The organism is Maribacter vaceletii (assembly GCF_003634105.1).
Classification (GTDB): domain Bacteria; phylum Bacteroidota; class Bacteroidia; order Flavobacteriales; family Flavobacteriaceae; genus Maribacter_B; species Maribacter_B vaceletii.
The window spans coordinates 115,344-156,670 of the sequence record NZ_RBIQ01000012.1 but is presented as its reverse complement, the minus strand read 5'-3'; the positions used below and the strand labels follow the sequence as shown (position 1 = coordinate 156,670).

Sequence of the window (41,327 nt, the reverse complement as noted above, 5' to 3'; positions counted from 1 at the left end):
TTTGTATCTAACGAGGATGCGGGGCAGTATGTGTTAACTACAATTGATGGTTGTATTACGGTAATAAACCTAAATGTATCTGGTAATTGTGACCCTGGAGACACCCCAATATCTGCAGAATGGAAAATTGGAAGCTCTGAATACCAAGAAGGAAACGAATTAGAGAATGTTAATATATCTGCAGACAATGGGCAAGAAGTAAAATTAAGTATTGTACCCAATGGAATTAGTTATAAAATAATATTACCTACTGGAGGTGTAATAGAAAACCTTTTAGGAGATTATACTATAGATTACGTTAATAATGACAATGCTGGAACTTATATATTAGAGTCAAATCAAGGCTGTAGTGTATCTATAGACTTATCTATTAACACTGTAGTTTGTGATGCAACCACAATGCGTGCAGAATGGTCTTTAGACGGAGGAAGTACTTATAATACTGCACCTGACAATAACCCAATAACTCTTGACGCCTCTACAGGGGATAATGTACTATTAAGTATGTTTCCTAACAGTATAGATTTTACTATTACTTACAATGGAGCAGAAGTATATTCAGGACAAGGGGATTATGACCTAGGAAATGTAACCACATCTAATTCTGGAGATTATATAATTAACGCAGCTAACGGGTGCTCTACTACAATTACATTAAATGTAACAGATGTTACTTGTGATGCAAGTACTATGCGAGCAGAATGGTCTTTAGATGGCGGAAGCACTTATAATGAAGCTATTGATAATTTACCTGTAACAATAGATGCTGTAACAGGAAACAATGTAAGGCTAAGCATGCAACCTAACAACTTAAATTTTACAATTACATATAATGGAACAGAAGTTTATGCTGGAACAGGTGATTATGAGTTAGGAAATGTAACTACAGCTAATTCTGGAGACTATATCATTAACGCAGCTAACGGGTGCTCTACTACAATTACATTAAATGTAACAGACCCTGTTTGTGACGCTTCTACTATGAAAGCAGAATGGTCCTTAGATGGTGGGATTACTTATAATGAAGCTATAGACAATCTTCCCGTAACAGTACCTGCAAACACTGGAGATAATGTATTTCTAAGCATGCAACCTAACAACTTAAATTTTACAATTACATATAATGGAACAGAAGTTTATGCTGGAACAGGTGATTATGAGTTAGGAAATGTAACTACAGCTAATTCTGGAGACTATATCATTAACGCAGCTAACGGGTGCTCTACTACAATTACATTAAATGTAACAGACCCTGTTTGTGACGCTTCTACTATGAAAGCAGAATGGTCCTTAGATGGTGGAATTACATATAATGAAGCTATAGACAATCTTCCCGTAACAGTACCTGCAAACACTGGAGATAATGTATTTCTAAGCATGCAACCAAATGGCATCGATTTTACAATTACTTATGGTGGTGCAGAGGTATATAATGGCCAAGGAGATTATATTTTAGGTACTGTTACTACAGCTAATTCTGGTGACTACCTTATCAATGCTGCAAATGGATGTTCTACAACAATTACATTAAATGTAGATTGCACAGCCTTTACCCCTAACTACACTGTAAACGGTACATCTAACAGCGGACAAACATCTATAACTGTTACAGAAGGTGACTCTGTGCAATTAGGCTTAGTAGAAGGTGGAAATAATTATACTATTACAGAACCTAATGGAAATGTTGTAAACGGTTCTTTAAACCTTGGAAATATTACCCTTTCGCAACAAGGAAATTATATATACACGTCTAATAGCGGCTGTACCAATAACGTAAACATTACTGTTAATGAATTATGCCCAACTGGCTCTGTTACCCCTACTTATTCTATAAACGGAACAAGTGGTACTCCTCAGAACTCAATTACTGTTACAGAAGGAGATAATATAAATTTAAGCTTACAACAAAATGGAGTAAACTTTACCATAACACAACCAAATGGTACCATTTCTAATGGAGATTTAAATATTACTTCTATAGCTTTAAATCAAACAGGAGATTATATTTACACAACAGAAGTTGGCTGTACTGCTACCTTTAACATTACTGTTAATGAACTATGCCCAACTGGCTCTGTTAACCCTACTTATTCTATAAATGGAACAAGTGGTACTCCTCAGAACTCAATTACTGTTACAGAAGGAGATAATATAAATTTAAGCTTACAACAAAATGGAGTAAACTTTACCATAACACAACCAAATGACACCATTTCTAATGGAGATTTAAATATTACCTCTATAGCTTTAAATCAAACAGGAGATTATATCTATACAACAGAAGTTGGCTGTACTACTACCTTTAATATTACTGTTAATGAACGCTGCCCAACAAATGGATTTACAGTACAATATACAATTGATGGTGCTATAGGTACCGGACAAGATACTATTACAGTTATAGAAGGGACCCCTGTTGTTATAGGGGTTGAACAAGATGAAATAGAGTATACGGTAACACTTCCAAATGGTATCATAAATAGTAGGCCTGGAGCCTTAAACTTAGGTAATGCCAATATAAATCATACAGGAGAATACACTTTAACATCTACCTTAGGCTGCTCTACTTCTGTAACAATTATAGTATCCGAACGTTGTCCTGTAAATGGTTTTACAGCACAATACAATATAAATGGAACTGTTAATAGTGGATTAAACACTATAGAAGTAAATGAAAATTCTACATTAGAGATTGGAATAACACAAGAAAATATAGATTTCACAGTTACAAATCCAAATGGAACACTATCTAATGGAGTTTTAACTATTGATAATGTTACTAGCAATCATTCAGGGGAGTACGTATTAACTTCTAGTGCAGGCTGCACTACAACTTTAAGTGTTAATGTAATTCCATTAACAACTAACAATACTACAGCTTTAAAAGATGTTAAGGTATACCCTAATCCCGTAAGAGATGGTAATATTTATTTTTCTTTAGAAGATTTTATGAACGAATCTTTACTAATTAATTTTTATAATATTTACGGAAAACTTGTTTCTTCTAATAAGATTGAGACTAACCACGACCCTGAAGTTTCACTAAACATTTCAATACTAAGTGAAGGAACCTATATAGTTGAAATTACAAGAGATAAAAACAACGAAAACGCAATTAAAAAAGTAATCAAATTAAAATATTAATCAATTTAAAAGTCTTAATAAGAAGCCTAATTGTATGTAATAATATAATTAGGCTTCTTACTATAAAATTATTTTAATTTTTGTTTTTTCATTGAATAAAGTACTATTATAATAAAACACTCGTTACTAATTTTGTCGGAAATAACAAACACCTTGCATAATTAAAAACAATTATAAAAATCTTTTCTCGACATTTGCACCATTAATAAAAAAAATGACTATAAAAAACTTAAATTTTAATTCCTCAAATAGGGTTCTAGTTACAGGAGGAGCAGGTTTTATTGGCTCTAATTTATGTGAAACCTTATTAGAAAATGGCAATAAGGTTATATGCTTAGACAACTTTGCTACTGGCAAAAGAGAAAACATAACCCCTTTACTAGAAAATCAAAATTTCACTCTTATTGAAGGAGACATTAGAGATTTAGATACATGCCATAAAGCATGTAACTCTGTAGACTATGTATTACACCAAGCCGCTTTAGGCTCTGTACCAAGGTCTATTAATGACCCCATAACTAGTAATGATGTTAATGTTTCTGGTTTTTTAAATATGCTTGTTGCAGCAAGAGATGCAAAAGTTAAAAGATTTGTATTTGCTGCAAGTAGCTCTACTTACGGAGATTCTACAAATATGCCAAAAGTAGAAGATATAATAGGTAATCCCTTATCTCCTTACGCGATTACAAAATATGTAAACGAATTATATGCTACCATTTTTAGTACTACCTATGGTCTAGAAACTATAGGATTACGTTATTTTAACGTTTTTGGTCGTAAACAAGATCCAAATGGAGCTTATGCTGCAGTAATTCCTAAATTTGTAATGCAATTAATGAATCATGAATCTCCTGTGGTTAATGGAGACGGCTCTTTTTCAAGAGATTTTACGTATATAGACAATGTAATACAAATGAATATTAGAGCCATTGCATCTATAAATAAAGAAGCAATTAATACTGTTTATAATGTTGCATACGGTGAACGCACAGATTTAAAACAACTAATTACCTTATTAAAAGAGTATTTAGGGGAATTTGACCCTAAAATAAAAGATGTAGAAACAATTTATGGACCGCAAAGAACTGGTGATGTACCACATTCTCTAGCATCAATTAATAAAGCAAAAACACTGCTTGGTTACAGCCCTGAATACAGTATAGAATCTGGACTTAAAGAAGCAGTAAATTGGTATTGGAAAAATTTAAAATAATTTTAAAAAAATGAATTTAACTGTAATTGGAACTGGCTATGTTGGCCTTGTTAGTGGAACTTGTTTTGCCGAAATGGGCAATACTGTAACTTGTATTGACATTGATGCTACCAAAATACAAAAACTAGAAGAAGGAATTATTCCTATATATGAACCAGGCTTAGAAGCTATGGTTAAAAGAAATTTCACAAATAAAACATTACGTTTTAGCACTAAACTTTCCGAAAACTTAGAAAAGTGTGATGTAGCCTTTATAGCCGTAGGAACTCCTATGGGCGATGATGGCTCTGCAGATTTACAATACGTATTACAAGTTGCCAAAGAAATAGGGCTGCACATGACCCATCCTTTAATAATTGTTGACAAATCCACAGTACCAGTAGGAACTGCAGATAAAGTAAAAGAGACTATACAAGAAGAATTAAACAAAAGAGGCTTAAATATTTCTTTTGATGTAGTTTCTAACCCAGAGTTTCTAAAAGAAGGAGATGCTATTAACGATTTTATGAAACCTGATCGCGTAGTTATTGGTTCTGACAATACAGAAGCAGCGGATAAAATGAGAGCACTCTACTCCCCTTTCTTTAGATCAAGTGTAGATCGCTTAATTACAATGGATGTTCGTTCTGCAGAAATGACTAAGTATGTTGCAAATGCAATGCTAGCAACTAAAATTTCATTCATGAACGAAATAGCAAATATATGTGAATTAGTTGGTGCCGATGTTAACAAAGTACGGATTGGTATTGGATCGGATAGTAGAATTGGTTATAGTTTTATTTACCCTGGAAGTGGTTATGGTGGTTCTTGTTTCCCTAAAGATGTAAAAGCACTTAAAAAAACCGCGGAAGAACACGGATATACTGCGCAGTTAATTAAATCTGTAGAAGATGTTAATGACAACCAAAAACTTGTTATTGCAAATAAAGTAATTTCACGTTTTGGAGAAGATTTAACTGGTAAAACTTTTGCAATATGGGGTCTTGCTTTTAAGCCCGAAACAGATGATATGAGAGAAGCTCCTGCCATTTATATAATAAAAGAGCTTGTTAAACGCGGAGCAAAAATAAATGCTTACGATCCAAAAGCAATGGAAGAAGCGCAACATTTTTACCTCAAAGACATAAAAGACGTTACCTATTGTAATTCTAAATATGAAACGCTAAACGGTGCAGATGCAATGATTCTTCTAACCGAATGGAAAGAATTTAGATCTCCAGATTTTGAAGAATTAAAACAACAATTAAGCTCACCAATTGTTTTTGATGGTCGTAACCAATATAATGACGAACGTATGAAACAAAATGGCTTTGAATATTTCCAAATAGGAAAAAAATCTTAAATAAAAAAATCTTAAATAAAAAAATCTTAAATAAAAAAAATGTCTGATATAAAAATAGCAATCATTGGATTAGGATATGTAGGTTTACCTTTAGCAAGGTTATTTGCCACAAAATATCCAGTTATAGGTTTTGATATAAACGAAGGAAGAATAAAAGAACTTCAAGCGGGTTCGGATAAAACTTTAGAAGTCTCTGATGATGTTTTACAAGCTGTATTACAAAAATCGCCTAAAATGGAAACAGGGTTTTATTGCTCTAACCAACTAGAAGATATTGCAGATTGTAATTATTATATAGTAACAGTACCTACACCTGTAGATAGCACTAACAGACCTATTCTAACTCCTTTATATAAATCTAGCGAAACCGTTGGTAAGGTATTAAAAAAAGGAGATACCGTAGTTTATGAATCTACAGTTTATCCAGGTGTAACAGAGGATGAATGTGTTCCTGTTTTAGAAAAAATAAGTGGTTTAAAATTTAATCAAGATTTTTATGTTGGTTACTCCCCAGAGCGTATAAACCCTGGAGATAAAGAACATACTGTTGAAAAGATATTAAAAGTAACTTCTGGCTCTACTCCTGAAGTAGGAAAAAAAGTAGACGAATTATACAAATCAGTAATTACTGCTGGCACTTTTTTAGCCTCATCTATAAAAGTAGCTGAAGCTGCCAAGGTTATTGAAAATTCACAAAGAGATATTAATATTGCTTTTGTTAATGAATTAGCCAAAATTTTCAATTTAATGGACATTGACACCCATGATGTATTAGAAGCCGCTGGTACTAAATGGAACTTTCTTCCATTTAAACCAGGATTAGTTGGTGGACACTGTATAGGTGTAGACCCATACTATTTGGCTCAAAAAGCACAAGAACATGGCTATCATCCTGAAATTATTTTAGCCGGAAGACGCATGAATGATGGCATGGGAAAATACGTTGCTTCAGAAGTTGTCAAACTAATGGTTCAAAAAGATATTAAAGTTAAGAATTCTAAAATATTAGTACTAGGAATTACCTTTAAAGAGAATTGTCCTGACGTAAGAAACACCAAGGCGGTTGATGTTATAACTAATTTACAACAATATCATACAGAAGTTAGTATATATGACCCATGGGCTTCTCCTGAAGAAGTAGAACATGAGTACAATTTAAAAACAAGTAAAAATTTACCCTCAGACCAATATGACGCAGTAGTACTTACTGTATCTCATAAAGAATTTGAATCACTAGATCTGAAGAGTTTATTAACAAAAAATGGTGTTATTTATGATGTAAAGGGAATTTTAAAAACCCGAGCCGACAGAAGACTATAAACTAGTTTTAGAAAAATCAATTAAAAAAAGCTACCAAATTTGGTAGCTTTTTTTTTAATTGATTGATAGTTTTCTTTGTTTAATGTAAAAAATAATCAGCAAAAAACACTTTTCAAATGGTCCTAGTTAAATACTAATTTCAACAAGTTATTTTACATCCCTACTTTTTTTAAATAAAACAATAGATATAACATCAATTACAAAATAGAACTCTTTATACTTTAAACTTTGCTAGATTATATTATTTGTAAATAATCCTCCTATTTAAAAGTATTAACTCTCTACTTAAATAAAAAATAAGGTATCTCATACTCCTCAAAATTTGAAATTAAAGAAAATATCACAGTATTAACAAAAGACCAAAAACACCCTATAATCATTATATTTCAATAATCTTCCTAAATTCATTTCCATTGAACAAGGAAAAAACAGACCTTTGCAAAAACATTTAGTTAAAACTAAAAATTTACATAATGAAAATATTAGTAACAGGAGCTGCTGGATTTATTGGTTTTCATGTTTCACAATCATTAATTCAAAAAGGACATTATGTCATAGGCTTAGATAATATAAACGATTATTATGACATAAATTTAAAATTTGCACGATTAAATGAGTTAGGGATCCCAAAAGACACTGCTTCTTCGTTCAACAAATTAGTAATTAGCTCTAAACACCGAAATTCTTTTAAGTTTATTCGTTTAGACATCCAAAATCGAGAAGCTTTACCCGTTTTATTTAAAAAAGAAAAATTTGATGTAGTTTGCAATTTAGCTGCGCAAGCAGGAGTTAGATATAGCATAGAAAACCCTGAAACATATGTTGATAGTAATATTGTAGGTTTTTTAAACATATTACAATGTTGTAGAAATTTTAATACTAAACATTTAGTATATGCCAGTAGTTCTAGTGTTTATGGATTAAGTGATAAAATTCCATTTGAAACAGATGACACTGTAGACAAACCAATAAGTTTATACGCTGCAACAAAAAAAAGTAATGAGTTAATGGCACATACCTATAGTCATTTATTTAATATACCTACTACTGGTCTTCGTTTTTTTACCGTATATGGTCCCTGGGGTAGACCCGACATGGCAATATTTTTATTCACTAAAGCTATATCAGAAAATAAACCAATTAATGTTTTTAATCATGGAGATTTAGAACGAGATTTCACATATATAGACGATATTACGGAGGGAATTACACGTATTTGCGAGAAAAAAACTGAGGATAGAAAAACTATAAATGAGTTGTATAAAATATATAATATTGGAAATAACAATACTGTAAAACTAATAGATTTTATAACTGAAATAGAAACCAACCTAAATAAAAAAGCTACAAAAAACTTGATGCCTATGCAAAAAGGAGATGTAAAAAAAACATGGGCAAATGTTGATGATTTAATAAGAGATTACAACTACCAACCTAAAACATCTATACAAAACGGCATTAAAATCTTTATTAATTGGTATCAAGAATTTTATAATGATATAATTTAATTTTAAAAATCAAGGAACAAAAAAGTCAAAAAACCTAACAATACCTTATTTCCATAATTATTTTTTCATACTACCGTATAAAATAAATAAACTATAGTTCCAGAATGAGCTATAAATTTTAAGTAAATAATATAATACACTTTCCCTATTCTACTTCTTATATCTGAATTTACTTTTAAGTACTTTCCCTTTTTCCACGCATACAACACCCCCTATATAATAAGATACCTTTTTAGGTAATAGACAACCGAATTAAAACCTCTATCACAAATAATAAAATGTGAAATTTGTTAAAAAAAATGCATTACATCGAATAAACACCCTCTTAAACGTCTAAAAAAAAAAACTCATCGTAAACAAACTATACAAAAAAACACCAAACAGTGTATTTTGTCGAAAAATCTAATGTTTTTACCGATAATTTTAAAAAAATAAATATTTTTACAATCCCAAGTCGAACACCATTAACAGACCTACAAATTATGAAACAACTTATTATTCTACGTATATTATTTATTTTCATATTTTTTGCATTAATATCTTGCAGTAAAGATTCCGATTTACTTTCAGAATATGTAATAGCAGAACAATCTGAAACTGTTAAAAATTTTGTTATTGATGATTATTACACAATCAATGGTAAAGAAAGTATTATTCTAGATGTTCTATCCAATGATAGTTTCACAGAACAAGACAGTGTTAAAATAATAAAGACTTCTAACCCAATTAATGGAATAGTAGTAATTAATGAAAATAAAACCATAACTTATATCCCTAATTCAGAAACAGAAACAGAAACAGAAACAGAAACAGAAACAGAAACAGAAACAGAAACAGAAACAGAAACAGAAATAGAAACAGAAACAGAAACTGAAGAGGAAAGTTTCACATATACCACGGAAGAAATCGTAAACAATGAAGTTGTAACTGAAGAAGCGACAGTTACTATAACTATATCGCAAGACCCACCAGTAATAACAGAAAAAGTTGCCTATTGGAAAGAAAGGTTTGATTCTAATTGGCCCGAATTTAAAAACCAAATAGATCAACTTACAAAAAGCTCAAACAAAAACCAGGAGTATTACTATTTGGCTTATTACATTGATGCACTAATTAGTATTTGGCAAGCTACGGGTGATAATGCATATTTAGATCAAGCCTTAGATATTATAAATTCTACAATAGACGATGCAGTATCTGTAGGTAATGGATATTATGGCTGGCCTTCTTCCGATGGAAATCAATATGCCCTTTGGGATAGTTTTTATTGGAGATTTGTATCCACTCTAACAAGAATAATGCATCAATCACCTAATCTAAGAACAAATTCTGAATACCAAATTGCTTATGAAAAGCTGTTAAATTTCTCTGAAAAAAACATCTGGGAAAGATATGAAACAATTGGGACTGGCAGCTTTTATAGAGTTAATACGCATATGGCTTCGCATTGGGCAAGAATAGGAATGGAATTGTACCTTATAACAGGAAAATCAAAATACAAAGATGTTTTTGATAACATATCTTTTGGAACAATTCCTGGAAGACAATCAAACTTAAGGAATCAGTTAAAAACAAACCCAAATGTTACTTCAGCTTACACTTGGAGCGCCCCATGGAATGGAGGCTATACACAAGACACCTCTCATGCAGGTGCTGAAATAAGTTTTTACATACAAGCATATGAAAACAATATGTATTGGGATATTAACGATATAAATGCTTTTATTTCTACTTTAGAAAATGTAATTTGGAAAGATAGCGACAACCATCAGTTTAGAAAAATAGTAGATGGATCTGGAGGATATGAACTTGCTGGTAGACTTCATGAGTGGCTTCATTTAGGCAGATACTCAGGAGCAATACAAAGCAGAATTAAAAACAACTACGCCCAAGGACAAAACATGAAGTATTATGGGCCCCAAATTTTAGGTATAGGCGCTTTAAATGCTAAAATTTTATTAGATGGAAAACCTGTTTTTCCAGAACAATAGTCTATAATACTGCTTCAGTAAATGATTTAAGTTTTAAATCTCGGTTTTGTAAAAACAAAACTGAGATTTTTTTTGATTATAAATACCAAACAATTTTAAATCGCTTAAAAACATATCTAAATTTACTAATTACAAAACGGATTAATAATTGCACCTAAATTTTAAGCATTTAATCTATTTTAAATGTGAAAATTCTACAATTAAACTTTTTTTTTTAATCTTTGTATTTCGTGTAAATAGTTTATATTTTATTATTTAAGTTAAGAGTTTTATTTAAAGTATGAGTTATAATAAGCATGTAGTTCGGCAAAAAATATCAAGACAAAGTTTTCCTATAGGTCTTTTAATTATAACTACAATTATTTTTCTCTTGTCGTTTGGTCCATATCTAGGTCTTCATAAATTAACTACTCTTTGTCTTATTCCTTTACTTTTTATTATAGCTTTAAAGCATGATTTAAAAACAATAACGGAGAATAAACGGGAGTTCCTATTAATACTACTGATTTTAATAATAAGTGTCTCTACTGCTTTTTATTACATTAGCTATTCCGATTTCACTTCGGGACTTAATAGGTTACTAGGTGCTGTTTTAATCTCATTTGTACCTATCGCCCTTAACAATAGACAAGATTATACCACTTATTTTCATCTTGGTTATTTACTTGCTACTATTTCTTTAATCGTTATAATGTATTTAAATGGGAATTTTGGCTTTACAAATTTTGCTTCCAAGGTAGACTATAGAGATCGCTTTCTATTAAATGCCAATGCTTACTCCTATTATTCCTTTTTAGCAAATTTTTCTTTATTCTATTTATACCAAAAATATAAAAACTGGTTTGTACAATTATTATTAATTGTAATACCAATATTATTTTTAATAATCTCCTTTGTAACTCAATCTAGATCAGGTTTACTATTAATAATTTTAATAAATGTTTGTTTTTGGCTATTTATTAATAAAGCTCAGAACCCCACTAAAGTACAGAAGATAACAAGGAATTTAGGAATAGCTGTCGTATTTATCTTTATTTCGATTCAGTTTGTAAAAACTTATGAAAATTCAAGAATAAAAAACAGAGTAGATTCTACAACGACAAGAGTTGACGCAAGAGAATTATTAATAATAGATAGTATAGATGCTTTTTCTAAGCATCCGATATTTGGTGTAGGTCTAGATCAACTTCCATATTATACCAGATTTGGACAGTACTCTCATAATTCTTATATCGAAATAATTGCTGAACAAGGAATCTTTGGAGGAGTACTCTTAATATTATTATTTGGATTCCCACTTAGACAATCTTGGTTACTACTGGTTAAGCATCCAAAAAACAATGTAATAAAACTTAATTTTCTTTTTTTTATTACTTTTTACATTTTCAACAACTTTTATCCTTTTTACAAATACGCTTTTTCAATGCTTTATTTTTTCTTGGTTATTAGTATTCAATATCAAGTCAATAAATCTATAATAACCTCTAAGACGGGAGAGTTATAAATTTATTTTTAAAACACAAAAAAGACCAAAAAAACCTATGACATTAAAAAACAAAGCAATTAAAGGGTTTAGTTGGACGGCTTTTGAAGGCGTATTTAGCCAGGGCTTTCTTTTTGTTATCGGTATACTTCTTGCTCGAATTCTAGAACCCGAAGACATTGGTCTTATAGGTCTTATAACCGCTGTAATCGCAATAACTAATAGCATTGTAGAAGGTGGGCTTGGAAGTGCTCTCATAAGGAAAGTAGAATGCAATAGTAAAGACTATAACACTGTATTCTTTACTAATTTAGGAATTGGAATACTCTTGTATATAATCCTTTTTAACAGTTCTTCCGAACTGTCTATATTTTTTAAAGCTCCATTACTGTCAAAGATTTTAAAATACGCTGGATTATTGCTAATTATTAATGCATGTTCCATTGTACAAAGAACAATATTGACAAAAAAATTAGATTTTAAAACGCAAGCAATAATATCTATAATAGCTTCTATTACAAGTGGAGTTTCTGCCTTTATTATGGCTTACTTGGATTATGGTATATGGAGCTTAGTAGTTTTAGCCATATTAAGACCTTTAATAAATAGCATACTACTATGGCTAAAAAAAATTTGGAGACCCCGTTTAGAATTTTCTACTAAAAGTTTTAATGAACTTTTTAATTTTGGATACAAATTACTAGTTGCAAATTTAATAAATACAGTTTACCGTAACTTTTATTATATATTAATAGGCAAATATTTCTCTACCCAATCGCTTGGTTATTACACCAGAGCAGAGGGTTTCCAATCTCCGTTTTCCTCAAATATATCAACTGCTATCCGTAGAATTAGCTTCCCTATACTCTCATCACTTCAGAATGACCCAAAACCACTAAAAGCTACATTTATTAAATTCCTTAGATTTAGCTTATTTCTTAACTTCACTATTATGTTAAGTATTTCAGCCATGGCAAAGCCAATTATACTGTTATTAATTGGTGAAAAATGGCATACTTCTATTTATTATCTACAACTATTGTGTATACCTGGCATGTTATATCCTTTACAAATATTACATCTAAACCTACTGCTTATTAAAGGTTATTCTAATTTAAACCTAAAGTTAGAAATAGTTAAAAAAATAATTTTACTGCCTTTAATTTTCGGATCTGTTTTATTAGGAATTGAAGCTATGATTTATGCCCTTATTGTTTTTTCATTTGTAGAGTATTTTATAAACAGTTACTACACAAAGAAAATAATTAAATATACTATAATACACCAATTAAAGGATATACTACCATTCTTAACAATTGCTGTTTTAGTATTTATAAGCATGTACTGTATTACCCTATTAAATATCCATTACATAGCCATGCTAGTAGCGCAAATAATCATTGGTATAGCAACTTTTTTAATAGTCAATGAAGTTCTTCAGTTAAATGAATATATTGAAGTAAAAAAGAAAGCAATTAACCTATTCTTAAAAAGCACAAAGAATATATGGAAAAAAAAATAAATATCCTTTTCCTATTATCCAGAATTACAGAAAGAGGCGGTATCGCAAGAGTTACATCAATTATAACAGATCAACTCCTCAATGAAAAGGACTTTAATATTCATATAGCTAGTTATCAAAAAAAAGAAGATAATGGCTACAAATGGAATCAGAATATACATTTTCATCACCTACTTGATTCCCGTATTAAAATGAAGTATGGAATAATAAAAGCTAACAAAAAACTTAGAAATATTATTCATACAAATAATATAAATATTGTTGTTAGTTGCGGGCAAGAAGTAGGTCCGTTAGGAGTTTTAGCTACACGACTCAACCATGTGAAATTAGTTTACTGGTCACATTCTAGCTTTAAGGGTAAAACACACAGTAAATTTAAAGTTTTTAATGAATATTTCACTTCTCTTTTTACAAACGTAATTGTTAGCTTAACAAAAACAGATGAACTAAATTATAAAAACAAGACATTTGCAAAAAAGGTTACTCAGATATATAACCCTATAGATATCAGTTTAATGAGCAAGAATAGAACCTACAAACCCAATACAAATAAGATTATTAGTGTTGGAAGACTTTCATCACAAAAAAACTTTTTAACTTTAGTCGATGTTGCAAAAAAAGTATTGAGTAAAAACAACAACCTTTATTGGCATATTTATGGCTCTGGCTACCAAGAAGAGGAAATATTAAAAAAAATCAAAACTAACAATTTAGAAGGAAGATTAGTTCTTATGGGCCAAACGAACCACTTATATGATTTGTATAATGATTACTCATTAATGGTTATGACATCTAACTTTGAAGGTTTTCCCATGAGTTTAATTGAGGGCTTAGCTTGTAATCTTCCTTTAATTAGTTTTGACATCCCTACTGGACCGAATGAGATTATTACCGACAGTCAAAATGGCTACTTAATACCTCACAATGACATAGATGCAATGTCTATTAAAATTAACATCATGTTGAAAGACATAGATAAAAGAATTTCATTTTCAAATGAAGCAAAAAATAAAATAAACAATTTTAGTATTCAAACAATAATTCAACAATGGGTATCGTTGTTCAATTCTTTAAACTGATTATCAAAGATAGCCTATATAACCTCTATTTAACAAATGAATTGTCTACATATCTGCAATGATTTTTCATATAGTAAAGTACATCGTAATCTATATGTTAAACTTGATAAACTTAACATTACTCAAACTGTTTACAATCCAATAAGGAAAAATAGCGACACCAAAAGTAATACAATAGATTATATTGAAAAGCAAGCCAAAACCATAAATTCTACGCCTCTAAAAAAAATGCATCGTTATTTTTTTAGAAAAAAAATTATTTTTTTGTTTAATGATTTAAATAATAAGATTAATCTAAACAATATAGACCTAGTTCATGCTACAACCTTATTTAGTGATGGTGCTGTAGCCTTAAAAATTCATAACAAATATAATAAGCCCTTTATAGTTGCTGTAAGAGGAACAGATTTAAGTGTATTCCTAAGACTAAGACCTGATTTAGTCTTTATTGTAAGAGAAATTCTTGAAAAAGCATCTAAAATTGTTTTCATGAGTAATTCAATTCAAGACAACTTTCTTAATCATTATTTAATAAAACATAAGAAAAATTCAATTGAAAAAAAGTCAATTATAATATACAATGGTATTGATAATTTTTGGATTAAAAACCAAACAACTATAAAAAAAGAAAAACCTTTTAAAGTTACTTATGTAGGCAGATTTTTACCAACCAAAAATATACCTAATTTAATAAATGCAATGCTTATGCTTAAAAAAGAAGGCGTAAAATGTGAATTAAATATAATAGGAAACCAAGGAGAGGATGAAAATAAAGTAAAACTTCTAGCAAAAGAAAATAATAACTGGATAAATTTTATTGGGCCAATTAAAGAAAAAAGCAAGTTATTACAATTGTATAGAGAAAATCATATTTTTGCGATGCCTTCTACTTCTGAAACTTTTGGCTTAGTTTATATAGAAGCTCTTTCGCAAGGGCTGCCTGTCTTATATAATATAGGACAAGGAATAGATGGCGTCTTTAATACTTTAATTGGAGAAAAATGTAACGGTAATAGTGTTTCGGACATTAAAGAGTCCTTAAAAAATATAATTAACAACTACCAAAAATACAACATAAGCACAATAGATTTCAATACATTTAACTGGGATAAAATTGCCAGAAGATATAAAAATATATACTTAGAATGTATACAATTGAATATCAAAAAATAACAATTACTATTTTATTAACCGTTGTTTACAACATTAAAATAATCGTTTGAAAATTATTTACTTACATCAATATTTCTCTACTCCTAAAGTATCAGGAGGAACTAGATCGTATGATTTGGCTAAAAAATATATAGAACAAGGTCATGAAGTTGAATTTATTACTTCCTCTATTGGTTTTAAAGAGACTTTTGAAAAAAAATGGACTTTTCTTGAGATTGAAAACATAACTTTTCATGTTCTAAATACTCCCAGCGCAGATAATGCTGCACCTTACATAAAAAGAATTATTGTTTTTTTACAGTTCTTATGGAGTGCAAGTTTTAAAATTCTAAAATTAAAGGGAGATATAGTTATCTCTACATCAACTCCATTAACCATTGGAATACCAGCACTTATAAAAAAATGGATTCATAAGACTCCATATATATTTGAAGTAAGAGATGTATGGCCCGAAGCTGTAATAGCTATTGGAGCAATAAAGAACAAAATAGCACAACATTTTTTATACCTACTTGAAGCAAAAATTTACAATAATGCTAGCGCTATAGTCCCTTTATCTATAGACATGAAAAATTCCATAACAACCAGGTTCCCTCATTTAAGATGTCCTATAATAACAATTGAGAATATATCAGAACTTACACGATTTAAAGAAGGATACCATACAGATATTTCTGTAATTAAAGAAAACATAGGCTTTGTACCTCGTTTTTCTATATTATATGCAGGAACCTTTGGTAAGGTAAATGGATTAAGTTATGTAATCAATATTGCAGAAAAAATAATTCAAAAAGACCCTTCCATCGTATTTATATTATTAGGTAGAGGCTCTGAAAAAGAAGCTCTAATTAAAAAAGCCACCGAAAAAAACGTTTTAAACAAAAATGTCTTTATTTTAAAATCAGTTCCTAAAAGTTCTCTTCCTCAATGGTACTATGAATGCCAAATGGGTAGTTCATTTGTTATACCTATAAAAGAACTTTGGGCCAATTCTGCAAATAAATTTTTTGATAGTTTAGCTGCTGGAAGACCTGTACTAATAAACCATAAAGGATGGCAAGAAGAAGTTTTAACAAAAAAAGAATCGGGTTATATTCTTCCATATAATTTAGAGGACATTAATGATACTAATATTGATAAATTTATTGCATTTACTAATAATAAAGAATACCAACACCATCAAAAAGAAAATGCCATAAAGTTAGCTGAGTTGTTTTCTTTACAAAATGCAAGTTCAAAATATTTAAGTATTCTTCAAAATATAAAATTAACTTAAAATAAAGTCATTTTTACTATAGTCACTTTTAAACGAAATTTTTATTCTATTCAACAATTACTAAGAGGCCTTTAAAATTTAAACTCTTTCTTTGTATTTAAAATAGTTCTAATAAAAGATAATTAAATAAAAATCAATGAAAATTGTAATGTTATTAAGTAGGATTGAACAAACTGGTGTTACAACCCATACTTTAGATTTAGTATCTGGATTAAGGTCTGAAAATCATGAAGTTTGTCTTATCACTGGAGGAAAAGTCACAGACAGTGATAATAGAATTAACGATTTCTATTTAAACTTTGAAAAACTTGGGGCTATAATAAAAGAGTTTGATGTGCCTTCCGGCTCCTTATTAAAAAAAATAATAACATCTATTTCCTCTATTTATTTTATAATCAAAACAATTAAAACATGTAATCCAGATATCATACATGCTCAATCCCCCTACATGACCTTTATCCCATGGCTGATGGGGAAAAAATTTACAACTACCATCCATAATACTAAATTAAAAAACAAAATACAATTTAAAAAGCCTACGCACCTCATAGCAATTAGCAATGAGTCATGCACTATAGGAGAATCTGTTTTTAATATTAAGAGGGATGATATAACTATCGTTAACCATGGCGTATCTAAAAGATTTAGTAATCCTATATCTTTGATTGAAAAAAAAGATATTATTAATAAGTTTAACATTCCTAAGAGTAAGATAATTGTTGGTTTTGTAGGACGCTTAACTAGAGACAAAGGTTGTGATATATTAATACATTCTATAAAAAAACTAAAGAAAGAAACTTTAGACAAAGTTCACTTTGTTTTTTTAGGAAGTACCCATGGCTCAAAAGATCATAATTGGCTTATAAAGCAAATTACAGAAGCAGATATAGAAAATTTTATCTCCATTATTTCATTTCAAGACCCAAAACCCTTTTACGATATTTTTGATATTTTTATTCTTCCATCAAGAATGGAATCTTTTCCGTTGGTTACTATTGAAGCAATGATGAGTGGGTGTTGCCCTATTCGTAGTAATACGGAAGGTGCTTACGAACAAATAGAAGAAGGTGTTAATGGAATTCTTTTTGAGAATGAAAGTATTACTGGATGTACCACCGCTTTAGAAAAAGTTATTAATGACGATAAATTAAGGTTACAGTTTGGAAATAACGCCAAAGAAAAAGCGTTGAAGAATTTTACAATACCTGTAATGACAAAAAACACCTTAAAAGTATATAATAAAATTAGATTAAAATAACCTAATTATGTATAAGTACTTTTTTAAGCAAATACTAGATTTTCTAATCGCATTTATTGCATTAAGCTTATTATCGCCTCTATTTATTACTATAACTATTATTCTTTTTTTTAGTAATAATGGCAAACCTTTTTTTGTGCAATCAAGACCTGGTAAAAATGGAAAAAAATTTAATATTTTAAAGTTTAAAACTATGAATGACAAAAAAGACATTCATGATAAACTTTTACCCGATTTCCAAAGAATGACAGTTATTGGTAAATTTGTAAGAGAAAAATCTTTAGACGAAATACCACAATTACTAAATGTTCTTATGGGTCAAATGTCTTTAATTGGTCCTCGTCCACTATTAGTTTCTTATTTACCTTTATACAATAAAGAACAAGCAAGGAGACACAATGTTAAGCCTGGGATTACAGGTTGGGCGCAAGTAAATGGAAGAAATGCAATTAGCTGGAAAAAGAAATTTGAATTTGATGTTTGGTATGTGGATAATATTAGTTTTTTAACCGACATAAAAATTCTAAGTAAAACATTTGGTAAAGTATTTAAATCCGAAGGAATTTCTGCAAGCGAAGAAGTAACTATGGAAATGTTTACCGGAACAGATTAAAGAAGCATTAAAATATGATTACAATAGTAGAAAGTCATGACGAATGGAATAAAACTTTGGAGAGTTTTAGTGTTTACGATTTTTACCACACTTACGATTACCATATTATATCTAAAAAAGAAGAAGAAAAACCAATCCTATTTATTTATAGAGATAAGGATGTGGAAATTGCGATTCCTTTTCTAAAAAGGCCAATTGCTAATACAAATTATTTTGATTTAACTTCTGTTTACGGATATGCTGGTCCAGTTACAAAGAATCTAACAGATTCCTTTGACAATAAAAAATTCCACGAAGCTTTTGAAACTTTGTTAACAAAAATGCAAATTATTAGTTTATTCTCCAGACTACACCCATATATAGACAACCAAGAAAAAATACTTTCTGGTTTAGGAGAAATACCAATTTTGGGAAAAGTAGTAAATATAGATTTAACCAAAGATATTGCTGAACAAAGAACACAGTATGGCAAAAGTACAAAAAATAGAACAAATAAATGTCGTAAAATTAGTAGTGTTATAAAAGCTAAAAATGAAGACCAAATAAATACTTTTATAGATATTTATTATGAAAACATGGATCGTCTTGCTGCTACTAAAGATTACTATTTTTCTAGAGAATATTTTTTTAAGTTTTTAGAATGTAAAGATTTTGTAACCAATATTTTATTGGTAATTAACAATGAAACAGGAGAAGCAATGGCAGGCTCTATGTTTGTTAAAACAAAAAACATTGTTCAGTTTCATCTTTCTGGAAGTAGAACTAAATTCTTAAATGTAGCACCAGCAAATGTATTTCTAGATGAAATGCGAATTAAAGCTACAGAAGAAGGCTATAGTATTTTTAATCTCGGTGGAGGGCTTGGTGGACAGGAGGACTCTTTATTTAATTTTAAAGCGTCTTTTTCTAAAGATTTTAGAGAATTTAAAGTTTGGAAATATATAGTAGACCAAAAAATTTATAACAGTTTAATATCTAACGAAAAACTAGAAACTACTTTTTTCCCAGCTTATAGAGCTTAGTAAAAAGATGTTTCTTTACCTTTTTCAATTCTATTTTTAGTATTTATTCTAATTATAAAGTAATATAATATCTGATTTTTTATGAAATTTATATTAAACACTTAATTACAATATAAATTATTCAACATTACTAAATGAGTAAAGTAGTATTAATTAATGGTTTCACAGGATAAGATTGAGTCTATTTGATTGAGCTTTTATAAAAAAGAATACCCTTTGTATTTAATATCGAAAAACCAGAAAAGCACCTTAAAAAAAATGATAGATGCAATTAAATTATATGCTCTAGGGTGATGGCAACACAAAGCGAGTTGACTGCGTACTCAAGAACTTAACGCAACAAATCTAAATTAATAGATTTGTTATTATGGTACGTAAAAAGAACACAAGACTTACCCTAAAAGAAAGAATCCAAATTGAGACTCTTTTAAATGAAAATAAGACCAAAGCTTATATTGCAAAAGCACTTAAAAGGTCTCAATCAACAATCACTAGAGAGGTCAATAAATGGGTGGACAATAAAACAGACAAATACAGTGCTGAATTAGCGCATTGGAATGCTAAAGATGATTATCTAAATAAAAGAAATACCGATAAAATATCTACACATAAAAAACTCAGATTTTATGTGTTTAAAGGATTACTTAATAATTGGACTCCAGAACAAATTGCAGGTAGATTAAAAGAAAAATATCCTAATGATCCCATTATGTCGATTTCTCATGAATCTATATATCGATTCATTTATTTAAAACCACAAGCTCGTTTAAACAAAAAATTAATCCAACTACTTGTACGTAAAAAATTACGTAGAATTAAACCCAAAAAGAAACGAGGAAATGGAAGTAAAATAACCAACCAAGTCAGTATTGACAATAGACCTAAGCATATTAACTTAAGAAAGGAAGTTGGGCATTGGGAGGGAGATTTAATGATTGGAAAAAATCAAAAATCAGCTATAGGAAACATCGTAGAACGTAAATCAAGATACACGTTAATCATTAAATTAAAGGATAGAAATGCTAAGGAAGTAGCTAAAATGTTCTCCAAAAAATTAAATCAATTGAATCCTGTATTTAAAAAATCTATGACTTACGACAACGGAATTGAAATGGCGAAACACCAAATAATAACCAAGAAAACTGGTATGAAAATTTACTTTGCTCATCCATACTCTTCATGGGAAAGAGGTACCAATGAAAATACAAATGGACTTATTAGAAGGTATCTTCCTAAAGGAACTGACTTCAATGAAATTGATGAAAAAAAAACTCCTCTTTATTGAAAAAAAATTAAACAATAGACCTCGAAAAATAATAGGATACAAAACTCCAAATGAAATCATGGATTTTGAACTTAAATTTGTAGCTTAGACTCAACAAAAAAAAAGCAACGTTTGTTGCGTTACAATCTTGAATACAGCGACCAATCATATAAAAATAATATTTATTAATTTTAAAATACACCTTATTCTAAAAAAGATTGGTATATTTTTTTAGTTTGACAGCCTATTTTGACCCAATCATAATTTGCTTCAATAGCCTCCCAGACTTCCTTAGATGGCTCTTTTTCTATATCTTCTATAGCTTTATAAATTAATCTTGTTAACTCCTTACATGTTAAATTATTCATTATATATCCAATTTCACCAAAAACAAAAGGATCAGTTAACCCTCCTTTATTTGAAACAATAATTCGTTTATTTTCATTTAACGCTGTTAATAATAAACCGCTTTGAGATATTTCTCTATAAGGCAATAAAATATAATTCGATAACCTCAGAATTGCAACAAACTCTTCTATCTCTAAAAATCTATTAATAATTATTGCATTATCATTCCCATATAGTTCATCTAATTTGTCATAATTGCCGCTACCAGCTACGATTAAACATATTGAATCATTATTTACAAAATTTGCCTTCCAAGAATCTACAATAAAATCTATCCCTTTATACTTACTTAAATAACCTAATGTAGAAAAAACAACCTTACCATCTAGTATATTATCTCCTTTAATTTTAGCAATATGCATATTTACTTTTTCTTCATCAGCTTCATTAAAATCTAAAATTCCATGAGGTACAACTCTTATTTTTTCTTCAATAAGATTAAAATTATTTACTAAATCCTCCTTAGTTCTTTCGGAATGAACTATGATACAATCTACTAGGTCATAAATTTTTTTATAAATCACCTTGTACTTATTCCCACTATTATGAGGCAGAACATTATGTGCTGTATATATTATATTTATTTTTAATCCTTTAATTTGTTTTAATAACCAAAAATCAAAGTTTGGAAGCTTTAACCATTGAAAATGTACAACTTTAGGGTTAAATTTACGAATCAAAAAAAATAACCTAATTTGAGTAACTAAATAACTTAGTGGTTTAAGTATAAAAAACTGGTTACTGTAGTTATAAATTAAGTTACAATTGAAAGAATTTGATTTAATAGCATAATTTTTATTTCCAAAAAATTCAAAATCAATGTTTTTTACATTTGAAAGTAAGTTATAATCATATAGTGCAAGATTTCCGTAACTCATTGGATCCACAAAAAATATTTTGGAAATTTTATTCATTATTTTTTATTAATTCTATTTACTCTTAACGCAACTTTCATAAAAAAAGTTTGTTATTCTATATTTAATTAAAACAACAAAAACTTTCCATCTTAAATTTCACATCTATTTTTCTTAAAAAAATATTAAAATTAATTATTATAATGTATTTCAACGAATATACCCGCTTTTAAACGTCCTAATTTAAGAAAGGTTCGTAATATTGGTATAACCAAAAATATCTAAAAATTAAGATTGCTAAAATAGACAACCAAAAAAAGAAACACAACCCCAAGTCCCAAAGAATTATTTTAATTCCTACTTATGAATATTTTTAAAAACTATATGCTTACAAAAATTTTATTTTTACACTTTTTCATATTATTATCTTGTTCAAAAGATACAGATTTATTAGTTGATGCTGTTTTGCAAAGCGATAATCCAAATATTACCGAACACTATGCATTAGATGATTTTTTTAAAATTGAACCTAATTCCAATATTACTCTGGATGTTCTTTCAAATGATTCTTTTATAGATGAAAATAAGGTGAAAATTACAGAAACTTCGTCTCCCATAAATGGAATAGTTATTATTAATGAAAATAAAACATTAACTTATATCTCGAATCAAATTCCTATAGTTGAAACGCCCCAAGAAGAAAGTATTTCGGACACATTTACTTATACAGTTGAGGCTCTAAATGAAGATGAAACAACTACAAGCTCTACTGCTATAGTTACTGTTACTATAGCTGAAGATAACTCAACTACTATAGAACTATCCAAATCTATACAGCTATTAAAAGTATCCTATGATTCTGTATGGACTGGCTCAATAAATGAAAAAAGTAGATATATTACAATTTCTGAAAATGGAGACCAAGGAGATTTATACTATTTTGATGATGGAATTAGGTCTCTAATTACAATGTTTCAAGTAACTGGGGAAAAAACATATTTAGATGAAGCTATTAGTTTATCAAAAAAAATAATTTCCAAAGCAAAAATTTCTTCAGAATTACCTCAAAAAAATGGCTACAATGATTCTTATTTATCTTGGTATAGTTCTATAAATAATAGTTTAACAGGTCAAGGATTAGAAAATGGAGGACAAGCATCTCTATATGAAGGACGTGGATTTAGACATATCGCAAAAATGCTTTGGATAATGCATGAAAGCCCATCACTGTTAAACTCTTCTAATTATAACGAGGATTATAATGAAATACTTGCATTTATAACGAAGCATATATGGGAGAAATGGGAAAATAGGGATAATGGAGCCATGACGCATTTCTACAGAAGAACTGTCGACCCTACTGCAAACTGGGCATATATTGGATTATATCTTAATAAAATTACTGGAGATGAGAAATACAAAGAGGTTTTTTATCGTTTTAATTCTGATATGTCATTATCGCCTGCGCATCAAACTTCTTCTATGCGAGAGAATATTCGACCAAATTCTAAAAACCCATCTGCTTATATGTGGAAAAGACATTGGGATAATAGTGATAGTCATATTGCTGATCATTCTCACGAGAATAGGGCGGTATCTTTAATGGTTGACGCTTATGAACTTGGAGAATATTGGACTTTATCAGATATGATTGCTTTAAGAAAAACTATTGATGTATTCTGGGATCCCAAAACGGATGGATCAGTTATGAAAGAATATATAGATGGTACTAATTCTTCAAGTCCTGACACTAGACCTTATATTGAATGGGGTTGGATGATGCTTGGAAGATTTGATAACTCACTGCAAAAACAATTAGAAAAAAGAAATTTAAAGCAAGCCAAATCGGGTAGATTACTCCATTTACACTTTGCTCAATTAGCTTATAATTTATCAGTAAAGAATAATTTGCTGTTTTATCCTGAAAATTAAAAAAATCACTTTTCTTTAAAGCGCTTAATGAAATAACCAGCAAGTTCAATAAAGCTAATAAATCCATAATGCTTTTTAAATAAAACAAAAGCATTGTGGATTTTTTTATGCATAAAGAAGTTGAAGACATACATTAATATTCTAGTTTTATAATAATAACGCTCAAATGATGTATTAATACAATTTGTTTTAATATGATACACTTGAGTTTTATATACGTTAGGGAAACTATTCATAGCTCTATTTTCAGCATCCACAACATAAAAGGAAAGAATCTCATCTATTATCCAAATTTCTCCATTTTTTGCTACATTTTCAAATACTTCCAAATCTTCTCCGTGAGTCATGTTTTCTGGAAACATGCCAGAAGCGATAACTGCATTTTTTTTAACACAAAAAGTAGACATATTAATAATATGCCATCCTAAATCTTTAAAAGCTTCAAAATAATTTACAAGCCCTCTTTTATTAGAAACATATTCCTTAATTACCTTTCCATATTTATTTGCAGTTGCATAATCCGTTGTAACACAATCAATTTCTGGGTTACAATTAATAATTTCCACTATTTTGGTTAAATAATCCTTATGCCATAAATCATCTGCATCTAAAAAAGCTATCCAATCATAACTAGCTTCTTTAATTCCAACGTTTCTTGCACTAGAAACCCCTCCATTTTTTTTTTGAATTAAACGTATACGAGAATCGCTAATGTCTTTTACAACATTAGCGCTACCGTCATTAGATCCGTCATCTACTATAACAATTTCAAAAGATTTATATGTTTGATTAAGAACAGTACATATCGTATTCTTAATACTTAATTCTTTATTATATAATGGAATTACAATTGAAATCATTTATTAAAATTAATATTTTATTTGTGAGCTAATCATTACAAGAGCTCAGGAGTAATAATAAAACCCCTTGTGATAGTTCACTCTCTCCAAAATTAAAACTATATTTATTTACACCATAAGCATCTCCTGAACATAAATCTATAATCCCATTTTGTTTTATATAATCTTTATATATATCTAAAATATCCTTCCTAGAATATTTGTTAGGGGTTAAAACATTTTCCCCATACATTAACATTGTAGACGTTGATGAATCAAAACTATAGGAAGTACCTGGAAATTGCGTATAAATTCTGTCTTGCTTTAAACTATTAATTTCCTTTAAAAATAAATTTACTTTATCCGTATAATCTATATACTCATCATCTTGTAGGATATTCCTGTTAATTACAGATTTTAGTGCTAACATATACCACCCCATACCTCTACCCCAGTTATTGGGACCCATCCCCTGTTTTTTATTAATGTTTATTGCATGAAAAGGTAGATGTGTCGAATCATCAATGCCGTATTTCATAAAATAATATAATTGATATTTTCCTAGCTTAATGGCTTGTTCATTATTAAATAATTACCCATATTCAATTAAAAATGGGCAAATCATACCAATTGCATCAACAAGTTGAACCTTATTTTGATTATTTCTATATAATATTAATGGAAATCCATCAATACTTGTAACTGTACTTAATAAATTATTAAAAATTTCATCCGCTATATTCTTATATTTATCATCTTTGGTATATTTATATAATTCTATCGCGCACAATCCAATTGGCACATGATCTACTGTTCTAAATTTAAAATTCAGAGAATCATCTAACACATAAAAATCATCAAACTGTTTGGAGACTTTTTTAAAAAGCAAACTGTCAGTTTTTATCGAATATTTAATTAATCCTAGCGCTAAATAGGCTCTTGGAAAATTATATATTTTAATTTCATCTTCTAAATTAAGAGCTTTTACCTTTCCAATAAAATTAGTTGGTCTCTCCCAAGCCATGTGCATTTTATCAGAAATAAACATTTGATATGATGCATTTACCAATAACTTTTCAACTGGATAGCTTTTAATATTAGAAAGATATTTTGGCTTATCAAACCTATTCATAAGACTTGGTAGCATGTCGACATAAAAAAAAACAATATTTAATATAACTGAAAATACTGCCGTAATAATAAACAACTTGCTTTTAAGTAATTTTGTCATTTTCATAAATATCTTGTTATTTAGAAGATAAGAAATCTTTATAAACAACTATAAATTAGATGTTATTTTCTAAAAAGGCTAAAGATTTTTTTCTTTCAATATCTAACTTTTGGTTTACATTAGAAAAATCTATATTTTCATTTATTAATGCATCTATTATATCATCTGCTTTAAATATCAAACGACTTTCTAATCCTAATAAGTGTAAAATTGAATTAAAACGAGACAAGCCTCTTTTTTTATTCCCAATAGAAATAAATTGTTTGTTAAAAATAATAGAGAAAATTGTACCATGAAAAGAATCAGTAACCACAAATTCTGCATTGATAAAATTACTTAACCATTCTGTCACTGGAGGATACACATAACTTTTTATACTTTTTTTCTTTAAATTCTTTATGTTTTTTTCTGATTTAACAATAAATGGCTTCAAATTTAATACATCAGAAACTTTATTTATTATTTTTAAGTTTTCTTCAGATTCATCAAGTATATAACATAATATTCCATGTTTAGCTTTAGTTACATTATCTTTCTTGACAAGGTTTATATATTCATTCTTATCAATTAATAAAGTTGGATCAAGTGTTTTTACTGCATCTACTCCTAACCTACTCTTACACAGTTCAACACCTTCATCTTCTCGCACCGAAATTGCGTCAAATTTACTTGCTAATTCTGAACATTTACTAGTCTCTTCTGTAGAAAAAGTCCAATCTTCAATTCCAAAAGAGGCTGCGTAAGATAGTTTTTTTACATTTTTAAATTCGCTCAAAAAGTCAAAAAAATAGTTACCAATAACTGGAGTATAAGCTGGTCTCCATACTTGATCACTACCTACTACACACGAATCAAGGTTATATCTTTTTAGGAATGAAAATTTGTCCTGAGTATCAATCACTTCTGTTAGATTAATGTTTTCGTTAATAAAACGATTAGTGTTTTTTGCAATTATTGCTCTTTCTTTAGCTGTAATCCAATTGATAGAGGGTTTAGGACTCTTTTTAAAAACGCTTATTATGTATCTAATAATAAAAGATAAAATTTTCCATAAAAACGAATGCTCTTTTGATCTCCTATTAATCATATAAACTTCATGCCCTCTATTTTCTAATGTTTTTTGCAAAGCAAATGCTTGTAGCAACCCCCCATAATTTGATTTTAAAGGTAGAGTTAATATTCCTATTTTCATTTATATACTATTTAGTTATTTCTTTTTTCTAAAAAATTAAGTACTGGTTTTTTAAACAAATCGCGCTCATATGAGTTCATACTCATGAACCAAAATAAAGGCATATATACTATACAAAAGACCAAAATTGCTAAGCATAATTGGCCAAATGAAGTATATTCAAAATAACCTGAAATAAAATACCCTAAAACTCCCAATATTACAGGTGCTCCAGACATTTTAAAAATCTCTCCCCAAAATTGGGGAATATTTATATCCTGCTTTTTAAAATAATAAATATTCATTATAATTACATTTCCTAATATTAAAGCAAAAGAAATAGCAAAAGCTACTCCAATTCCTCCATACTTTTTAGCCAATGCCACTTGCATTCCTAAACTTCCTATAGAAATAATAACATATAACCATGATCTAAATTTCATTTGATTTCTAGCCTGTAAAATAGTAATCCCTAGATTTTGAATTAATGGTATTATTAATGACACAAAAAACAACAAAGTCATTAAATAAGCATCTTCATAGTCGTAACCAGCCCATAAAATTATAAATGATTTTCCAAAAACAACAAAGCCCGTTAAAATTAAAGCCATTATAATATACTGAACTCTTCCAGTTCTAATAAATAAATCTGAAATTGATTTATTAGACTTATTCGTAGTAACCATTGCAGTTACTTTTGGTAAAAAAACACTTGAAATTGCCAGAGAAAAACCCATATACATTCCTTGAAATTGAATTGCAACAGCAAATACAGCAACTGCCGCAGTACCCATGTAAACACCCAAAACAAACTGTCCCGTACTCCAATAAATCACATTCATTATTAAATTTAAAAATATATAAAATGAGTATACAGAAATTTCCTTTAATAATCTCCATTCTATATTTTTAAATGATATTTTAATTTTAATTTTGCGTTTGCAATACCAATAATTAAGTAATAAGGTCAAAAGGTTAAGTATGGTTGCAAGTACTACCATACTAATAGCTCTATATCCAATTTGTAATAAAAGAACCATTATTAATGTATTCAATAAAATACGAATAATCTTAACTATTCTTTGAAAAACAAAATCTTCGTAAGCTGTAATAATTGAACCAAAAACGCTTAGAGGAAATGTAAAAGCTATGTTGAATACCATTAACAACATCATAATCTTTGCTTTTCTTAATTCTTCTAATGTCATAGAATTATTAAATAGATGCTCAATATTAAAATACAATCCCAACCCTACAATAAAAGCTAAAATTCCAATAAGAGTATAGAGTATAACAAATAACCCGAACATTGAATATTGCTCTTTTACTTTACTTTCCGCTCGAAATTTAGAAGTAAACCTAACAATAGCATTAGCAAAACCAAAATCTAATATTGTAAGATATGCAATAACCGATGCTACAAGCGCATATAACCCATACTCACTTTTACCCATAATACGCAACATATAGGGAGTATAAAACAGTCCTACTAAATTACTTACTAATATTACTAAATAAGATAATATAACACCTGCCTTTAATTGATTTACTGCCATTTTATTTTTATACCAATAATTAATTTATTAATGATTTTTTTTCTAAAAAATTTACTATGCTTTTTGCTCGCTCAGTTATATCAAACTGTTTAACATAATTAAGTGCATTTAAAGACATTTCATTTATTTTTTCTTCACTAGATATAATTTCATTAATTGCTTCATAAATACAATCTACATCAAGCGGATCTACAAGTCTAGAAAAAGACGGATCGCATTGCACTTTAATCTCAGGGATATCAGAGGAAACTATTGGCAAACCACAAGCCATTGCTTCTACAATAGCATTACATGAACCTTCATGTAATGTTGGTAACGAAAAGAGATCGGCAGCAGACAATAGTTCTGGCACCAAGTTGGCAGGAACTCTGTCTTTAAATACAATCTTATTACTAATTAATTCCTCTGATCCACTACCTATGAATATTATGCCTATATCTTTGATGCGCTCTATAGCTTGTAATAATTTTAAAGGGCCTTTATCTGGCACAAACCGGCCAACAAAAACTATAAGTTTTTTATTTAATGGTAAATTATATTTTTTCCGCATTTCATTTTTATCTAATTTCCGAAAAATACTAAAATCTACACCATTAGGTCTCACTATTATATTATTATTAGGTACTCCCAAAGAAATTAATTTTTCTTGAATTTGAGGAGACACTGCTACAAATCCTGAAATTTCAGACAATGTTTTACTGTAAAATTCTGGTGAATAATAAGATCTTCTTACATCTATATGATAGTATTCCCCAATTGCTGTGAAAATTGGTTTATTATATATTTTCAATGCTTTTACAGCAATAAAAGCATTCGTAAAAAAATGTGCATATACAACATCAAATTCTATTTTGTTTTTTTTAACAACCCTCTTTATAGCATTTGCCTGAAACCTTTCGCCCAACCTATATGTATTAAATCCAAAAATAGATTTTGCAGAAGTAGATAAATACTTTGGCCTATATACTTTTGCTAATTCTTTACCATAAACAAAATTCTTCTTAGTTATTTTTTTAGGAACTAAATAGGTTGGTCTAATAACGGTAACCTCGTGACCAATTTTGCAAAATTGTTGTATTAATTGGTAAACAAAAGTACCGTGATACGGCATTTTATCAGTTGGGTAATTGTTTGAAATAACTAATATCTTCATTTATTTATTTATAATATTGCAGTTAATTTTATTCTCATTTGTAACAATAATTGAGCCTATTAGAAGAGCAAAAAAAATCCAAACAAAGATAATACCAATACTTCCACCTGATTTTGACATATTCATTATTATCACCATGAAAATTACCATATTAAGAGCATTCTTAGTTTGTTTAAATTCCTTAAACAAACTTGAAATTAATCTTAAAATAAATGTCATAAAAAAAACAAAACCCATTATGCCTGTTGTAACTAAAACGTAAAGAAAAACATTATGTGGTTCTATCGCTGTACCACTATATTTACGCATTTCTGGAAGTAAACCAGGTGTACCTACTCCGAAAATAAAGTTATCTTCAATTATTTGGTAAGCAGAAACCCATAAATGACCTCTTCCAGCAGTATCACCTTTATTAATAGAAAGTGTTATTCGTTTACTAAAATCTTGGTCATTAGAAATAATATAATTAAATAAATATATTGAAAAACAGAAGCCCACAATAAAAAACATTCCTTTCTTAATAATATTAACTTTTACTAAAATTGCCATAATAAATAAACCAACAACAAGAGAAAGAAGACCTCCTCTAGATCCACTTAAAATTAACAAATTAAGAATAGGAAGGCCTATTAGAACACTGTATATAATTTTAGATAATTTAAATTTTTGATTTACTAAATTAGCCGTGACAATTAAAAAAGCAATACAAGATTTCATTCCAGTTAAATTTGGATTTTCCCCAAAAATGAACAATCTACCATGTTTATGAATATCACCTATACCAAAAATTGGATTTAAAATTGAAATGGTTAAAATACTAAATACATATACCCATAATACATTTTTAAGTACTTTTTTATTGGAGGATACATGCCCAGCTATTAATACCATAAGAATTATAAGCTGAACAACTCGCAAATTAATTAAATCAGAAATTCCACTAACATACTTAGGATTAAAAGAAGTAGATATTACTCCTGCAATAACAAACAGTATTAAAGGCCATATAAACCGTTTTAATTTAAGCAAATTTATATTTGTTTTTAAAAAAGGTATTGATGAAAAAAAATAAAGAATAGTGCTTATATAAGCTATAGATATAGTACTAGCCATATGAAATGGATCCCAATACTCAAAAGTTGTAGAAAACACCAAGATATATAAAAATATATTATTTATTTTTTTTAAAGTATCTATCATTACTTTAACACCTTCTCTATTCTCATATTAATTTTGCTATTATCAAAATAGTTTACTATTTAAAATTTTAGAAATATTCTGTAAAACTACATTCGTAATACTCAAAATCCTAATTAATAAATTGATTTATTAATGAAATACACTTTCCATCGATAAATAGCATTATTATCTAATTAAAAAAATATTATATTAAATATTTTAGAAATACTAATAAAAAAATAACTATTTAAAGTACTCATTAAATTAACAAATAGTAATAGTGTAAACGAATAAGCATATAAAATATTACATTTAAACTAATTCACATAAATAACTAAGGATTAGGTATACTTATTTGTATCCTTTTTTGAATTTGGAGCAAAAAATTCTTTAACATTATTTTTAAATGTTATTTCTTTTTTTTAAAGCAATTCTATCCGCTTTTAAATAATAAATATAATCCTTATTCGATTTAATCATTTTATACTTAACTAAAATTCATGTACTAATTAATTTAAAAAATAAGTATAATACAAATGTATAACTAAAATAGGGTTATAATAGTATAAATGGAATTATCAATTCTGCATGAAAAATAAAATTTTAATAATAAACTTAAGTTAATTCTATTGGAACATATTTTCAAAGACTTACATATAATATAATATGTGTAATTGTGTTAATAGTAATACATTTGTAATGTCGTAAGACTTTTAAAACTAAAAAAACTGAAGACTTCTTTAGTAAGCAAAAACTATATGAACCCAATATCATTAGAAAACCAAAAACAAGGAACTAAAGAATGGGAATTACAAAACCCTGCTATAAATAGAGAAATTGAAGGCTACCTATCATCTACAAGTATAGATTCTGGAGAAAGCATTGATTTGTTTGTTAATACAAAAGCTAATGAATTTAGTTTTTCTCTTTATAGAATGGGTTGGTATTCTAGTAACGGAGCTCGATTAATATTAGATTCAATTTTAATAAAAGGCACCTCTCAGAAAATCCCTTTACCCGAAAAAGATACTGGTTTTATTGAATGTAATTGGATTAACCCATATACTATTAATACGTTAGAAAATTGGGTAAGTGGGGTCTATATAGGTAAACTAGAAGAATTAAAAACTAAGAAGCAAAGTTATGTAATCTTTGTGTTAAGAAACGACAAAAGAAATTCCGATATTTTGTTTCAATTACCAGTAACAACTTATCAGGCATATAATTATTGGGGAGGAAAATGCTTATACACTCATGGCAGTGGATCTGCAAAAAACTGGGGTACAATTTCTGGAAAAAAAGCAATTAAAGCCTCCTTTAATAGACCTTACGTACGCAGCAATAACCCAGATGCCGCATACGGTATGGGTGCTGGTGATTTTTTTACAAATACCAGACCAGTTACTACTCATGGCTACCCGATTAGTAGTGCTGGTTGGGATTATAATATGCTACGGTGGTTGGAAAGAAATGGGTATGACGTTAGTTATATTACCAATATTGACACACACAATTCTCCAAAATTACTAATAAAAACACCGATATTTATGTCTGTTGGACATGATGAGTATTGGAGTAAAGCAATGAGGAAAAATATCACCAGTTGTAGAGATTGTGGAGTTAATCTTACTTTTTTCTCATCTAATACTATGTACTGGCAAATACGTTTTGAAAAAAGCAAATATACAAACATAGAAAATAGTACCATTATTTGTTATAAAGAAACAGATTTAGACCCTATGAAAGGTGATAATGAAACTATTAACTTTAGTGATTTACCTTCACAAAAATCCCAAGCTAGTTTAATTGGTATTGAATATTACTTAGACCCTGTAAAAGGAGACATTACAATTACGAAGCCTAATCATTGGATTTTCAAGGGTACTAATTTAAAAAAAGGAAGTAAGCTTAAAGGCCTTTTAGGTTATGAAATAGATGGTATTTCTAAGGACTCACCGAGTAATATAGAAATTCTTGCGACAAGTAAGTGTCAACGTGTAGAAAAAAGTAACAACTGGTTTGTTATTAAATATATGCTTCAAAAAATGCACAACATTATTTGTGGTAAAATAATATCTAAACTAAGATTAAAATCAAGTCTTAATAATTATATAATTATAAGTTTAATGGTGTCAGGAATTGTTTTATTAAATTATCTTGATACTCAATTAAATCTTCCAATATCTTATATTGTTGGAATTATAACTTTTGCTGTACTTCTTTTTTGGTTTATTAAAATCAAAATTTCTGATGTATTTATTTCAAACATGACCTATTACAAATCTATAAATGGTGGTGAAGTTTTTGCTACAGGAAGTATGCAATGGTCATGGGGGCTAGATAATTTTAATGCTCCAAAATTAAGAAGTCAATACATCTCTAAAGAAACACAAATAATTACATCTAATGTTTTGCGTCACTTTGGAGCAAAAGATATTTTAAATTCAAAATAGACAAATGAACAATAAACTTAGAGTTGCTCTATTAATAGATGATTTTAATGTTCCATATTGGAAATATAAAGTTGTAGAAGATATAATAAATTCAAACCATTCTAAAGTTGTTTTGTCTATAAAAATAAATAACAAAACAAACACATCATTAAATTCTTTTAGCCTTTATAATCTATTCTGCAAAATAGAGAATGTACTTTTTAAAAAAAATATAGTAGCATTTACTATTCAATCATTAAAAAATATAATTGGAGATAATATTCTTTCACTAGAATGTGAATTTATAAATTTAAAAACATATTTTAATTCAGATGACATTACTAAAATTAAACAACAAAACATTGATGTAATACTAAGCTTAAGTGACTCTAAAGTGGGAGGAGATATTCTGAATGTTCCTAAAAATGGTCTATGGAGCTACCATCATGGTGATTATAATGTTCATAGAGGAGGACCCTCTGGTGTATGGGAGGTTATAGAAAATTGGAAAGAAACGGGAACAAGTTTTCTTAAAATTATGGAAAACCAAGAGGACAACTTAATATTATACCAATCCTATTCAACTACTAATGAATTAAGTATAAATAGAAGTAAAAATAATTATTTTTTAAATGCAATAAGCATCGCTCCTAGGGTGTTGAAAAAACTGTATAATCTAGGTGAAATTGAATTTAAAAAAGACATTCAAAAAAAGAATTTAATTCCCAATTTTTATTATAATAACAAAAAAAATCCCCCTTCTAATTTTCAAATGATAAAAGGCATTTCTATGCTTTATTTTAAATTCATTAAGAAAAAAATCAATTCCATTTTCTTTTTTGAACAATGGATTCTATTGTATAACTTTAGAAATAATAATTCTATATCAAAATCTTTCTACCAGTTTAAAAGGTTACTCCCTCCTAAAGGACGCATTTGGGGCGACCCTTTTATTCATTTTAAAAATGAAATTTATTATATTTTTTTTGAAGATATGTCAATCAAAGAAAATATAGGCAAAATTTCAGTAATAGAAATAAATGAGAAAGGTGAACATACAAATCCCCAAATAATCATTGATGAAAAATACCATCTATCTTACCCTTTCTTAATTGAAGAAAAAGATACTCTTTACATGATTCCAGAATCAGGAATGAACAGAACTATTGATATCTATAAATGCGTAGATTACCCTTATAAGTGGGAGTATTTAAAAAACCTTATGAATAACATCAATGCTAAGGATACTACCGTATTTAAATACAATGGTTTATTTTGGTTATTTACGATACTTCAAGAGCAAAAAGGGGCATCAACACAAGAGGAATTATCTCTTTTCTATTCCAATGATTTATTTACTGAAAATTGGTATCCTCATATTCAAAATCCTATTGTTTCAGATATAAAAAAAGCAAGACCTGCGGGAAATATTTTTATACATAATAATAGAATTTACAGACCAGCCCAGGACTGCTCTATACATTATGGTTATGGTATGAGGATTATGGAAATTATTTCATTAACTAAAGAAAATTATGAAGAAAAGGAAGTTCAATCAATTCATCCAAATTGGGCTAAAGATTTAATTTCTACACATACTATAAATCATTTAAATAAATTAACTGTAATAGATGCTGTTATAAAAAGAAGAAAATAACTTTAATATTTTAAATAATAAACTATTTTGATAATATCAAAATAATAAAAGCGTTAAATAATAACCAAACAATATATAAAATTTAGTGATTAACAAAACACAACCATTGGTATCCATAATAACACCCTCTTATAATTCAGAGGAGTTCATCGCTGAAACCATTAATTCAATAATTTGTCAAACCTACCCAAACTGGGAACTTATTATAATAGATGATGCTTCTATTGATAAAACAATAGATATTTTGCATGAATTTGCTAATAAAGACTCTAGAATTAAATATCTTCGGAATGAAAAAAATAGTGGTGCTGCAATTACTCGAAATAAAGGTCTAGATAATGCACAAGGACGCTTTATTGCTTTCATAGATAGCGATGATATTTGGAGTAAATCAAAGTTAGAGAAGCAAGTGAATTTTATGATAGATAATAATATTCCAATTTCATTTACTTCGTATTCTTTAATCAATGAAAAAAGTGTTTCTCTTAATAAAACAATCCGATCCGTACCATCAATTGACTATAATGGCTACTTAAAAAACACAATAATAGGAATGTCTACTGCTATGATAGATACAAATATTGTTTCCAAAGATTTTAGGTTCGTTAATATTAGAACAAGGCAAGACACTTACCTATGGATTACCCTCCTAAAAAAAGGGCATACAGCTTTTGGAATAGATGAAATATTAGCAAGTTACAGAGTTCGAAAAAGTTCTATCTCTGCTAATAAATTTAAAGCAGCTAAACGTGTCTGGTATTTATATTACAACTTAGAAAAACTAGGTTTATTAAAATCAGCATATAATTTTTCATATTACATTTTTAATGCATTAAAAAAAAGAACTTAACTAGAATAAAAACAAGCAACTAGTTTTATTAAACATCTATAATATTTGCTATACTTAACGATATTTGAATGTATTTTAACTATTTTATGAAAAACCATATCAATTAATTATAGACACCTCTTATATTTGTTATTATTTCTAAAACTACAAAACAACAATTTAATTACAATTCTGCAGTTATACTTATACATTTTGTTAAAAAAACTTTTAACCATTAAACTATATTTTTAGTAATCATGATTCCATTTTCTCCTCCTTATATAAACCAAAACGTTATCGATGAAGTAGTAGAATCACTTCAATCAGGATGGATTACGACTGGTCCTAAAGTAAAATTACTCGAACAAGAAATAGCAAAACACATTGACATACAAAACGTACTCTGTGTTAATTCTTGGACTTCTGGCGCTATTATGATTCTTCGTTGGTTAGGATTAAAAGAAGGTGATGAAGTAATAATTCCTGCTTACACTTATAGTGCAACTGCCCTTGCTGTTTTACATGCTGGAGGCAAACCTGTTATGGTTGATGTTAATGATGATTTTAATATGGACCCTAAAAAAGTAAAAGAAGCAATTACTAAACGTACAAAAGCAATAATACCTGTTGATTTTGCTGGATACCCATGCAATTACAATCAACTTAATAAGATAGCTAAGGACAAAAGTGTTAAGCAGTTATTTAATCCTACATCTAAAATACAAAAAAAAATAAATAGAATTCTAATTCTTTCGGATGCAGCTCATTCTTTAGGTGCTACATACAAAAACAAAAGTATTGGGCACTCTGCAGATATTACTATTTTCTCACTACATGCTGTAAAAAATATTACTACTGCTGAAGGAGGAGCTATTGTATTAAATATGCCTACACCTTTTTCTAATGACGATTTATATTCTGAGTTAAGAAGGATGACATTAAACTGCCAAACAAAAGATGCTTTTACAAAGTCTAAAGGCGGAAATTGGAGATATGACATTACAGGTCTTGGTATGAAAATAAATATGGCAGATATTAATGCTGCTATAGGATTAGCTCAGATTAGAGAATATCCTAAATTATTAGAGAGAAGAAAACTTATTTTCACCAAATATTTGGACGCTTTCAAAAAACTTGATTGGACTATATTACCCTCTATAAAGGATGAGGACCGAGAATCTTCATGTCATTTATTTCCTTTACGAATTAGTTCTATAACTGAAGACCAAAGAGATTTAATTATAGATGAAATATCTAAATTAGGAATTTCTGTAAACGTACATTTTATACCCTTACCCATGCTTACTTTTTTTAAAGAACTAAAATATGACATTAAAGATTACCCTCTAGCATATAAAAATTATGCCTCAGAAATAAGCTTACCCATATACCCTCAACTTAATGATAACCAAGTAGATAAAATAATACATGTTGTACTAAATAGTTACAAAAAAGTAATTCCCAACCCTATTGTTAAAACGCACTAGATAAATGGTTAAAAGAATATTTGATTTTTTTTCCTCCTTAATTGGAATTATCTTATTATTTCCTTTATTTATTATAATCTTTATTTGGGTCAAATATGATTCTATAGGAGATGTTTTTTATAAGCAAACTAGAGTTGGTATCAATAATCAAGATTTTTTGTTATATAAATTCAGAACTATGGCTGTAGGCTCCGACAAAAAAGGGCTTATTACTGTAGGTAATGATGATGTTAGAATCACAAATTCCGGAAAATTTCTTAGAAAATATAAACTTGATGAATTACCACAACTTATAAATGTTTTAAAAGGAGACATGAGTCTTGTTGGTCCTAGACCTGAAGTTCGTAAGTATGTTGATTTATATACAGAAGAACAAATGAAGGTTTTTAGAGTAAAGCCAGGAATAACAGATGTAGCATCGATTAAATATAGTAATGAAAATGAAGTTCTTAAGAACCAAACAAACCCAAATCAATATTACATTGAACAGTTAATGCCGGAAAAATTAAACTTAAATTTAGATTATATAAGCAATAGAAGTTTTTTTTCGGATTTACAAGTTATAATAAATACTTTTACTAAAATTTTAAAATAAATTGGATATATTCTAAATAAAAAAGAGCGATAAATCGCTCTATATACACCATAGAATTTTCTTAAATTAATATCTCACTATTATTTTTAGTTACAAAGAACTCTAGTTTCCAAGATTCAATTCTTTTTTTTTATACAAACTGATTATTTATATTATCAAAAATAGTATCACATGGTTATTTCTTAAGCCATAATTCTCTAAAATAGTTTGGTTTACGTTATAAAAAACTAAGACTAATCCAATAGCACTTTCCAATTCAATTTCACATGTAGTTAACTAGAAAACATTCTTCTTTGTACCATACCACATTTGCTAATCAATTTTATTAACAAAACCTATACATCATTCGTATAAGTAACATATAGTCTCAGAACAATCTCCAATGAGATCTTAAACCTAGCGAGAGTAATATTCTTAATGCTACGAAAAACCACAACTCAAAATGCACTATCTATTTCAATTTGATGACACAGTACTAAATTGGCAATTTAGCGCTTCTAAGAAATTAAATATTGTGGTATGCAAATCAATATACAAAACACTTATAATTATTATTCTAATCCTTGAAAGGATAAAAAATGGCAAGTAGAATAATATTTAACTAACAACAATTTTAAAAATCCAAAACAATAAACTCAGACCTTCTATTCACTTTATGTTTATCTTCTGGACAATAAACTCCGTCTGAACAATCATTTAATAACTTTTCTTCACCATAAGCTTGTATCTCTAATCTATCCTCAGAGACTCCTTTTTTAACTAAATAATCTTTAGTGCTTGTAACTCGCCTTTCAGATAACCATTTATTATATGTAGAAGTTCCTCTAGAATCTGTATGCGATGTTACTCTAAGGGTTAAACTTGGAAATTCATCTAATATTACTACTAAATTATTTAAAACTGTTTTAGAGCTTTTTGTTAGATAAGAGGAATTCAAATTAAAATATACATATCCTAAGTCATTAATCTTACTTTCCAATTCTTTTTTACGTTTATTATAAGCATCAACCTTTTCTTTTTCTATGGCTGCTAATCTTGCTGTTTCTTTTTCTTTCGCTAATTTTTCTGCCAGTAACATTTTTTCTTTAATTCTATTAGCATTTGCAATAGAATCCATTACACGTTGTTTTTCTTTTTCTTGAGCCTGAATAAGCGCTAATTTTTCTTCTCCTTTTTTAGATAACCCTTTCTCAATACCAAATTGATATACCACGCCTACAGCGTGTTGTAAATGATTTGTTGCACCGTTATTTCCTATTGCCCATTTACCCGAAGAACTAAAGTCTAGCCCTACCCTATCGGAAAACCAAGTTCTAAAACCTACAACAGCATTATAAGTACCTCGCCCAATATTATTAGCATCAGTATATCCTAAACCACCACCTACATAAGGATCAAACCATGCTGTTTCTCCTATCAACTTATTTAGATCATATGTAATTCTTGCATCAAAACCTAAATAATCGATATCGTCTGTAGCAACAACTCCATCAATAATTTTACCCTCTTTGTACGTATTATAAGTAGCAATTGCTGCTAAGCCTATCCCACTTTTAAAATAACGCCCTAAACTTAACCTATTAGGGTAAGGAGTACTATTCCATTCTTCATCAAAATTAAAAAGACCATCAGTAACATCTCCAGAATCATCTACAAAATTGTATCCTAATCCTAGCATCCATGAGCTTTTTACAATGCTATCTTTTTTAGTTAATTTTAATTCTTCTTGTGCAAAAATTGGTATACTTAAAAGCAGTGCAGCAATTAGTACATAGTGTTTACTATTTTTCATAATTAAGATTTTGGAACTTATAGTCCGTAAAATTATGAAAAGCAGAATGTTAGATAAAAAATAAACTTCTAACAGCAAGGATATTCGTTAGAAAGATAAACGGTAATAATAATAGATAAACAACTATTGTTTAAAGGTTATTTCTTTATCAGAAACAGGTATTTTATATATTTTAAACGGACTAACAATAGCTTTGTCCTTAGTTTTTTCTTTATTGTAAATTGTTTTTAATTGTATCTCTTCATCTGTTTCTAAAATTAATTTTAAAGCAGAAATTAAAGTATTCGGATGTTCTCCTGAACAAAGAACAACCAAAGTTTCTTTTTTAAAATCTATAGTCGGAACAGGAATTCCTGGCTTTCTGGTCTTATTAATTTTTGAAAAAAAACTTTTTAAACTTTTTTGATCTTTAATAATAAAGTTTTCTTCTTTAGTTAATCCACTATAATTATCTTCTAATAATAAAACAATAGAACCGTTAGAGGTTATCAAATTTTTCTGTCCTTTACACGATACTACAAATACTAAAAGAAGTAATACTAAATTTTTCATAAGAATATTATTTATTTTCACACCTAGTATCATATGCCCTTTGGTAAATAGCTTCATAAAGTGGCAATATATTTAAAATATCAAACTCTTCAGCTACTTTAACAGCATTTTGCTTAAATGTGTTTAACTTATCCTCATCAATTAATAACGTTATAGCATTCTCAGCCATTTCAGAAACGTTTCCAACATTACTTAAAAAACCGGTAACACCATGTTTATTAACTTCTGGAATACCTCCTGTATTACTAGATATTACAGGGACTTTATTTATCATAGCTTCTAGAGCAGCTAAACCAAAACTTTCTGTTTCTGATGGTAACAAAAACAGGTCGGAAAAACAAAGAATTTTATCAATCTCATTACTATTACCTAGAAATATTACTTTGTCTGTAATACCGTATTCTTCACATAAAGCCTCTGCTTTTACTCTTTCTGGCCCCTCACCTACCATT

29 protein-coding genes and 2 pseudogenes (1 of these 31 only partly in view) are annotated in these 41,327 nt (G+C 28.7%); 21 read left to right on the top strand and 10 right to left on the bottom strand.

Going from position 1 to position 41,327, the window contains the following annotated elements; translation table 11 throughout:
* The 15 genes and pseudogenes from CLV91_RS16915 to CLV91_RS15575 all read left to right on the top strand — a co-directional run.
* On the top strand, positions 1 to 3,144 hold a 3,144-nt coding region (locus tag CLV91_RS16915), incomplete at its 5' end, for a T9SS type A sorting domain-containing protein (protein WP_170146772.1).
* A 214-nt stretch (positions 3,145 to 3,358) separates the two neighbouring features.
* Positions 3,359 to 4,357, top strand: a complete 999-nt coding sequence (locus CLV91_RS15640) for an SDR family oxidoreductase (RefSeq protein WP_121069169.1) — start codon at positions 3,359 to 3,361, stop codon at positions 4,355 to 4,357.
* Positions 4,358 to 4,367: 10 nt separating this feature from the next.
* On the top strand, positions 4,368 to 5,699 hold the full coding sequence (locus CLV91_RS15635; RefSeq protein WP_121069168.1) for a UDP-glucose dehydrogenase family protein: 1,332 nt from the start codon (positions 4,368 to 4,370) through the stop codon (positions 5,697 to 5,699).
* 39 nt (positions 5,700 to 5,738) lie between these two features.
* Positions 5,739 to 7,019 carry a nucleotide sugar dehydrogenase gene (locus tag CLV91_RS15630; protein ID WP_121069167.1) on the top strand — a complete coding sequence of 427 codons (1,281 nt, stop codon included), beginning with the start codon at positions 5,739 to 5,741 and terminating at the stop codon, positions 7,017 to 7,019.
* 473 nt (positions 7,020 to 7,492) lie between these two features.
* A complete protein-coding gene (locus CLV91_RS15625) occupies positions 7,493 to 8,527 on the top strand; it encodes an NAD-dependent epimerase (RefSeq protein WP_121069166.1) in 1,035 nt (344 codons plus the stop codon).
* A gap of 482 nt (positions 8,528 to 9,009) precedes the next feature.
* Positions 9,010 to 10,518 (top strand): hypothetical protein, encoded by a 1,509-nt coding sequence (locus CLV91_RS15620; protein ID WP_121069165.1) that lies wholly within the window; start codon positions 9,010 to 9,012, stop codon positions 10,516 to 10,518.
* A gap of 280 nt (positions 10,519 to 10,798) precedes the next feature.
* A complete protein-coding gene (locus CLV91_RS15615; RefSeq protein WP_121069164.1) occupies positions 10,799 to 12,022 on the top strand; it encodes an O-antigen ligase family protein in 1,224 nt (407 codons plus the stop codon).
* A 37-nt stretch (positions 12,023 to 12,059) separates the two neighbouring features.
* A complete protein-coding gene (locus CLV91_RS15610; protein WP_121069163.1) occupies positions 12,060 to 13,523 on the top strand; it encodes a lipopolysaccharide biosynthesis protein in 1,464 nt (487 codons plus the stop codon).
* Positions 13,508 to 14,602 carry a glycosyltransferase gene (locus tag CLV91_RS15605; RefSeq protein WP_121069162.1) on the top strand — a complete coding sequence of 365 codons (1,095 nt, stop codon included), beginning with the start codon at positions 13,508 to 13,510 and terminating at the stop codon, positions 14,600 to 14,602. The genes CLV91_RS15610 and CLV91_RS15605 overlap by 16 nt, the downstream gene beginning before the upstream one ends.
* A gap of 36 nt (positions 14,603 to 14,638) precedes the next feature.
* Positions 14,639 to 15,775, top strand: coding sequence for a glycosyltransferase family 4 protein (locus tag CLV91_RS15600; RefSeq protein WP_121069161.1), 1,137 nt, complete (start codon positions 14,639 to 14,641; stop codon positions 15,773 to 15,775).
* A gap of 46 nt (positions 15,776 to 15,821) precedes the next feature.
* Positions 15,822 to 17,051: a glycosyltransferase family 4 protein gene (locus CLV91_RS15595; protein ID WP_121069160.1), complete on the top strand. Its 1,230-nt coding sequence runs from the start codon at positions 15,822 to 15,824 to the stop codon at positions 17,049 to 17,051.
* A 136-nt stretch (positions 17,052 to 17,187) separates the two neighbouring features.
* Positions 17,188 to 18,309: a glycosyltransferase family 4 protein gene (locus CLV91_RS15590; RefSeq protein WP_121069159.1), complete on the top strand. Its 1,122-nt coding sequence runs from the start codon at positions 17,188 to 17,190 to the stop codon at positions 18,307 to 18,309.
* Between the two features lie 7 nt (positions 18,310 to 18,316).
* Positions 18,317 to 18,922, top strand: a complete 606-nt coding sequence (locus CLV91_RS15585; protein WP_121069158.1) for a sugar transferase — start codon at positions 18,317 to 18,319, stop codon at positions 18,920 to 18,922.
* Between the two features lie 14 nt (positions 18,923 to 18,936).
* Complete coding sequence (locus CLV91_RS15580) at positions 18,937 to 19,944, top strand: peptidoglycan bridge formation glycyltransferase FemA/FemB family protein (protein ID WP_121069157.1); 1,008 nt, start codon at positions 18,937 to 18,939, stop codon at positions 19,942 to 19,944.
* 367 nt (positions 19,945 to 20,311) lie between these two features.
* Positions 20,312 to 21,317 (top strand): annotated as a pseudogene (locus CLV91_RS15575) (IS30 family transposase).
* A gap of 94 nt (positions 21,318 to 21,411) precedes the next feature.
* Here the strand turns inward: CLV91_RS15575 and CLV91_RS15570 are convergent.
* Positions 21,412 to 22,530 carry a glycosyltransferase gene (locus CLV91_RS15570; protein ID WP_121069155.1) on the bottom strand — a complete coding sequence of 373 codons (1,119 nt, stop codon included), beginning with the start codon at positions 22,528 to 22,530 and terminating at the stop codon, positions 21,412 to 21,414.
* Positions 22,531 to 22,854: 324 nt separating this feature from the next.
* Between CLV91_RS15570 and CLV91_RS15565 the strand changes: the two genes are divergently transcribed.
* Complete coding sequence (locus tag CLV91_RS15565) at positions 22,855 to 24,402, top strand: Ig-like domain-containing protein (RefSeq protein WP_170146771.1); 1,548 nt, start codon at positions 22,855 to 22,857, stop codon at positions 24,400 to 24,402.
* A gap of 5 nt (positions 24,403 to 24,407) precedes the next feature.
* Here CLV91_RS15565 and CLV91_RS15560 read toward each other — a convergent pair whose 3' ends face one another.
* From CLV91_RS15560 to CLV91_RS15530, 6 genes and pseudogenes are all read right to left on the bottom strand, one after another.
* The gene (locus CLV91_RS15560) at positions 24,408 to 25,262 is read right to left on the bottom strand and encodes a glycosyltransferase family 2 protein (RefSeq protein ID WP_121069153.1); all 855 of its coding nucleotides are present in this window, start codon (positions 25,260 to 25,262) and stop codon (positions 24,408 to 24,410) included.
* A 28-nt stretch (positions 25,263 to 25,290) separates the two neighbouring features.
* Positions 25,291 to 26,265, bottom strand: a pseudogene (locus CLV91_RS17105) (glycoside hydrolase family 88 protein).
* A gap of 262 nt (positions 26,266 to 26,527) precedes the next feature.
* Positions 26,528 to 27,664, bottom strand: a complete 1,137-nt coding sequence (locus CLV91_RS15545) for a polysaccharide pyruvyl transferase family protein (RefSeq protein WP_121069150.1) — start codon at positions 27,662 to 27,664, stop codon at positions 26,528 to 26,530.
* A gap of 11 nt (positions 27,665 to 27,675) precedes the next feature.
* Entirely contained in the window at positions 27,676 to 29,199 is a 1,524-nt protein-coding gene (locus CLV91_RS15540; RefSeq protein ID WP_121069149.1) for an oligosaccharide flippase family protein, read from the bottom strand.
* Between the two features lie 19 nt (positions 29,200 to 29,218).
* Entirely contained in the window at positions 29,219 to 30,352 is a 1,134-nt protein-coding gene (locus CLV91_RS15535) for a glycosyltransferase family 4 protein (RefSeq protein ID WP_121069148.1), read from the bottom strand.
* Complete coding sequence (locus tag CLV91_RS15530) at positions 30,353 to 31,552, bottom strand: O-antigen ligase family protein (RefSeq protein ID WP_121069147.1); 1,200 nt, start codon at positions 31,550 to 31,552, stop codon at positions 30,353 to 30,355. It lies immediately after the preceding gene.
* Positions 31,553 to 32,289: 737 nt separating this feature from the next.
* Here CLV91_RS15530 and CLV91_RS15525 point away from each other — a divergent pair.
* The 5 genes from CLV91_RS15525 to CLV91_RS15505 all read left to right on the top strand — a co-directional run bounded on the left by CLV91_RS15525 (position 32,290) and on the right by CLV91_RS15505 (position 38,531).
* The gene (locus tag CLV91_RS15525) at positions 32,290 to 33,984 is read left to right on the top strand and encodes a N,N-dimethylformamidase beta subunit family domain-containing protein (protein WP_121069146.1); all 1,695 of its coding nucleotides are present in this window, start codon (positions 32,290 to 32,292) and stop codon (positions 33,982 to 33,984) included.
* A gap of 4 nt (positions 33,985 to 33,988) precedes the next feature.
* Positions 33,989 to 35,620: a glucosamine inositolphosphorylceramide transferase family protein gene (locus tag CLV91_RS15520; protein ID WP_121069145.1), complete on the top strand. Its 1,632-nt coding sequence runs from the start codon at positions 33,989 to 33,991 to the stop codon at positions 35,618 to 35,620.
* An 85-nt stretch (positions 35,621 to 35,705) separates the two neighbouring features.
* Positions 35,706 to 36,470 carry a glycosyltransferase family 2 protein gene (locus CLV91_RS15515; protein ID WP_211333232.1) on the top strand — a complete coding sequence of 255 codons (765 nt, stop codon included), beginning with the start codon at positions 35,706 to 35,708 and terminating at the stop codon, positions 36,468 to 36,470.
* A 236-nt stretch (positions 36,471 to 36,706) separates the two neighbouring features.
* Positions 36,707 to 37,936, top strand: a complete 1,230-nt coding sequence (locus CLV91_RS15510) for a DegT/DnrJ/EryC1/StrS family aminotransferase (RefSeq protein ID WP_211333231.1) — start codon at positions 36,707 to 36,709, stop codon at positions 37,934 to 37,936.
* Positions 37,937 to 37,940: 4 nt separating this feature from the next.
* Entirely contained in the window at positions 37,941 to 38,531 is a 591-nt protein-coding gene (locus CLV91_RS15505; protein WP_121069143.1) for a sugar transferase, read from the top strand.
* Positions 38,532 to 39,144: 613 nt separating this feature from the next.
* Here the strand turns inward: CLV91_RS15505 and CLV91_RS15500 are convergent.
* The 3 genes from CLV91_RS15500 to bshA form a co-directional block, all read right to left on the bottom strand.
* Positions 39,145 to 40,323 carry an OmpA family protein gene (locus CLV91_RS15500; RefSeq protein ID WP_121069142.1) on the bottom strand — a complete coding sequence of 393 codons (1,179 nt, stop codon included), beginning with the start codon at positions 40,321 to 40,323 and terminating at the stop codon, positions 39,145 to 39,147.
* A 123-nt stretch (positions 40,324 to 40,446) separates the two neighbouring features.
* Entirely contained in the window at positions 40,447 to 40,875 is a 429-nt protein-coding gene (locus CLV91_RS15495; protein ID WP_147406430.1) for a hypothetical protein, read from the bottom strand.
* Between the two features lie 7 nt (positions 40,876 to 40,882).
* Positions 40,883 to 41,327, bottom strand: the 3' end of a protein-coding gene (gene bshA, locus CLV91_RS15490; RefSeq protein ID WP_121069140.1) for an N-acetyl-alpha-D-glucosaminyl L-malate synthase BshA. The gene runs 695 nt beyond the window's last position; the window shows 445 of its 1,140 coding nt (coding positions 696-1,140); the start codon falls outside the window, past its right edge — the gene reads right to left on this strand; the stop codon is at positions 40,883 to 40,885.

Excerpts from the sequence above, each read along its gene's own strand:
- CLV91_RS15640 (WP_121069169.1), top strand. The coding sequence starts at position 3,359 with ATGACTATAAAAAACTTAAATTTTAATTCCTCAAATAGGGTTCTAGTT.
- CLV91_RS15635 (WP_121069168.1), top strand. The coding sequence starts at position 4,368 with ATGAATTTAACTGTAATTGGAACTGGCTATGTTGGCCTTGTTAGTGGA.
- CLV91_RS15630 (WP_121069167.1), top strand. The coding sequence starts at position 5,739 with ATGTCTGATATAAAAATAGCAATCATTGGATTAGGATATGTAGGTTTA.
- CLV91_RS15625 (WP_121069166.1), top strand. The coding sequence starts at position 7,493 with ATGAAAATATTAGTAACAGGAGCTGCTGGATTTATTGGTTTTCATGTT.
- CLV91_RS15620 (WP_121069165.1), top strand. The coding sequence starts at position 9,010 with ATGAAACAACTTATTATTCTACGTATATTATTTATTTTCATATTTTTT.
- CLV91_RS15615 (WP_121069164.1), top strand. The coding sequence starts at position 10,799 with ATGAGTTATAATAAGCATGTAGTTCGGCAAAAAATATCAAGACAAAGT.
- CLV91_RS15610 (WP_121069163.1), top strand. The coding sequence starts at position 12,060 with ATGACATTAAAAAACAAAGCAATTAAAGGGTTTAGTTGGACGGCTTTT.
- CLV91_RS15605 (WP_121069162.1), top strand. The coding sequence starts at position 13,508 with ATGGAAAAAAAAATAAATATCCTTTTCCTATTATCCAGAATTACAGAA.
- CLV91_RS15600 (WP_121069161.1), top strand. The coding sequence starts at position 14,639 with ATGAATTGTCTACATATCTGCAATGATTTTTCATATAGTAAAGTACAT.
- CLV91_RS15590 (WP_121069159.1), top strand. The coding sequence starts at position 17,188 with ATGAAAATTGTAATGTTATTAAGTAGGATTGAACAAACTGGTGTTACA.
- CLV91_RS15585 (WP_121069158.1), top strand. The coding sequence starts at position 18,317 with ATGTATAAGTACTTTTTTAAGCAAATACTAGATTTTCTAATCGCATTT.
- CLV91_RS15580 (WP_121069157.1), top strand. The coding sequence starts at position 18,937 with ATGATTACAATAGTAGAAAGTCATGACGAATGGAATAAAACTTTGGAG.
- CLV91_RS15570 (WP_121069155.1), bottom strand. The coding sequence starts at position 22,530 with ATGAATAAAATTTCCAAAATATTTTTTGTGGATCCAATGAGTTACGGA.
- CLV91_RS15565 (WP_170146771.1), top strand. The coding sequence starts at position 22,855 with ATGCTTACAAAAATTTTATTTTTACACTTTTTCATATTATTATCTTGT.
- CLV91_RS15560 (WP_121069153.1), bottom strand. The coding sequence starts at position 25,262 with ATGATTTCAATTGTAATTCCATTATATAATAAAGAATTAAGTATTAAG.
- CLV91_RS15545 (WP_121069150.1), bottom strand. The coding sequence starts at position 27,664 with ATGAAAATAGGAATATTAACTCTACCTTTAAAATCAAATTATGGGGGG.
- CLV91_RS15540 (WP_121069149.1), bottom strand. The coding sequence starts at position 29,199 with ATGGCAGTAAATCAATTAAAGGCAGGTGTTATATTATCTTATTTAGTA.
- CLV91_RS15535 (WP_121069148.1), bottom strand. The coding sequence starts at position 30,352 with ATGAAGATATTAGTTATTTCAAACAATTACCCAACTGATAAAATGCCG.
- CLV91_RS15530 (WP_121069147.1), bottom strand. The coding sequence starts at position 31,552 with ATGATAGATACTTTAAAAAAAATAAATAATATATTTTTATATATCTTG.
- CLV91_RS15525 (WP_121069146.1), top strand. The coding sequence starts at position 32,290 with ATGAACCCAATATCATTAGAAAACCAAAAACAAGGAACTAAAGAATGG.
- CLV91_RS15520 (WP_121069145.1), top strand. The coding sequence starts at position 33,989 with ATGAACAATAAACTTAGAGTTGCTCTATTAATAGATGATTTTAATGTT.
- CLV91_RS15510 (WP_211333231.1), top strand. The coding sequence starts at position 36,707 with ATGATTCCATTTTCTCCTCCTTATATAAACCAAAACGTTATCGATGAA.
- CLV91_RS15505 (WP_121069143.1), top strand. The coding sequence starts at position 37,941 with ATGGTTAAAAGAATATTTGATTTTTTTTCCTCCTTAATTGGAATTATC.
- CLV91_RS15500 (WP_121069142.1), bottom strand. The coding sequence starts at position 40,323 with ATGAAAAATAGTAAACACTATGTACTAATTGCTGCACTGCTTTTAAGT.
- CLV91_RS15495 (WP_147406430.1), bottom strand. The coding sequence starts at position 40,875 with ATGAAAAATTTAGTATTACTTCTTTTAGTATTTGTAGTATCGTGTAAA.